This window comes from Maridesulfovibrio sp., assembly GCF_963677005.1.
GTDB lineage: Bacteria > Desulfobacterota > Desulfovibrionia > Desulfovibrionales > Desulfovibrionaceae > Maridesulfovibrio.
In genome coordinates this window covers 2181201-2238871 of record NZ_OY781616.1, presented here as the reverse complement: position 1 = coordinate 2238871, position 57671 = coordinate 2181201, and the positions used below count along the sequence as shown (strand labels likewise).

40 protein-coding genes and 2 tRNA genes (2 of these 42 cut by a window edge) are annotated in these 57671 nt (G+C 52.5%); 22 read left to right on the top strand and 20 right to left on the bottom strand.

Annotated elements, in window-relative coordinates; all coding sequences use genetic code 11:
• From murG to mraZ, 10 genes are all read right to left on the bottom strand, one after another.
• On the bottom strand, positions 1–712 hold the 5' portion of the coding sequence (gene murG / locus ACKU4E_RS09945; RefSeq protein ID WP_320172630.1) for an undecaprenyldiphospho-muramoylpentapeptide beta-N-acetylglucosaminyltransferase. Its footprint begins 371 nt before the window's first position; only the first 712 of its 1083 coding nucleotides appear in the window; its start codon is at positions 710–712; its stop codon lies off the left edge, out of view.
• Positions 712–1827: a putative lipid II flippase FtsW gene (ftsW, locus tag ACKU4E_RS09940; RefSeq protein WP_320170920.1), complete on the bottom strand. Its 1116-nt coding sequence runs from the start codon at positions 1825–1827 to the stop codon at positions 712–714. The genes murG and ftsW overlap by 1 nt, the downstream gene beginning before the upstream one ends.
• The gene (murD, locus tag ACKU4E_RS09935; protein ID WP_320170919.1) at positions 1824–3128 is read right to left on the bottom strand and encodes a UDP-N-acetylmuramoyl-L-alanine--D-glutamate ligase; all 1305 of its coding nucleotides are present in this window, start codon (positions 3126–3128) and stop codon (positions 1824–1826) included. The genes ftsW and murD overlap by 4 nt, the downstream gene beginning before the upstream one ends.
• Positions 3129–3135: 7 nt before the next feature.
• Complete coding sequence (gene mraY / locus ACKU4E_RS09930) at positions 3136–4215, bottom strand: phospho-N-acetylmuramoyl-pentapeptide-transferase (protein WP_320170918.1); 1080 nt, start codon at positions 4213–4215, stop codon at positions 3136–3138.
• A complete protein-coding gene (gene murF / locus ACKU4E_RS09925; protein ID WP_320170917.1) occupies positions 4212–5600 on the bottom strand; it encodes a UDP-N-acetylmuramoyl-tripeptide--D-alanyl-D-alanine ligase in 1389 nt (462 codons plus the stop codon). Before murF ends, mraY begins: the two co-directional genes overlap by 4 nt.
• On the bottom strand, positions 5597–7054 hold the full coding sequence (locus tag ACKU4E_RS09920; RefSeq protein WP_320170916.1) for a UDP-N-acetylmuramoyl-L-alanyl-D-glutamate--2,6-diaminopimelate ligase: 1458 nt from the start codon (positions 7052–7054) through the stop codon (positions 5597–5599). Before ACKU4E_RS09920 ends, murF begins: the two co-directional genes overlap by 4 nt.
• 17 nt (positions 7055–7071) lie before the next feature.
• A complete protein-coding gene (locus ACKU4E_RS09915; RefSeq protein WP_320170915.1) occupies positions 7072–9018 on the bottom strand; it encodes a penicillin-binding transpeptidase domain-containing protein in 1947 nt (648 codons plus the stop codon).
• 20 nt (positions 9019–9038) lie between these two features.
• Positions 9039–9341, bottom strand: a complete 303-nt coding sequence (locus ACKU4E_RS09910; protein WP_320170914.1) for a hypothetical protein — start codon at positions 9339–9341, stop codon at positions 9039–9041.
• Positions 9338–10312 (bottom strand): 16S rRNA (cytosine(1402)-N(4))-methyltransferase RsmH, encoded by a 975-nt coding sequence (gene rsmH / locus ACKU4E_RS09905; RefSeq protein WP_320170913.1) that lies wholly within the window; start codon positions 10310–10312, stop codon positions 9338–9340. Before rsmH ends, ACKU4E_RS09910 begins: the two co-directional genes overlap by 4 nt.
• A gap of 139 nt (positions 10313–10451) precedes the next feature.
• Positions 10452–10901, bottom strand: coding sequence for a division/cell wall cluster transcriptional repressor MraZ (gene mraZ / locus ACKU4E_RS09900; protein ID WP_320170912.1), 450 nt, complete (start codon positions 10899–10901; stop codon positions 10452–10454).
• 422 nt (positions 10902–11323) lie between these two features.
• On the opposite strand from mraZ, the gene ACKU4E_RS09895 reads away from it, so the two are divergent.
• Positions 11324–12334 carry an HD domain-containing phosphohydrolase gene (locus tag ACKU4E_RS09895; protein WP_320170911.1) on the top strand — a complete coding sequence of 337 codons (1011 nt, stop codon included), beginning with the start codon at positions 11324–11326 and terminating at the stop codon, positions 12332–12334.
• Between the two features lie 5 nt (positions 12335–12339).
• On the opposite strand, the gene ACKU4E_RS09890 is transcribed toward ACKU4E_RS09895, so the two are convergent.
• Positions 12340–13914, bottom strand: a complete 1575-nt coding sequence (locus ACKU4E_RS09890) for a SidJ-related pseudokinase (protein WP_320170910.1) — start codon at positions 13912–13914, stop codon at positions 12340–12342.
• Positions 13915–14205: 291 nt separating this feature from the next.
• Here ACKU4E_RS09890 and ACKU4E_RS09885 point away from each other — a divergent pair, with 291 nt between their 5' ends.
• The 5 genes from ACKU4E_RS09885 to ACKU4E_RS09865 all read left to right on the top strand — a co-directional run bounded on the left by ACKU4E_RS09885 (position 14206) and on the right by ACKU4E_RS09865 (position 19157).
• Positions 14206–15483 (top strand): double-cubane-cluster-containing anaerobic reductase, encoded by a 1278-nt coding sequence (locus ACKU4E_RS09885; protein ID WP_320170909.1) that lies wholly within the window; start codon positions 14206–14208, stop codon positions 15481–15483.
• 224 nt (positions 15484–15707) lie between these two features.
• On the top strand, positions 15708–16475 hold the full coding sequence (locus tag ACKU4E_RS09880; protein ID WP_320170908.1) for an acyl-CoA dehydratase activase: 768 nt from the start codon (positions 15708–15710) through the stop codon (positions 16473–16475).
• A 103-nt stretch (positions 16476–16578) separates the two neighbouring features.
• Positions 16579–18108 carry a 30S ribosomal protein S1 gene (locus ACKU4E_RS09875; RefSeq protein ID WP_320170907.1) on the top strand — a complete coding sequence of 510 codons (1530 nt, stop codon included), beginning with the start codon at positions 16579–16581 and terminating at the stop codon, positions 18106–18108.
• A gap of 100 nt (positions 18109–18208) precedes the next feature.
• Positions 18209–18382 carry a hypothetical protein gene (locus ACKU4E_RS09870; protein WP_320170906.1) on the top strand — a complete coding sequence of 58 codons (174 nt, stop codon included), beginning with the start codon at positions 18209–18211 and terminating at the stop codon, positions 18380–18382.
• A gap of 52 nt (positions 18383–18434) precedes the next feature.
• Positions 18435–19157, top strand: coding sequence for a sulfite exporter TauE/SafE family protein (locus tag ACKU4E_RS09865; RefSeq protein WP_320170905.1), 723 nt, complete (start codon positions 18435–18437; stop codon positions 19155–19157).
• Between the two features lie 5 nt (positions 19158–19162).
• On the opposite strand, the gene ACKU4E_RS09860 is transcribed toward ACKU4E_RS09865, so the two are convergent.
• Positions 19163–20356, bottom strand: coding sequence for a hypothetical protein (locus ACKU4E_RS09860; RefSeq protein WP_320170904.1), 1194 nt, complete (start codon positions 20354–20356; stop codon positions 19163–19165).
• A 626-nt stretch (positions 20357–20982) separates the two neighbouring features.
• Here ACKU4E_RS09860 and ACKU4E_RS09855 point away from each other — a divergent pair.
• Both ACKU4E_RS09855 and pbpC read left to right on the top strand, forming a co-directional pair.
• A complete protein-coding gene (locus ACKU4E_RS09855) occupies positions 20983–21477 on the top strand; it encodes an FxsA family protein (RefSeq protein ID WP_320170903.1) in 495 nt (164 codons plus the stop codon).
• A gap of 17 nt (positions 21478–21494) precedes the next feature.
• Entirely contained in the window at positions 21495–23828 is a 2334-nt protein-coding gene (pbpC, locus tag ACKU4E_RS09850) for a penicillin-binding protein 1C (RefSeq protein WP_320170902.1), read from the top strand.
• Positions 23829–23847: 19 nt separating this feature from the next.
• Here pbpC and ACKU4E_RS09845 read toward each other — a convergent pair whose 3' ends face one another.
• Positions 23848–24597 (bottom strand): septal ring lytic transglycosylase RlpA family protein, encoded by a 750-nt coding sequence (locus ACKU4E_RS09845; RefSeq protein ID WP_320170901.1) that lies wholly within the window; start codon positions 24595–24597, stop codon positions 23848–23850.
• A 79-nt stretch (positions 24598–24676) separates the two neighbouring features.
• Positions 24677–24952 (bottom strand): hypothetical protein, encoded by a 276-nt coding sequence (locus ACKU4E_RS09840; protein ID WP_320170900.1) that lies wholly within the window; start codon positions 24950–24952, stop codon positions 24677–24679.
• A 71-nt stretch (positions 24953–25023) separates the two neighbouring features.
• On the opposite strand from ACKU4E_RS09840, the gene rlmD reads away from it, so the two are divergent.
• From rlmD to ACKU4E_RS09820, 4 genes are all read left to right on the top strand, one after another.
• Positions 25024–26436, top strand: coding sequence for a 23S rRNA (uracil(1939)-C(5))-methyltransferase RlmD (gene rlmD / locus ACKU4E_RS09835; RefSeq protein ID WP_320170899.1), 1413 nt, complete (start codon positions 25024–25026; stop codon positions 26434–26436).
• An 89-nt stretch (positions 26437–26525) separates the two neighbouring features.
• Positions 26526–30443 (top strand): class I adenylate cyclase, encoded by a 3918-nt coding sequence (locus ACKU4E_RS09830; RefSeq protein ID WP_320170898.1) that lies wholly within the window; start codon positions 26526–26528, stop codon positions 30441–30443.
• Between the two features lie 54 nt (positions 30444–30497).
• On the top strand, positions 30498–31742 hold the full coding sequence (locus ACKU4E_RS09825; RefSeq protein ID WP_320170897.1) for an HD domain-containing protein: 1245 nt from the start codon (positions 30498–30500) through the stop codon (positions 31740–31742).
• A 103-nt stretch (positions 31743–31845) separates the two neighbouring features.
• Positions 31846–32331, top strand: coding sequence for a CBS domain-containing protein (locus tag ACKU4E_RS09820; protein WP_320170896.1), 486 nt, complete (start codon positions 31846–31848; stop codon positions 32329–32331).
• Positions 32332–32692: 361 nt separating this feature from the next.
• On the opposite strand, the gene ACKU4E_RS09815 is transcribed toward ACKU4E_RS09820, so the two are convergent.
• Positions 32693–38089 (bottom strand): MG2 domain-containing protein, encoded by a 5397-nt coding sequence (locus tag ACKU4E_RS09815; protein ID WP_320170895.1) that lies wholly within the window; start codon positions 38087–38089, stop codon positions 32693–32695.
• Positions 38090–38290: 201 nt separating this feature from the next.
• On the opposite strand from ACKU4E_RS09815, the gene ACKU4E_RS09810 reads away from it, so the two are divergent.
• The gene (locus tag ACKU4E_RS09810; RefSeq protein ID WP_320170894.1) at positions 38291–38722 is read left to right on the top strand and encodes a hypothetical protein; all 432 of its coding nucleotides are present in this window, start codon (positions 38291–38293) and stop codon (positions 38720–38722) included.
• On the opposite strand, the gene ACKU4E_RS09805 is transcribed toward ACKU4E_RS09810, so the two are convergent.
• From ACKU4E_RS09805 to ACKU4E_RS09785, 5 genes are all read right to left on the bottom strand, one after another.
• The gene (locus ACKU4E_RS09805; protein ID WP_320170893.1) at positions 38712–41129 is read right to left on the bottom strand and encodes a cache domain-containing protein; all 2418 of its coding nucleotides are present in this window, start codon (positions 41127–41129) and stop codon (positions 38712–38714) included. The two genes, ACKU4E_RS09810 and ACKU4E_RS09805, sit on opposite strands and share 11 nt — an antisense overlap.
• Positions 41130–41374: 245 nt before the next feature.
• Positions 41375–41451: transfer RNA gene (locus ACKU4E_RS09800), tRNA-Arg, on the bottom strand.
• Between the two features lie 146 nt (positions 41452–41597).
• Positions 41598–41674 (bottom strand) — tRNA-Arg (locus tag ACKU4E_RS09795).
• Positions 41675–41875: 201 nt separating this feature from the next.
• Positions 41876–44104, bottom strand: a complete 2229-nt coding sequence (locus ACKU4E_RS09790; protein WP_320170892.1) for an MFS transporter — start codon at positions 44102–44104, stop codon at positions 41876–41878.
• Positions 44068–44640: a TetR/AcrR family transcriptional regulator gene (locus ACKU4E_RS09785; protein ID WP_320170891.1), complete on the bottom strand. Its 573-nt coding sequence runs from the start codon at positions 44638–44640 to the stop codon at positions 44068–44070. Before ACKU4E_RS09785 ends, ACKU4E_RS09790 begins: the two co-directional genes overlap by 37 nt.
• Positions 44641–45754: 1114 nt before the next feature.
• Here ACKU4E_RS09785 and ACKU4E_RS09780 point away from each other — a divergent pair.
• The 9 genes from ACKU4E_RS09780 to nifJ form a co-directional block, all read left to right on the top strand.
• Positions 45755–46402 carry a succinate dehydrogenase/fumarate reductase cytochrome b subunit gene (locus ACKU4E_RS09780; RefSeq protein WP_320170890.1) on the top strand — a complete coding sequence of 216 codons (648 nt, stop codon included), beginning with the start codon at positions 45755–45757 and terminating at the stop codon, positions 46400–46402.
• Positions 46403–46415: 13 nt separating this feature from the next.
• Entirely contained in the window at positions 46416–48269 is a 1854-nt protein-coding gene (locus ACKU4E_RS09775; RefSeq protein ID WP_320170889.1) for a fumarate reductase flavoprotein subunit, read from the top strand.
• Positions 48270–48289: 20 nt separating this feature from the next.
• A complete protein-coding gene (locus ACKU4E_RS09770) occupies positions 48290–49027 on the top strand; it encodes a fumarate reductase iron-sulfur subunit (protein ID WP_320170888.1) in 738 nt (245 codons plus the stop codon).
• 3 nt (positions 49028–49030) lie between these two features.
• Entirely contained in the window at positions 49031–49870 is an 840-nt protein-coding gene (locus tag ACKU4E_RS09765) for a fumarate hydratase (protein WP_320170887.1), read from the top strand.
• Positions 49870–50427 carry a Fe-S-containing hydro-lyase gene (locus ACKU4E_RS09760; RefSeq protein ID WP_320170886.1) on the top strand — a complete coding sequence of 186 codons (558 nt, stop codon included), beginning with the start codon at positions 49870–49872 and terminating at the stop codon, positions 50425–50427. Before ACKU4E_RS09765 ends, ACKU4E_RS09760 begins: the two co-directional genes overlap by 1 nt.
• Before the next feature lie 41 nt (positions 50428–50468).
• Positions 50469–51788, top strand: a complete 1320-nt coding sequence (locus ACKU4E_RS09755) for a malic enzyme-like NAD(P)-binding protein (RefSeq protein WP_320170885.1) — start codon at positions 50469–50471, stop codon at positions 51786–51788.
• Between the two features lie 203 nt (positions 51789–51991).
• A complete protein-coding gene (locus tag ACKU4E_RS09750; RefSeq protein ID WP_320170884.1) occupies positions 51992–53524 on the top strand; it encodes a DASS family sodium-coupled anion symporter in 1533 nt (510 codons plus the stop codon).
• 554 nt (positions 53525–54078) lie between these two features.
• Entirely contained in the window at positions 54079–56214 is a 2136-nt protein-coding gene (pta, locus tag ACKU4E_RS09745) for a phosphate acetyltransferase (protein ID WP_320170883.1), read from the top strand.
• Between the two features lie 226 nt (positions 56215–56440).
• Positions 56441–57671 carry the start of a pyruvate:ferredoxin (flavodoxin) oxidoreductase gene (gene nifJ, locus ACKU4E_RS09740; protein WP_320170882.1) on the top strand. It continues 2291 nt past the right edge of the window, so the window shows 1231 of its 3522 coding nt (coding positions 1–1231); it begins with the start codon at positions 56441–56443; its stop codon lies off the right edge, out of view.

Below are 57671 nucleotides of genomic sequence, written 5' to 3'. Positions count from 1 at the left end.
ACGGGGAGACCCTTTGTGCGTCCATTCCAATGTTTTCGTATGCCGTGCGGACTGTTTCGAAATCCGCCTTTCCGGTCTGGTGGGTCAGGCTGATTCCAGCGTCTTTCAGGGGCGGCAGCGCGGCGCAGACAGCTTCGTTTATGGCTCTGGCGCCCTGACTGCCTCCGAAAACCAGCACAGCCTTATCGCAGCTTTTGTTTTTCGCGGACATGATTTCCCGGCGTACCGGGTTGCCCGTAACAACGACCTTGGAGGCCGGAAACATCTGTTTCGTGTCCGCGAACGAGGTGAAAATTCTTTTTACCATCCTGCCGAGGATGCGGTTGGTCACTCCCGGCACGCTGTTCTGTTCGTGTATGGCTGTTGGTACTCCAAGCAGCCGTCCGGCCAGTACCGGGCAGAATCCGGCGTATCCGCCGAACCCGATTATCGCTTCGGGTTTGAATCCTGAAATTTCTTTTGCTGCCAGCAGCAGGGCCCGCACAATCCAGAACGCACCGAGAAATTTTTTGATCCCGCCGCCGATGACTCCCTTTGCCGGGAGCCCCTTGAAGGGAATGCCCGCGCGTTCGACCATTTCGCGCTCAGCACCCTGTCCGCCGAGGAACAGGATTTCGCATTCCGGGAAACGGGTTCTTATCTCTTCGGCCACGGACAGGGCCGGAAATACGTGTCCGCCGGTTCCGCCGGTGGTCAGTATCACGCGCCCGATCATACTTTCCCCCTGGACAGGTTGAGCAGTATGCCGATGCAGGTGCACGAAATGAGCAGGCTTGATCCGCCATAGCTGACAAAAGGCATGGGAACGCCCTTGGGAGGCACGGTACCCATGACCACTGCCAGATTGAGCACGAACCCGAGGGCCAGCATGATGGTCAGTCCGTATGCGGTGAATCTGTCCTGCAGGTTTTCCTGCGCCAGGGCGATCTTGAAGCCGCGCCAGACCAGAAAGCCTACTACCAGAAACACTGCGAGCACTCCGAGGAATCCCAGTTCTTCACCTACCACGGCCATGATGAAGTCGTTGTGCGCTTCCGGGAGAAAGAACAGTTTCTGTTTCCCGGCACCGAGGCCCTGCCCGAAAATATTTCCGGATCCGAAGGCGTAGAGGGACTGCACCAGCTGATACCCTTCCTCATGCGCGGACTTGAACGGATCGATGAAGGCGGTCATGCGTTTGAGTCTGTACGGGGAGCTTGTGATAAGCATGTAACCGGCCCCGCCCGCGAAAATGAGCGAGGTGAGCAGGTAGCTTATCCTTGTGCCGCCGACAAGGCTCATGAAGAAAAGGATCATGCACAGGAATACCGAACCGCCGAAATCCGGCTGCATCATCAGCAGCAGGCAGAGTGCTCCGGTAATGGCGAACGGAGGCAGAAATCCCACACTGAAGGTCTTGATCAGGTCCTGCTTGCGTGAAAAAAAGTAGGCCAGGTAAAGCACCAGCGCCGGTTTGCAGAATTCAAGTGGTTGTATGCGGATAGGCCCGAGCGCAATCCAGCGGGTCGCGCCGCCGGCGGCAACAGAAAGGGGTGTGAAATCGCAGAGCAGCAGCAGACAGAACGCACCCATGAGCCAGACGTAGACCATGTTGTAGAATACCGCTCTGGGAATCCGGGAACTGACGTACATCATGAATATCCCGGCCACCAGAAAGAGTCCCTGTTTCTTGAAGAAAAGGTATTTATCCCCGAAGAAACGTTCGGCCATGATGCCGCTGGCGGAGAGCACCATCATCAGCCCGAAACAGCCCAGAAGGAGTGCCGCGCCGAGCAGCCAGTAGTCCGGACGTTCCGGTTTGCCGGAGAGGTCTTTCTTCTTGTTCAAGACAGTTCCTCCATGATCCTTTTGAAATCGTCGCCTCTTGCCGCGTAGCCTTTGTAGGCATCAAAGCTTGCCGTGCCGGGTGAAAGCAGAATTGTATCTCCCGGATTGGAACCTGCGAAAAGGGTGCGTACTGCCTTTTCGAGGTTCTCATGCCATGAAATTTTGAAATCATCCTTCAACGCGGGTTCAAAATGTTCCCGGCCTGCTCCGAAAAGGGCCACCTCGGCAACTCGGTCCCGCATCACCGGGATGAGTTCCCGCACATCGCCGCCTTTGAACACTCCGCCGAGAAGCAGCCGTACCGGACCTTTGAACGTTGTCAGCGCCGCGCGCACTGCATCCAGATTGGTGCCCTTGGAATCGTCGATGAAGCGCACTCCGTTCACACTGCCTATCTCTTCAATGCGGTGCGGTTTTCCTCGGAAGGTCTTCAGCCCGGCTTCGAATTCACTCCGGCTGAGCCCTATTTTTTCCAGAGCCAGCCAGGCCGCTTCCACATTGAGGCGGTTGTGCGCTCCCGGCAGGTTGGGCTGTTCCGGAAAAGCCGTTCCGTCAAACCATTTGACTTCGGCGCGGGTAAATTCGGACGGGTTCAGTTCGTCACGCATATCCGCAGGCAGTATGGCGAGTTCTTCCCTGCTCTGGCGTTCGAAAATCTTGAGCTTGGCAGCGAGGTATTCAGCCATGTCCTCGTGGTAGTCCAGGTGGTTGGCGGAAACGTTGAGCAGTATGGCTGCCTGAGGACGGAACAGACGACAGTTCTGGAGCTGGAAACTGGATACTTCAAGTACCAGCACATCGGCCCGTTCCTGGCCAACGATGTATTCGGAAAGAGGGGTGCCGTAGTTGGCCCCTGCGAAAACCGTGCGCCCGGATTCCTTGAGTATGTGCTCTATCAGGGCCGTGGTTGTGGTCTTTCCGTTCGTCCCGGTTATGGCGATCTTGGGTTCGTCCGCAAACCATACGGCCAGTTCCAGTTCGGAGATGATTTTGCGTTCGGGCAGATCTCCGGTGTAGGGCAGAATCTTGCGTACGGGCACTCCGGGGCTGAGCACGATAACGTCCGCTCCGGCGAACTGTGCTTCACAGAACGGTCCGGTCATAAGCTGCGCATTAGGCCCGAGTCCTTCAAGCACATCCGCAGTCAGGTTTTCATTGGCATCCACAATGCGCACGGTTGCTCCCAGTCTGTGCAGCAGCTTTGCGGCTGCAAGTCCGGAGCGTCCGGCCCCGGCGACTATTGCCAGACGGTCGGTGAACATGCGGGTCGAGGTGACCAGTTTTACGAATGCGCTATCCATGAAATCCTTACCTGATTTTAAGCGTGCTCAAGGCCATCAGGGCCATCAGAATCGAGATTATCCAGAACCGGATCACTATCTTGGATTCCGACACTCCCTTTTCCTGATAGTGGTGGTGCAGGGGAGCCATACGGAAAATCCGCTTTCCGCCGCTGACCTTGAAATATCCGACCTGCATGATTACGGACACGGTTTCAAACACGAAAACACCGCCCACGATTACCAGCAGGAGTTCCTGCTTGCAGAGTACCGCTATGAACCCGAGAACCCCGCCGATACTCAGCGAACCCACATCGCCCATGAAAATCTGGGCAGGGTAGGCGTTGTACCAGAGAAATCCAAGACCCGCTCCCACCAGGGCGCCACAGAACACGGTCACTTCTCCCACTCCGGGAACGTGCGGCACATTGAGGTAACCGGCTATGCCTGCGTGGCCTGCAATATAAATGAAAAATGCGTAACAGGTTGAACTGGTTATGGTCGGCCCGATTGCCAGCCCGTCCAGCCCGTCGGTCAGGTTTACTCCGTTGGAGGCCCCGATCATGACCAGCAGTGCGAACGGCAGGTAGAACCAGCCCAGATTCGGGGTGAAATTTTTGAAGAATGGAACAGCCAGTTCCGTGGAGTACGCTGGCTGCATGATCAGCAGTCCCACAGCGGTTCCGGCTACGAGGAGCTGCCCGAAAAGTTTTGCCGAGGGTGAAATTCCCTTGTTTTGCTTGCGCCTGATTTTGGTGAAGTCGTCCACGAATCCGACCACACCGAATCCGGCGAAGACCAGCATGGTCAGCCAGACGTAAACGTTTGCCAGATCGGCCCAGAGCAGGGTGGAGACAATGACCCCGAACCCGATGAGCAGTCCGCCCATGGTGGGGGTTCCGGCCTTGCATTTGTGCTGTTCGGCAATTTCGTCCTGAATGTACTGGCCGCATTTGATCTTCTGCAGCCATTTCATCATGGCCGGGCCGAGCACAATAGTGATTACCAGCGCCGTGAGCAGGGCGTAGATGGACCTGAAGGTGATGTACCTGAACACGTTCAGCACACTGATCTGTGCGCTTAGTGGAACCAGGAAATGATAGATCACGCTTTGTCTCCTTCTGAGCTGCCGACTTCATTGTTGAGGGCCTTGAAATATTCTTCCATGCGGCATGATCTTGAGCCCTTGAAAAGGACCACCGCGTCACTCAAGCCGAGCGCGTGTATGCCGTTCATGAATTCTTCCGGACTGTTTACCGGAACAAGCGTGGAGCCGTTGGTGTTCGAGGCCACTTCGCTGTAATGGCTGCCATGGTAGAAAGTCGCTTCCGGCTCGATTTCGGCAATTTTGCTGCCCAGATCACAGTGGGCACAACCGGCTTCTTCACCGAGTTCCAGCATGTCTCCGAGTACCAGCACCAGCGGACGGTCTCCGGCTATGTTGCGGGCAGTCTCAATGGCCCGGTGCATGGAGAGCGGGTTGGCGTTGTACGAATCGTCAATGAGAGTCCATTCTCCGCAGGGATGGCAGTGGAACCGCTGTTTCGGCAATTCCACGGAGGCCAGTCGTGCGGCGATTTCGTCAAGCTCCATGCCCAGTTGGTGGGCGGCGCAGGTTACTGCTGCCGCGTTTTCAGCAAAGTGAGCTCCGCAGGTGGGCAGTATCACTTTGGCCTGCTCTTCGCCTGCCTTGATCAGAAATTCGCCGGAGCCGTTCGGGAGTGTGCGCAGCAGCGTGCTGTAGTAGGGCGCGGTTTCGTCCTGTGATGAGAACGGAACAGGGTCGGCAATGTCACAGGCAGCCTTCCAGAGCAGCTCATGATCCGAGCAGCAGAGGGCCTTTCCTTCAGGGCGCAGGTATTCAAAAATGGAGGCCTTGAATCTGGCCACGTTTTCCAGCGAGCCCAGACCTTCCAGATGGGCCGGTCCGATATTGTGAACCACGGCCATGTCCGGCAGGGCAACGGGACCCAGTTCCGCCATGTCTCCGGGAAGGCTGATCCCCAGTTCCATGACCCAGTAGGTTTCCTCGCCGGTTGCCTGAAGCATGGAGAGCGGCAGGCCGATCTGGTTGTTGAGATTCATGAAATTCTTGTGCACCGTGTGGGAGCCTGAAAGCACGTGGGCCAGCATTTCCTTCACGGTGGTCTTTCCTGCCGAACCGGTCACGGCGATCATTCTGGATTTGGATTTGAGTCTCCAGTAAGCGGCTGTTCTGCCAAGGGCCTGTACAGTGTCTCTGACCATTATGACCCGTCTGCCTTCCAGTTCCGGGAGGAGCCGGGAAACAACAACAGCCGCCGCTCCGGCATCAAGTGCCGCTGCGGCGAAATTGTGGCCGTCGAAGTTCTCTCCCTCAATGCAGAAAAAAACATCGTTCTTTTTCACCAGCCGGCTGTCAATGCGCACGGCGGCTATTTCGATGCTCTCGGCAGAGGGTGTCTCACTGCTCCCCAGGAGCTGTTCTTCCAGTTCGCGCAAGGTCAGTTTCAACCGTATATCTCCTTGATAGCCTTGGTTACTTCTTCGGCATCGGAGAAGTCCCGTTTTTTTGTTCCGATTATCTGGTATGTCTCGTGACCTTTTCCGGCCACCAGCAGCACATCGTCCCCGGTCATTTCTGCCACGGCCTTCCTGATTGCCGCCGCCCGGTCAACATCCTCGATAACCCTGTCGCAGCCGCGGATACCGGCACGTACATCATCAAGAATGCTCAGCGGATCTTCTGTGCGCGGGTTATCCGAGGTTAGCACGGCCACATCGGAATATCTGCAGGCCGCTTCGGCCATGAGCGGACGTTTGGTGCGGTCCCGGTCCCCGCCGCAGCCGAACACGGTGATCAACCTTTTGAACTCAAGGTCTCTCAGGGTGCGCAGTACATTTTCAAGGGCGTCCGGGGTATGTGCGTAATCCACGAAAATATTGAGTCCCTTGTTGTTGCGGACCCTTTCCAGCCTGCCCGGAGCGCCGTGGAAACCCTTGAAGACATCCATCTGTCCGGGAGTCAGTCCTAGGTGCAGGCCCACTGCCTGAGCGGCGAGCAGGTTGGAACCGTTGTGCCTGCCGATGAGATCGGACTCGATCTCCCATTTTTCAGCGCCTCTGCTTATGCGCAGGTGCAGACCGCTGCCGGTGCAGGAGATCATTTCTCCGCACAGGCTTTCGTTTCCTGCCGCACAGGCCGTATCCAGACCGAATCCTATGCTCGGTGAATAGCACTCCAGAAGACGCCTGCCGTATGGGTCGTCAAAATTTATTATTCCGCGTTTCAGGGCCTTGGGATAGTGGCTGAAAAGCAGACACTTGGCCTGGAAATAGCTTTCCATGTCGCCGTGGTAGTCGAGGTGGTCCTGAGTCACGTTGGTGATGACCGCCGCATCGAAATCCAATCCGGCAACGCGTTTCTGGTGCAGGGCATGGGATGAAACTTCCATGAGCGCTACCTCTACCCCGGCCTCGCCCATCCGGGAGAGCAGTTCGTGCAACTGCCAGCATCCGGGGGTTGTGAGCGGGGCTTCCTGCTCGAAACCCGGCCAGCGGTAGCTGACTGTTCCGATCACTCCGGTTTTAATTCCGGCGGAAGCAAGCAGATGTTCCACAAGGTAGGAGACTGTGGTCTTGCCGTTTGTGCCGGTTATTCCCACCAGTCTGATTTTGCCCGCCGCGGTGTTGAAATATGCTGCAGCCAGTTCCCCCAAAGCCTCGCGGGGATCGGGGTGAACGATAAGTTCCGCATTTCCGGTATCCGTTTCCGTTGCGCAGATGACGTAGGCCGCACCGTTTTCAACGGCCTGGGGGACGAAATCCTCCCCGTTCCGCACCGGGCCGGATATGGCCACGAAGACTTCGCCCTCGCACACGGCGCGGGAGTCTGTGCGGACCATCAGGCCGTTTGCGACCAGGTCCAGCAGTGCGTTCCATTTAATTTTGTCAAATGCCTTATTCATGTATAATCCGCCTGTACTCAGGATACCCAGAGAACCATTTCTGCGTTTTTTTCCTCGGGCCATTTAACTCCGGCTCCGGGAAGTTGTTTTGTCACCGTCATTCCGCTGCCCTTGATCTTGGGAACGAATCCTTTCTGGACCAGAATTTCGATTGCCCTGCGAATGGGCATGCCGGTCAGGTCCGGGACCGTGGCGCCGTTTGATTCCGAATGCAGAGGAGTTGCCCTTACGGCTTTCTTGGGCATTTCAGTGTATTCGGTTTCTCCGACAGCCATCAGCGGAGTCGGCTCCCTGCGCTCGGGCAGTTTGCCGTAATAGGCCAGCGTTTCGGTCATGACCTTCTTCACCGCCGGGGCGACAACCGTTCCTCCGTAATGGTTCGGTTTGGGGTCGTCCACCATCATGAAAATTATGTATTCCGGATTGTATCCCGGAACCATCGCCACGAAGGAAGCCAGATATTCAGTCCCGTATCCGCCTTTTCTGTTCGCTTTCTGGGCGGTCCCGGTTTTCCCGGCAACGGTAGTCCCGCTTATGCGGGCCTTTGTTCCCGTTCCGTCTTCCTGCACAACTTCGCGCATCATGGAGAGAACTTTTTCAGCCACTTCAGCTGAGAAAACCCTTTTGGGTTTTTCTTCCTCCATGTCGGGATATTTGACCAGATGCAGCGGTCTGCTCATTCCCTTGCCGGCAATAGCCAGATAGGCCTTGGCCATCTGCAGGGCGGTAACCCCGACTCCCTGTCCGAAGGAACCTGCTGCCAGATCTATCTCGTTCCACTTCGCCGCAGGTCGGATCATGCCGACTCTGTCTCCGGGCAGAGGCAGACCCGTTTTGCTCCCGAATCCCAGATCGCTGATGAATTTGTGATAGTTCTGCACACCCAGTTCCAGACCGATCTTGGCACATCCGATGTTGCTGGAATAGCGCATGATCTTGTGTACCGGCAGCCAACCTTCCTTATGCGTGTCCTTTATGTACTTTCCGTGCAGCTCCCAGCGTCCGTTTTCGCAGTCGAACAGCTTTTCCGGAGTCACCACTCCGTGCTGCAGGGCTGCTGCGATAAGGAAAGGTTTGAAGGTCGATCCCGGTTCCACAACGTCCAGCGCCGCACGGTTTCTCCAGATATCCGGAGAACTGGTGCGGAAAATATTGGGGTTGAATCTCGGACAGTTGGCCAGGGCCAGAATGTCTCCGGTGGCAACTTCCACTACTACGGCGGATCCCCATCTGCCTTCGTATTTCTTTACTGCTTCAGCCAGGGCGTTTTCAGTTATCGACTGGAGATGGGAATCTATGGTCAGGTGGATATCCTTGCCCCTGATGTCCATTTCCCGCCCCATGGCGTCCAGATAAAGCCTGCGCCCGGAGGCATCTCGCTGTACTACGAACTGGGCCTTGCGTCCTGCCAGCCTGCCGTCGAATTCCTTTTCAAGTCCTTCCAGTCCCTTGCCGTCTATTCCCGTGAATCCCAGCAACTGCCCGGCGAGATAATTGTTGGGATAGAGCCTGACGTATTCAGTAGTCAGATAAACTCCGGGCAGGTCCGCCTTCCTGATTTTGGCCGCCATGCGGTCGTTGATCTGGCGTTTGATCCAGATGAAATTTGATTTTCTGGAAAGTTTTTTTCTCAGCTTCGTCTGCGGTATTCCGAGTATGCGGGACAACTTTGCAGCGGTTCCGCCGACATCTTTGACTTTCACGGGACGGATATAGACCGAGGCGGCTTCCACACTGGTGGCCAGCAGATTTCCGTTGCGGTCATATATGGAACCGCGTTCGCCGCGTTCAAGCTCTGCGGCAAGATGCTGGCGGGAGGCCAGGCGCGAGAGGTCGCTTCCCATGAAAAGCTGCAGCCATGCAGCTCTGCCGAGAAGTCCTGCCCAGATAAGGGCGAAAAGGACCATGACGAAGAGCAGTTTATTTCTGCTCTGCTTCAGGCTTTCCTTTTTCCTCTTTCCCACTTCCAGCTCCCGCTGATGTTTTAAGGTTTCGCCGCTTCCCTAGGCCTCCTTATCTGGCCTTGCGATGCCGGTCCGAATCCGAATTGTTTAGCCAGTTCCCGCAGCCGCAGGGGTGAAAGCAGATTGTTTTTCTCCACTTCCAGCTTGGCGGCCAGCGCCTCCTGTTCATCCAGTCTTTTTTCCATTCTCCGCAGGTCGTAGGCCCGATCCACTCTTTCTATGTTGAACCAGACCGAAACCAGTCCCAGCAGCAGCGCCAGTCCCATGGTCAATGCCAGTGCTATGGCCATTCCCTTGGAGTCGCCTTTCATTTTAGGGCTCACCCGTTTTCGGCGGTCCTTTCCGCCACTCTCAGTTTTGCGCTGCGGCTGCGCGGGTTTGTTTCCATTTCTTCTTCTGTGGGCAGAACCGGTTTTCTGGTCAGAATTTCAAGTCGCTTGACCTTGCCGCAGGTGCAGACCGGCTGCATGGGCGGACAGTCGCAGGACTGGGAAGCAGCTTTGAAAGCCTTTTTCACGATTCTGTCTTCCAGAGAATGGAAGGATATGATCGCAATTCTTCCGCCCGGGCTGAGTCTGTCCGGAATCCTTTGCAGAAATGTCCGCAGTTCTTCCAGTTCCGAGTTCACCGCTATGCGCAAGCCCTGAAAGGTCTTGGTCGCCGGATGCGTCCGGGACAGTGCACGGCGTTTGGCCGGATAGGCCTTTTCCACAATTGCCGCCAGTTGCAGGGTGGTGGTGATTTTTTCCTTTTCCCTGGCAGCAATGATGGCCTTGGTTATCTTCGAGGCCAGCGGCTCCTCCCCGTACATTTTGATTATCCTGTTCAGGTCGGAGTATGATCCCTTGTTCACTATTGATGATGCTGGCGGCATTCCCCCGGCAGGGTCCATGCGCATGTCCAGGGGGCCGTCCTTTATGAAACTGAAGCCCCTTTCCGCCCGGTCCAGATGCAGGGATGAAACACCGAGATCCAGCACTGCGCCGTCTATGGTGTCCCATCCGAGTTCGTCCAGAGCGGCCTCGAATCTGCTGAAAGCAAGATGAAACCGATGAGCCCTTTCTCCGAAAGGCTCAAGGCGTGTCCCGGCCAGTTCAAGGGCCTGTTCATCACGATCCAGTCCCGCAAGCTGCGCGTCTTTTCCCGCAGCTTCCAGAATGGCGCTCGAATGTCCGGCCATGCCGAGAGTGCCGTCGAGATAGAGACCGCCCGGTTTAGGGGCCAGCCACTCAATGACTTCCTTCAGCAGAACCGATGTGTGAACCCTTTCGGGTCTGGTTTCCTTGCTTTCCATAATGTCCTGACACAAGCCGTTTTCAGTGTTTGAGGGAACTCCTGGGGGGAGCGGTAGTTAACTGTGACGGCTTGAAACATCAAGCTTAAAAATAAATAAACGAATGAATCTTGTAATGCGGGAAGGTAAAGCGTCTGCGCTAGAAGGGGAGTTCTACTCCGCATTCAGCCAGTTCAGCGGAAACATCGTCAAAATCCTGTTCAAGCAGGGCTTCGTATTCCCGCTTGTCCCAGATCTCGAATCTGTCTCCGACGCCGGCAAGAACCACGTCCTTGTCCAGCTTGCCGCTTTTCCTCAAATGGGAAGGGATGGTGATGCGTCCTTGTTTATCAAGGACAACTGCTTCTGAGCCTGAAATGATGATACGGATGAAATTTCTGAGCTGCCGGGTCGGATTTTTGATACCGGTCAGTTTTTCTTCAAGGATTGCCCAGTCCGGGGGAGTGAAACCAACGATGTTTCCCTCGAAAATAGTCAGGGTCACGCAACCGTCCGGAGAGTCCGCGTATACCTGATCGCGAAACTCCGGTGTGAGCATCAGTCTGCCTTTGGCATCCATGCTTCTGTGAGAGTGACCTCTGAATTTCATCTTTCCCACCTAGTCACACAGTTCTACCACCACTTCCCCCCGTCTCACCACCTGTGTTGTATAATGGGGAAAAAGTCAAGACCCCATCGGTAAATGGATGTGTACTTTCTGTTCCCTTTTTGTGAGGATTCGTGCGCGTTCAGAGCCCTAACAGCTTATATATGCAGAGGTTAGAAAAGCTGAAGAGTGCATGAAAAAGTATTTAGAAAATTTTTAAAAAAATAATTAAATAAATAATCCCGTGTCGGAGAGTCTTCACGTATCTGCATATGAATGCTATAGGCTGGGGAACACGGTGTTCCCATACTGACCTGAATCTGTTACGGAAGTGTCGTGTTTCCGGGTTACATCAACAGCCTCGCTCCTGTTCTGGACGGGGCGGGCATATCTTAAAGCTGTTTTATATCGGGGTGTGAACAAGTATGAGTGCAAAAGCCAGAATGGATGTCCCGGAGGGCCTGAACGAGGAATTCTACCAGATAAGCTCCGATATTCTTCAGAGCTTCAACAAGTTCAGACCTCCCTTGGATATTTTTATATTCAAGGAGGATGTCGGGCGGGTGGCCCCATATTACAAGGTTGGCGAGAGGCTGAGCAAGGAACGCATCGATATGCTTGCCGAACTCGTCAAGGAGGGGCTTATTTTTGTCTCCCGTAAAGACCATCCTGTATATGTCAAACACATTGCCTATCAGCTGGATCTTGTGCTTGTGGACAGGAACCTCAAGGAACGGGAGATAGCCGATATTTTTCTGGAAGCCCTGACCATGCGTCTGGGCGAATTCTTCGATCAGCCGGTTCCGGTGGTAAAGGAGAAGGTCTGGTCCGATCTGATGGTCCTGACGGAATACCTCTGGAATGATCCCTACCGCATAAAGGCCCTTGCCAGAAGACTGCACAAGGAGCACTCCCTTGCCAGGCACAGCGTCAACTGCGGAATTCTGGGATTGAATATGTTCATTCATCAGAAGTCCGATTCCTTTGCAAAGGGCGAGGTTACCCGCAACCATTTCAACAGATTGACTGCCGGGCTCTTCTTCCATGATCTGGGTATGACCAAGATTCCGATTTTCATCCGGGAGAAGCCCAAGCCTCTTACCACCGATGAGCGGTCCAAAATAGATAAACATCCCATGCTGGGATTTGAAATGCTCGGCAAGCTGGATTTGAAATACAAGGAAATAGAAGCCTGCGTCATGGAGCATCATGAGCGGTTGACCGGAAAGGGATATCCGCAAAAGAAATCGGGCAGGGACATAAGCAGCATAGGAAGACTGATCGCAGCGGTGGATTCCTATTGCGCCATGATAACAAAGCGTCCCAATGCCGAAGCCATTGATCCTAAAAAAGCCGCGGCATTGATTGCACAGGATAAAGGTTACGATCCTGAAATCACCCGAGGCATTCAGTCCTGGGCGCTGACTTTAAAGTAGCGGTCCTAGGCTTTCCAGCGTTCCCCGAGTGCTCTGCCGGCAATGCAGCATCCGGCAGCCATGGCCGACCATGTTACAATTTCCGGCAATGAAATGGTGCTGTTGAAATCTCCAAGGTGCGGCCCGGTTACCAGAGGGATATCTTCCTGTCCTTTTTCCATGGCCCTGGCTTTTTCCGGGTCCATACCGCATTTAATAAGATAGCTGCGAAATTCATTTTCTTCCAGCAGGTCCTGGTCAACGACGCGCATGAATTCGAACATGTGGCGGTCCACGCCCATTTCATCAATCATTATAGCTACCAGTTTCCCGATGCGCAGATCTATCTCTCCTTTGTAGACGCTGCCGGTGAACCCCAGATAATAGCTGCCGAAGCATTCCGATACGGCCTGTTCGAACAGTGCTGCATCGAACAGATGGCGGGCGTCGATCGGATTTCCCCCTTCATCCAGACCGCAGAGTGTTGGATTTTTAGCCCGGAACCAACTGCCAAGTACCAGCAGAATGGAGATGAAGTGGGAGCCGACGGCCCGGTAAAATGAATCCCGTCCCGGCTGCATTACCTTCATATGTTCAAAGTCGCGAAGTCCCGACAGCCCGAAGTTGGGGTAGCGGCACGAGTCCAGCCAGCGGTCCAGCCTTCCGAACCGGTGCCATTCGTAGACTCCCTGATCCGTCCTGCGGGTGGCCTGCACCCGGTTGTGGAAAAGCGGGATGGGGGCCTCATGGACGATGCCCTTTCCGGCCAGATGTCCGAGGATAAAGGCATTGCGGCTCATTATTTCCAGCAGTTCCGGGGCCTCGCAGCGCCTGCCCTCACGGTCGTCATTCGGATAGATGAAATAATCGCTGTGGGCGTGGTAGGCCATGGCGTATGCCTGCTCGTGCAGGTTGCCCGGCCTATCGGCGGGCAGGTTTGTAAGCCTGAACACCACGTGCCCGGCTATGGTGTAAGGGTGTGGGCAGTCGAAGCGGACTCCGCATTTTTCCGCTTCACTCTGAAGACGCTCCATCCAGCGCCCTTCAAGATGAAGTCCTTCCGGAGTTTCCGATTTTCTGAGAATCTTCACCGCGAAAATACGGTTTTCTCCCTCGGCCTTTATAATCGCGCTGCGTCCTGAAAAAATTGGTTCACCTACCGCTCCGGCAGCTTTCAGGAGATTATTCCAGTCAACGGACGGGGCAAATCCGGAAAAGGGCTCCGGAGATTGCGGCAGAGCAGTTTCAAAGGGCAGGCCCCCCAGACCGCCGGAGGCTTCAATGGAAGGGTATTTGTTGCAGGATGAAGCCGCCTGAACCTGAAGCCGGAGTGTCTTGTGCGAAAGATTTCTGTCCGTTGATCCTTTGCCGACTGCGGCGAGCGCTCTGGCGCATTCCCGGTAGAGAAGCTGAGACATGCGCTGGTCGCTGAAGCGTTCCCCTATCAGTATGTCCCAAACAGCATGTACGGTTTTATCGTCCGCAGAGTCAGGTGATTTCTCAAGGAGAGAACGCAGGTTGCGCATGTTCATATAGACTGCGCTGAATTCCCGGCCCGGATTGAGTCCTTCAGTATAAAAAGCGGCTTCCGACTTGTTCAAATCAATCCTCGTCGTAGTCTGGTCCGGTTGGCGTGGGAATTAATCTATGCCCATCTTTCGGCAATGGTACTGTCCCATGAAAATTACCGGCAGTCTGTTTCAATGTTTTTCGGGCTTTCAATTATACCAATGCTGCCGATTAGGCCAGTGTTCGGGATCAGCTATCAGAAATAGAGAGTGTTTCAGTCTACTATAATAGGTTAATTCGATTTGCCGTACTCGCTTCGTGCGATTAATTTTACACAGTTTGACCCGAAAATCTTTAGCGTACACAGAAAGGGAGATCCTGAGATGTCTGAATCCGGTTACAAAGAAATGTGGGAGAACCTCAACCTTGATATCGCTGCTCACGACGGGCTGCTTGAAGTTCTGGGCAAGTTTTACGGCGATATTTACATGAGCCAGCAGGGTCGCCTGCAGGGTATGGAATATCTGGACTTTGTGCTTTCCGAAGTTCACGGGCTGCGCATCAAGGAACTCATGGATGCAAAGGCCGAAGGCCGCAAGATAGTCGGTACGTTCTGCGTATTTGTCCCCGAAGAGCTTTCCCTGGCCGTGGACGCGGTTCAGGTGGGTCTTTGTGCCGGAGCCGATGCCGGAACCGAAGCCGCGGAAACAGTTGTGCCCCGCAACACCTGTGCCCTGATAAAATCCTTTATCGGTTTCAAAATGGCCAAGATCTGTCCCTATACCGAATCCTGTGACCTGATCATCGGCGAGACCACCTGTGACGGCAAGAAGAAAGCCTACGAGGCTTTTGCCGAAATGGCTCCCATGTATGTAATGGAAGTTCCCCAGCGCAAGGACGCATCAGATCGCGAACTCTGGAAGGCCGAAGTGCTGCGTTTGAAAGACGAGCTCGAAAAACTTACCGGGAAAAAGATCACCGCCGAGTCCCTGAAGAAAGCCGTTAAGACGGTTAATGATAAGCGCCGTGCCCTGCAGCGTCTCAATACCCTGCGTGCCGCCGTGCCGACTCCCATTTCCGGCCGTGACGTCCTGCTCATCAACCAGGTCAGTTTTTATGACGATCCGGTCCGCTTCACCAATTCCGTCAACGCTCTTTGCGACCAGATTGAGGAACGCATAGCCGCGAATGAAGGAATTGTTCCCGAAAATACTCCGCGTCTCATGCTTTCCGGCTGTCCCATGGCCGTGCCCAACTGGAAGCTGCCCTACATAGTGGAAAGTTCCGGTGCGGTGGTTGTTGCCGAGGAGTCCTGTATCGGAACTCGCAACACCCGCGATCTGGTCGATGAATCCGGCGAAACCGTGGAAGAAATGATTGATGCCATCTGCGATCGCTACATGAAAATTGACTGCGCCTGTTTCACCCCCAATACCGAACGACTGGACAACATTAAAAAACTGGCCGAAGAAACGAAAGTTGACGGGGTTATCCACTATTCGCTCATGTTCTGTCAGCCCTACACGCACGAGGCTTTCAAAGTTGAAAAAGTCCTTGCTGATGCAGACCTGCCCATGCTGGCGATTGAGACCGATTACAGCATGGAGGATGTTGAACAGCTCAAGACAAGAGTGGAAGCCTTTGTCGAAATGATTTCGTAAAGAGCAGGATTGGTGCGCTTCGCGCTTTTGAAAATTTAATTTCGCCCCTGGCAGCCCCGCCGGGGGCCTTAAACCCTTTGAAAAGGGTTTAAGAATCCTAAACTTTGTTAATATGGCTTCGCCTCTTCGTGTGACAAAACGTAATTAAATAATAACGTTAAACTATTAGGGATTCCAAAGGCCCATCTTAATTTTCCCATGTGCCACAATCCAAGGATATACAAATGATCGCAGGAATTGATATTGGCTCACGTTCAATGGAGCTTGTTGTTCTGAGCGGTGGTGAGGTTGCTGTTAAACGCAGACTGCCCACGACCTTTGACCCGGCTTCGCAGATATCGAAAATTCTGGACGGGGTGGATGTAAAACTCATTTCCGCCACCGGTTACGGGCGCAAGCTGGTCACGGAAGAGCTTACCGGGGCAGAATGTGTATCCCTTACCGAGATCAAGGCTTATGCTCTGGGCGTTTCAAGACTTTTCCCGGAAGCCCGCACGGTTCTCGATATCGGCGGCCAGGATACCAAGGCCATTGCTCTGCTGGGCGGCGGGCGTGTTGCCAAGTTCGAAATGAATGACCGTTGCGCTGCCGGAACGGGCAAGTTTCTCGAACATCTGGCCACTGTATTTCAGATTCCCATTGAGGAGTTCGGGGCATACGCTCTTGAGGGGGATGAACCGCTTCAGATCAATAGTATGTGTACGGTTTTTGCGGAAACCGAGGCCACTTCTTTGATGGCTCAGGGGAAGAATCCGAGGGATATTGCTCTGGGGCTTCACGGTTCAATTGTGAGGCGCACAGTGAATATGCTGGGCCGGGTGGGACTTTCCGAACCGCTTGTTTTTGCAGGTGGTGTGGCCAATAATACCTGTGTTGTCAGTATGTTGAAAGAATCTTTGAAGGTGGAGCCGCTTATTCCTGACGAACCGGATTTCACCGGGGCTCTCGGGGCCGCTGTTTTCGGGTTTTCGCAGCAAAAAATAGTTGAATAAATCGTTTGAAAATTGCTTCTTTTCCCGTTAGGTTCCCAATGTCCCCCGGCACCATAAAATTCACCCTGCCGGGACCAATTTGCCCTCCAGGAGAAACAAGAGCATGTCCGAGAAAAACTTGGAAACCAATGGCGAAGAGAGCTTTGCCGAACTGTTTGAAGCCTTCCAGTCTGAATCAAACGACAATCTTCAGGTCGGAGACCAGATCAAGGGAACCGTAATTTCCATAACCAAGGATTCCGTGTTTATCGACACCGGGTCCAAGGTTGACGGGGTTGTGGACCGTGATGAACTGACCGGAGAGGAAGGTGAACTGACCGTTAAAGAAGGAGACAGCGTAGAACTTTACGTTATCTCCATGAACAACAACGAAATCGTCCTTTCCAAAGCCATGTCCGGCGCCGGTGGACTGAATATGCTGCGTGAAGCATATGAAAACAGAGTCCCGGTGGAAGGAAAAGTTGCCGAAACATGCAAGGGCGGTTTCCGGATCACCATGATGCACCGCAAGGTGTTCTGCCCCGTAAGCCAGATCGACACCTCTTTTGTTGAGGATGCAGAAAGCTTTGTGGGCACCGTGCACAATTTTCAGATCATCAAGTTCGAAGAAAACGGTCGCAATATCGTTGTTTCCCGCAGAGTTCTTCTGGAACAGGAGCAGGAAAAAGTTCGCGAACAGTTTGTACAGGATGTAAAGCCCGATGCGGTTCTTGAGGGCAGAGTGACCAAACTCATGCCTTTCGGCGCATTCGTGGAGCTTGCTCCCGGCGTTGAAGGCATGGTCCATGTCTCCGAACTCAGTTGGTCCCGTACCGTGAAACCCGAAGATATAGTCCAGCCCGGAGATCAGGTTACCGTTCGTGTGCTTTCCATTGAGCCCCGTCAGGATGGAAAGGGCCTCAAAATAGGCCTTTCCCTCAAGCAGCTTCAGGCTGACCCCTGGGATGAGGCGGAAGGAAAGTTCAATGCCGGAGACAAGATTACTGGCAAGGTTGTCCGCTGTGCTGATTTCGGTGCCTTTGTGGAGATCGCTCCCGGCATTGAAGGTCTGGTTCATATCTCCGAGATGAGCTACACCAAGCGAGTCCACAAGGTTGAGGATGAAGTCGAGCCCGGTCAGGAAGTTGCAGTGATGATCAAGGATATTGATCCTGTGAAACGCCGCATCAGTCTTTCCATGAAGGACGCGGCCGGAGACCCCTGGCTTGATGTTGCAGACAGCTTCAAAGTCGGCCAGGAAGTTGAGGGTACTGTTGAAAACCGGGCTGAGTTCGGTATTTTCATCAACCTTGCTCCCGGAGTGACCGGTCTGCTGCCTATGTCCCGCATCAGCCGTTCCGGCAAACAGGCCGAGCTTGAAGCACTCAAGCCCGGAGATAAAGTCGCTGTTTCCATTGAGGAAATCAACACCGTTGATCGCAAGGTGACCCTTACTGCCGGAGAGGCCGTCAAGAGTGATGATGACGGCGAATGGAAAAAGTTCGCCAAGGCCGAAGCTCCCAGAAAATCGGCGGCACCCAGGAAGCAGGCCCCCCGCAAAGCGGCCCCCAAAACCGTTTCCTCCGGCGATACCGGCGGATTCGGCGGTCTGCTCGGTGATAAGCTTCAGGAAGCCTTGAAAAACAAGAAATAAGATTGCATGGCCGGGCTTCCGATGGGAGTCCGGCCTTTTCGGTTCTGCCATGAACAGCAATGAAAAAATCCTCTGCTGGGAAGACTGCTGATCGGGCTTTTTGAAGACGAGTTCACGTCTTCAGTCCCTGCAGTCCGGTATGACCGTCCAGGTGGAGGCCACACCGGACCAGCTGTCCAAAATCAGGACCATTGCGCGGGTCAGGAATTCGGAAATCATTTCCGAAGAAGCTGTTCCCGGCGAGAGGGTCCTCCTCACCCTGCGCAAAAAATAGTCTTCGTTCCCGCCTTTCGGCGCGGAAGTTCAATCCTGAAAAAGGATTTGCCATGTCTCCCTTTGCCGCTGTTCCTGTCATTTTTTTTGCCGCCGGATTCCTGCAGGGAATAACCGGGTTCGGCGCCGCCCTTATCGCCATGCCCCTTCTGGCCTACGTGGTCGACATCAAGGTAGCTGTCCCTGCCTGCACCATGTGCGGAGTTTTTATCAATATGAATATGGCTTACAAGCTGCGCGACAGCCTTGAATTCCGGCGGATAATGCCGCTGGTGGCGGGATGTGTGCCCGGAGTCATTTTCGGGACCCTTATCCTGAAGGAAGTAGACGGCTATACCTTGCGTTTGATGCTAGGGTTACTGGTTACCGGCTTTGCCCTGTATTCACTGCGGGGAAAATCAGCAAGGCTGCGTCTGGGAGACAGATGGGGATATCCGGCCGGGTTCCTGACCGGGGCCATAAATTCGGCCATAAGCGCCGGTGGACCGCCGACCATAATTTTCCTCACCATGCGCGGATATGACCGGGATACCTTCAGGGCCACCCTGGTCGGGTTCTTTCTGTTTGCCGGAGCCATGGCCGCATTCGGACATCTGGTGAGCGGAATGACGACCATGTATGTGTTCAAGCTGTTTCTGGTTTCGGCGCTGCCCATTGTTGCAGGGACTTATCTGGGCAACAGGATTTCCGGTCGCATTCCGGAAGATTTTTACAAGAGAATGGTCATGACCCTGCTTGTCTTCATGGGGTTGATGCTTATATTCCAGAACGTTTGAGTCTTTTAATTCGATAAACTTTGAAGAACAATAAACAGTGTTAATGCACAAGAAATAAACCAGCAACAGACTGATATCTTGGCTAAAATAGCCCAAAATCTAGGCCCATTATACTTCGTAGCACTTCTCCAAGTTCCTACACCAATAAAATACGTATAAGTTGCCGATGCTAGCATAAAAAACAGATAGGCACCATAAGAGACATTCAGAATAATCGTTTTAGAAAGTGCATTAATAATTAAACTTGGGACAATTCCAAAAACCCAATAAGTAACAGGCAATGATAGCTCACCATTATACAAAGTTTCCCAGCTTGATGACTTGCCTACTTGACAATTACTAGCCGATGAATGCTTCGTTTGATGAGGAGTATCAGAATAATTGATGTGAGACACAGACGAATCGTCAGTACTAAAAATAAACATATTTGTCTTAGATTCTGCAGATTCTGTTGACAAGCTAGCAGAAGTAAATTTGTTTTTATCTTGTGAAATATTCTTGTCTAGAATTTTGCTTATTTTTTCTAGCATATTGCGATAGTCTTCTAAACTATCCGCTTCAGCACCTTCGACATCTTCTAACTCTAGTTCAAATAGTTTATTATTTACCCTCTTTTTTTCTTTAAAAATTAGCGAATATGCTTCTTGTTCGGATGCAACCAAAGCATTATTTTTTAATAAATCTAAAATTGAAGCACGGTTACACATACCGCCTTGGCCGAAAACGGTTCTAACAAGTGACTCCAAATTAACACGTCCATATTTGTCTTTGGAAATTGTGTTTATAACTTCTATTTTCTTTTCAGCAATTTTCCGGTTAATGAATATATTAAAAACATGCACAGGGATGTTTGTCTCAATCCTGCTCTCAATAACACTCCTGATTTTGTCATAATCACTTTCTGAATATTTATTCTTCAATAGTTTATCTACAAAATTATCAACTAAATGCATAGCATCAGCTTCAACAACAATTTCCGCTATGTTATTAGCATGTATGACTCGTAAAGATACGGGAGGCTTCACTGTCAGTCCCAAAGTACGCCGAATAAAACCTTCTTTTCGAGATGACAGAGAAATTAACTGAGACTCACTTAGATTGACTCTATTCTTGGCAAGACTGTTAATAATTGCAGCTCGTTGATTGCCATCTGCATTAGTAAATTGCATAATTTTAGGAACTAATTCTTCAAGAGTCATAAGAACACAACTATATAAAATTTTAATGTTATACTTCTATGAATTCATCGGTTATCAACCTTTTAAATGAGATACCCAAAATAACAATTTCAATCAACATACTAAAAAGGAATAATAAACAAGGTCCTATACACCAAAAACTGGAGGAAGAATTCTACTCGAACAACTGAATTATAATAACAACCACAATGTTACTTATCCAACCCCGGTTGGCACCAAAGGTTGGCAGCACCCCAAAAAAACCGCAAATAAACGCAGAAACGGGTTAACCTAAATAATGAGTTAACACGTTAATATTATACTGGTTTTGTACTAGATGTTGACCCCAGCAGGAATCGAACCTGCGGCACCAGAATTAGGAATCCGATACATGCCCCATACGCAACGCGACCAGTGTCTCGCTCACCTTTACTCCTATATCTCAAATAATCATCGCAAATTTTCCATTTTCCCCCTAGAGTACTCCGATAATAATCGTGGAACCGTTTCCCTCAAAAATATTTGAAAATATCGAAGTAATGTCCCAACGACCAAATTTATCAAATAAATTCATATTAATATAAAAAGATACTGGACTATCTTCCAGAACGTCCAGCAATGAAACAACGCACGGAGTTTATTTTTTAATGTTTGCAAAAATTTTTATCGCCCTTGTAGTGGTACCCCTTTTCGACCTTTACCTGCTGGTGCAGATAGGGTCCAGAATCGGCACTCTCAACGCCATAGCACTGTGTCTGCTGACCGCTTTTGTCGGAGCCTGGCTGGCCCGTTCGCAAGGTGCGGCGACCATGCAGAAAGTGCAGGAGAATCTCAACAGAGGCGTAATGCCCGCCGAAGATATTCTGGACGCCGTGATAATTTTTGTGGCCGGGCTTGTGCTGCTTACTCCCGGTTTCATTACCGATGTTTTCGGTCTACTGCTGCTTTTCCCGTTCACCCGTGGATATTTTAAGCGCTGGCTCAGGGTGCAGCTTGAGGAAATGATGAAAAAGCCGAACGTCCATGTCGCTTATCATAATACCGAGTTCACCGCCTGGACCAACCGGGATCAGTCACACAAGGAAATTGACGGCGTGATCGACATTGAACCGGAAGATAAAGACGATAAACCTTTGCAGTGATTTACTGTGACTGAATCATGAGCGGGAGGAATTGCGTGCTTAAGGGCGGCGCAAAGAAAATGGCAGTGGCGGCGGGGATTGTTTTCTTCCTTGTCGCCGTTTTTTTTGTGCTGGATTTCGCCTGCCCGTTTCCGGAGCAGAGTCTTCACAAGCCTGTAGCCACGGTGGTGAAGGACAGAAACGGCGAGGTTCTGCGTATTTTTCTGCCGCCGGACGGCGCCCGGCGTATGAGGACATCGCTTGCGGACGTCTCGCCGGTTTTTAAGAAGGCCCTCATAGCTTCCGAGGACAGCTGGTTCGAATATCATCCGGGGGTAAATCCTTTTTCCGTTTTGCGTGCAGCCGTCTCCAATATTGCTGCTGGTCGGGTGGTGTCCGGCGGTTCGACCATCCCGATGCAGATTGCCAGAATGGCAGCCCCCCGGCAGAGAACCTTTTTCGCAAAAATCATCGAGGCATTCCGGGCCGTACAGCTTAAACTGCACCACAGCAATGACGAACTGCTGGAAATATATCTGAACATGCTGCCGTTCGGGGGTAATATCGAAGGCGTTGCCGCGGCTTCTCATTTTTACTTCGGACACGACGCCAAGACTCTGTCATTGGGCGAATCGGCTCTGCTGACAACTCTTCCCCGCGGTCCTGTCTATTATGATCCTCTGCGTAATCCTGCACAGGCGCTGGCCGGTCGCAACAAGGTCATGCGCCAGTTGGCGCAAAAGGGAGAGTTTCCGGCAGAAGAGGTGGAAAGAAACATCAGACTCCCGCTGCCGGACAGGATTACCCCGGTTCCCCTGAAAGCGCCCCATTTCTGCCGTATGGCCGTAAGGCGGGAAGGACGGGTGCCTGAAATAGACACAACTCTCGATTCCGCTTTGCAGCAGGCCGCTGCGGAAAAGCTCCGGGCGCACGTTGCCCGTTTGCGTACGCAGGATATAGACAATGCCGCCTGCGTCATCATCCACATTCCCACCCGCGAGATTCGAGCTCTGGTCGGTTCGGCTGATTTTTTTGAAACCGGATACGGTGGAGCCATCAATCTGACCGAAACACTGCGTTCGCCGGGCTCCACGCTGAAGCCTTTTCTGTATGCGCTGGCCTTTGATCGGGGTAAAATGGTCCCGGATACTTTTCTGTATGATGTTCCGGTGGATTATTCCGGATATTCGCCGGAAAATTATGATCGCACCTGGAGCGGACAGGTCACAGTCCGGCAGGCTCTGGCGAAATCATTGAACGTTCCAGCCGTGAATACTCTGGCTCTGGCGGGCGTGGAAGATTTTCTGGTCCTGTTGCGTAAAGGGGGCTTGAGTTCTCTGGACAGAACTGCGGCGCAATACGGACTGCCGCTTGCTCTGGGCGGTTGCGAAGTGCGGCTTACCGATCTTACCGATCTTTATGCCTGCCTGGGGGACAGAGGGAGATATAGACCTCTGAAACTGGTTTCCGGTAATGGTCCGACTCCCGTGCAGTTGCTGTCACCGGAAGCGTCCTGGCTGGTGCTGGATATGCTTTCATCGGTCACGAGGCCGGATATGAACGATACCTGGATGCTGACCCGCGACAGGCCTGAGGCCGGATGGAAGACCGGAACATCTTTCGGGCATCGCGATGCCTGGGCGGTTGGAATTTCGGGAGATTATGCTGTCGGAGTCTGGGTGGGCAACCCTGACGGCAGGCCGCGCAAGGGGATATCCGGTGCCGTTCATGCGGGTCCGCTGCTTTTTGATCTGCTGCGGCTGGCCGCGCCGGGAGGAAAGCTTCCTGCTCCGCCGGAAGGGGCCGGAATATCGGAAGTGGAGGTCTGTGCCCACAGCCATCAACTGCCCGGACCTTTTTGCGGGGAACGGGTCCGTATGAGGATACTGTCCGGCAAAACCGTGCTTCATCCATGCGACCAGTGCCGACAGATTTTTGTGGACGGCCGGACCGGGTATCGCCTGTCCGGTGAATGTCTGGACAGGCCGGGCATCAAGCGGAAAATAATCCGAACAATACCACCCAACCTTGCCCACTGGCGCAGGGAAAACAATCTTGAAGTCCCGCAGATGCCGCCCATGGCCCCGGACTGCGACCTTATCCCGGCCGGCACGGCTCCGCATATCATTTCACCTGCGGCCAACACTCCGTATCTACTGCGTGGTGATACGCCTTTGAGCTTTCAGAAAATTGCCCTGAAGGCGGAGGCCGGTCCGGACTGCGGAATCCTGTATTGGTTTCTGGACGGAAGATTGATCTGCAAGGGAAAGGCGGAAGAACGTCTTTTTGCTGAAATAGGGCCGGGAAACCACCGCATTTCTGTTACCGATGATTCCGGGCGGTCCGATTCGCTTGTTTTCGAGGTTCGTTAAGGGGGGGAGGCTGTCCCGCTTAATCCTGTATAACATCGGCCAGTATGAACGTTCCGGGAAATCCGGGACCCATCTGTCCGTGGGCCTTGCGGGCATCGGCAAGAGTCTTGTACATGCCTACCTGAACTTTGAAAATCTGGGCACTGTCAGTGACTATCCGGACTATGCGCGTGTTGCTGAATCCTGCTTTGTTCAGTCTTTTGATGAGTCTTTCTGCGTTGTCTTTGACCTTGTAGGCTCCGGCCTGAATGTAGAACGCTCCGTAGAGCTTGTGTATAACGGGTGCCGCAGGTGCTGCAGTTTCGGCAGGCAGTGCTGCCGGTGCCGGACGATAGGGTTCGATGCGGACTCTGGCTTTGCCGGAATCAACGATATCAAGCTCCCTTGCGGCAGCACGGGAGAGGTCTATTATTCTGTCCGGAACAAATGGGCCGCGGTCATTTATGACCACATCAACACTTTTATTGTTGTCGAGGTTGGTAACGGTCACCTTTACGCCAAGCGGAAGGTAGTTGTGGGCGGCAGTGAGTTTATCCATGTCGTACGGTTCACCGGATGCGGTGACCTTTCCGTGAAATTTTTCTCCGTACCATGAGGCTATGCCCTCTTCCTTATAGTCGGCCTGAATGACCGGGGGAGCGGGCTGGGCAACAGCCGAAGCGTTCGAGGCATTGGCAGATGGAACGGTTTCCGTCTCCTGTGCCTGGGCGGAACCAACCGCGAGGATCAGAAAAACTGCCAACTGCATAAGGAAAACAAGTCTGGTCATTTATTTCTCCTGCCGTGTATAGTAAGTATCAGGCATGATACCATTATGCACTTTTTAATTTTCTTGCAAGACAAGACGGTCACAGCTTTTTCATCTCTCTGTCGAGCATGCTGTCCGTGAATTGTCCAAGTTCATATATGCGTATCTTATTGCTGCGCGGGAATTCCTTTTTGAATAATGTCTTTAAAATTTTCCGAATGGATTCAGGAGCAGCTTCATGGATTGCATTTTCATAACCGTTCTGGTGGATTCGGAAGCATCCGTTGCCTGTATTCAGTATCAGAAGAGAACGGTTGCGTTTATATGTACGCAGGTCTATGCAGTGCCCCACGGGAAGCTTGCCAAGTTTCCGCAATACCGATTCCAGCGCTGTTGCTTTGCCAATCATCGGCGGAAGATATAGCGTCAAAAGGAGAACTGTCAATTATGAGTAAATACAGCGGCCCGCTTCAGCCGGGAAGTGTAATAGAGTGTGAGATTGAATCGCTGGTTTTCGGCGGTAAAGGGATTGCCCGGCATGACGGACTGGCCGTCTTCGTGGACAGGGCTGTTCCCGGCCAGAAAGTCCGCTGCGAAATTACCGGGCTGAAAAAAAGGTTCGCCGAAGCCCGCAGACTGGATGTGCTGAGAAATTCCGAGTCGGAGTGTGAACCTTCCTGTCCTCTTTTCGGCGATTGCGGAGGTTGCAGCCATCAGGATATGACCTACGATGCTCAGTTGTACTGGAAAGGCCGTCAGGTCAGCGAAACTCTGCAGCGCATAGGCAGGGTTTCACCGGAGACTCCGGGAATGGGCAAGCCGGCCATAGCTTCACCGGAAACTTTCGGATATAGAAACAAGCTTGATTTTTCTTTTTCCGGGCAAGGTCCTTCACTGCAACTGGGATTCAAGAAAACAGGCTCGGAAACCGAAGTTCTGAACGTACCCCGTTGCCCTCTTCTGCCGGAATCATGCGCCGGGATTCCCGGACTGGTCCGTGCGTATTGCGCGAAGACCGGAGTCGGGGCGTACATGCACGGCAAGGGCGGATACTGGCGTAAGCTGGTTGTCCGCGTGGCCCGCGCGACCGGAGAAATCATGGTGCACCTGATTACTGCTCCGGCTGAATCCCATGAACATGTCGCCGGGCTTGAGAAAGAGCTTTTCGAGCATGTCCCGCAGTTGGCGAGTTTTGCCCATTCAACCCGCAGGGGGCGCGCTGATCTGGCTACCGGCGAACAGCAGGTGAGTCTTTCCGGAAAACCTTTTATTACCGAGCAGCTTTTCCGTGCCGATGGGGTAGGCATTAATTACCGGATCAGCCCGAATTCATTTTTCCAGACTAATTCGGCCGGTGCGGAAATTCTGTTCAGGCGCAGCCTGGAGCTTGCTTCTCCCGTGCCCGGAGATGTTGTTTACGACCTTTTTTGCGGTTCCGGCGGGATAGGGCTGTTTATGGCCCGGGATGTGCAAAAGGTTATCGGAATAGAGGCTTCACAGGAGACTGTCCTTTCCGCGCGAGATAACGCCGGGATAAACGGGGTTGAAAATGCGGAGTATATGGTCGGCAACCTTGCCAGAAAAGAGGATTTCCCGAGTAATATGCCGGTCCCTGATATCGTTGTCGTGGACCCTCCGCGCAATGGAGTTCCGGGAAATGCTTTGCAGAGGATTCTGCAGATCGGCCCGGCAAAGGTGCTCTATATCTCCTGCAATCCGGCCACACTGGCTCGTGACGTTCTTGCCATGTCGGATAACTATGATCTCGATTGTTTTTCCGCTGTGGATATGTTTCCGCATACCTCCCATGTTGAATGTATAGCTTTGTTGACGAGATCAGAGGAAAACTGCAACAATTGACAGGGTATTAACGGGGTATGGGATCAGGATAAATTTTAATCGCTATCAACCCGGCACGGGCCTTAGGTTTCGTGCCGGAAAAATGTTTTATGGCAGCACAGAAAACCCAGGACACATTGCTCAGAGAGTTGCGCAGACTGAACCTGTACCCTCCCGAGGTCAGGCAGCTCAAGGAGTTGCGCGCAAAAATCGAAGAAAGGACCGGTGCCTCGGAAAGTTCCGGGGATGTTTCATGGTCAGGCAGGTATGCTGTTCTGCTTTACGGCATGGCCCTGAAATCACTTGAAACTGATGAAGCTGAAGGACTTAATTCCCTCTATTCTTCGGAAGAAGAGGATTCTGTCCCGGATATCTGTCTTGATGTCCTTTCCCGCATGGGAGTCTGCGGCAGGACAATGGCAGCGTATTTGCTTTGCAACAGGCTTTTGACTTTTTCCAGTGTACAGAAATGGTTTGATAAGACTCCCGCCCCTGTATCCATAGCTGTTGCCGACAGGATGGTCGCTCTTGATCCGGAGCCTGCAGCCAAAAGGGTCGAATTTGCGCGTTCGGTATTGAAGAAGGCCTCGTCCATGGAATTGAGAGAGGCGGCTTCCTTTTTCCGGGAGAACGGAACCCGCAAGGGGCAGCTTACCTTTACATCGCTGGAAAGTTTCATGCGGGGCAATTTCGGCACAGGCTGCCGCAGGAGTCTCAATTCACCTGAATCATTGGACGAGATAAGTACCTGCGCAGAGAACATGCCTTCGTATCCGGAAAAGGAACTGATTCTGGATGTGGCCTTTCATCTGCGCACCATGGACCCGGTGATTATGAGAAAGGTCCTTGAGGCTGTGGAAAGACTGGCCGATGAGCTGGACGACAGGACTCTGAAGCAGATAGTTCCCCTGGCCATGTCTCCTTCCATTTTCCTGGCCAGGGCAGCCATGGATGTTATCGCCAAGTTCGGCGGCAAGCGCAGAGGGAGGATTTTTTCACGTATATTCAATGAATCAACCCAGACAAGAGCCGAACTTGTTAACAGGATTCCTCTGCTCAGCTCCAAGAATTTTGCCCAGTTCATGAATTCCATTCCCAAGGAATTTCATCTTCCTGTTGTTTCCACCGTTTTTTCAACTCTTTCCGATGAAGACCCTCATTGCTTCGGTGCCATCCTTTCTTCTGTCCTTAAAAAATCACGCAGCAAAAAAAAGAACACACTTTATCAGGAATTGAAGGAAATTCTTGACCGCGAAGCACTGCCGGAACCCCCGCAACCGGAAATGGGTGAAGGGCTGATAATGCCGGGAGAGGATTTTATCCGGGTAGGCGCGCCCATTGTTCTGAACATAATGAAAAAAAAGAGCAACAGCGGAATCAGCAGTTTTTTCGGCAAGGAGGAAGATGGAGACGACGGTATTCAGGATATCTACACCGGCGGGCAGATAACCAATCAGGAGATTCATAAGCTCAACCGCTGGAAGAATAGGGGCAGGGAAATTGTTTTTCGTAACTGTTCCTTTGCCGCCTGCGATTTCAGATCATCGTTCATGGAAAAGTGCAGTTTCCTCAACTGTTCCTTTGAAGCGTGTACATTTTCTGGTGCCTCTTATTCGGGATGCGTTTTCCAGAACTGTTCTTTCAGCGCCAGTTCCATGCACGGGGCCTTGTTTTATGAATGCAGGTTTGAGTCCGTTCGTTTCCGGTGCTCTCACTTTGATTCGGCCACGTTCTGCATGGCTGTTATGGAAAAATGTTCATTTCAGTTTGTTGCCGCCCCCGGAGCTTTTTTCTGCCGGACCAGAGTTCACTGCTGCAGTTTTGATGTGGCGGACTTGCGGGATGTCCGATTTTACAGGTCGGATCTCAAAGGAATATATTTCGGTAACAGCGATTTCACGGAGTCCTTTTTCCTTTCCGGAGAGGCCTGGAGCGTAAGGTTTGATGAGTGTTCAACATTCGGAATGAAGGCTTTAAATATTAAAACGGGTAATTCCGAACTGCTGAAGGCTGTTAACAGAACTCTGGCCGAGAGACTGGGAGTACGGGAAAGGCTCAAGAAAAAAGTAAAAGGGAGCGGTGAGGCTGATCAGTACCGGCAGGCCGTGCAGTACAAGGCCGTAAGACTCTGGTTTGCCTTGAAAGACATTCAGCGGGCTCACGGCTGCTTTTCCGAGAACAATAATCGACGACTGGCGTGGTCCGGCACAAGGATGAATCGGAAATGTGCCGAGTTTGTAAAAATTCTTCCTGCCCTGCTGCACACAACTGTCTTTGAAAAGGCCGGTGGTATGGAGGAGCTTTGCGCTTCCTCCAAGGTTAAAGGGTATTATCCGGATCTTGATGTTTTTAATTCTCTGAGCAGACTTTTCGGGGATGTGAAAGTGGAGAGCCCGACCGGGGGCTTTGTTCCGGTGGAGGCTCTTATGTCCATAGGAAGTACGGGGACAATTGCGCAATCCCCTGATTCGGACCTGGACTGCTGGGTCTGCTGTGATTTTTCCGGCAGCAGGGGGGACAGCCGGGAGCGGTTGCAGTTCAAACTGCGGGCTATCGAAGACTGGGCGGATAGGGATTTCGGTCTTGAGGTGCATTTTTTCGTTATGGATGTCCGTGAGGTGCGTGAAAACAGGTTCGGGCTGAGTGATGAGGAAAGTTCCGGATCGGCGCAGAGCGCCCTCCTTAAGGAGGAGTTTTACCGCACAGCCCTGCTTATAGCCGGAACACCGCCGCTCTGGTGGTTCACTCCCCCGGAGGCGGACGATACCGCTTATGCCGATGCTTCCAAAAAGGTCGCGGCCTTGTGCGGGCGGGATTATTTTGTGGATCTCGGCAATGTTCCCCATATTCCGGCCAGAGAATTTTTCGGAGCATCCCTGTGGCAGATAGTAAAAGGGGTGAAGAGTCCCTTCAAATCCATAATGAAGTTCGGGCTGCTGGAAATGTATATTTCAGGAGAAGGCCGTCCGCTTCTCTGCGAGAGTATAAAAAGGAATCTCCTTAACGGAATGCGTCGGTTGAGGCGGGTAGACCCCTACATGCTGCTTTATCGAGATCTGGCTGATTTTTATGCATCAAGGGGCGCCCCGGAGTACACCTGGCTGACGGCCATGGCTCTGCGTCTGAAGTGCGGGCTGCTCGGAAAAGAGGAACTCGATGCAATCCCCGCATGTCCGGAGGAAAGGGAAATAATCGAATTTGCCTCCGGACTGGCAGGCAAGGACAGCCCCGGGCACATAAAGGGATTCAAGGGATTATCTGATTTCAGGTCTGTCGTGGCGCTCGGAGATAGAATCAACCAGTTCATGATCAAGACCTATATGAAGGTCCGCGAAGGACAGGACGCTCAGGCCGGATCGGCTATAACCCCGGAGGACCTGACACGGCTCGGCAGGGTTATTTTTTCAAATTTTGCCAAACGCAGACATAAAGTTGAGCGCATCTCTCTCCCCGGATCACGCACAACTTTTTTTGATACCTTGATCGTGACCAGAAGCAAGGGAGCGGTCTGGGAACTGCAGGGAGAATATCCGGATGAATCCGGGACAAGGGTGAGCCATATTCCTATCGAGTCCGGCCGGGACCTTGTTTCCATGCTGGTGTGGGTAGTTCTTAACGGCCTGTATCACAATGATATGAAAATGCGCACGGATATGACGTCCGCACCGGTAAGGGACAGGGAACTGATCGGGTTGTTTGATAGTCTGGAGCAGTTTTTTCCTCTCAAGGAGGTGTTCAAAACCCCGGTGGAGGAAGCCCTTAATCCGGAGCAGGTGGTGCGGGCCTTTTTCATACTGAATTTCTGTTCGCCGAGAGAGGATAAGAAGGTCAGGGAGGTGCATCTGGTTTACGGCACCAACTGGGGAGAGGTCTTCTGCAGAAAACTGGATATAACCACGGCCTTGATAGAGACGCCGGAAGCGTTCCTGCGCAGCGAGATGCCGGAAATCTGTACCGGGCCGGTGAAGATGGGGCAGTTTGTCCCGCAGAGTTCAGTCTGTCCGTTCCTCAAGATTCCTGTAAACTGACGTGCTGAAATCGTGAAACATGAACGCGGAAAACACAAAAAGTAGGGGAAATCAATGCCGATTATTCGCAAGAGCCTGTTACAGCTGATCTTTTCCGGGTCGTTCATGAAAAGGTGGAACGACAAACTCCGCCCCATGGAACTCATGGAGGTGGATAAGCAGGCCCATAAGATGATTGCGGCCTGGATTCTTTTTGTGCTCAACAGCGATGGAATGGAACCCAGGGAAAAGTACGCTCTTGGTGACAGCATTGTTGAGGGCGGTATTTTTGAATATCTTTTCCGTATGGTCATCACTGACATCAAGCCGCCTGTCTTTTACCGCATCAAGGAAAATCCTGAACATTACCGCAAACTTTCCAAGTGGGTTCTCAAGCAGCTGAGGCCCCGGCTGATGCCTCTGGGCAAGGAGTTCTGGGACCGGCTGACCGAGTACCACCTTAATCCCGGCGAAGGATCCCCGGCGCGCAGGATACTGGAGGCTGCACACCTGTATGCCAGTTATTCCGAATTCAAGATTCTGAAGCTGCTTAACCAGCCGGATGAGGAAGTCTCCGGTATTGAACGAAGTTTCATCGACAGACTGGACAATTATTCGGATATTTCCGGGGTCAGTCAGCTTTTGAATTCCGAATCAACTCCTCTGGGGCGTTTTGCCGATCTCTGCGGAAGGCTGAGGTTCCAGACCCGGTGGTCCCAGACCCCCCGGGTTCCGGAAACATCGGTGCTCGGACATGTTTTCATTGTGGCCACGTTCGCTTGGTTCTTCAGTCTGGAAAAGGGTGCCTGTCCGTCGCGCAGGCAGAACAATTTTTTTTCGGGCCTGTTTCACGATCTGCCGGAGCTGCTGACCCGCGACATAATCTCTCCGGTTAAAAAATCCGACCCGACAATCGGCGAGCTGATACGGGAATATGAAGACGAGGAAATGCAGCGGCGCATCATGATCCCTCTCCTGAAAAACGGTTATGAGGATATTGCCGCAAGGCTGGGCTATTTTCTGGGGTTTGATACCGGGTCTGAATTCAATGCCCAGGCCGTTGTGGGCGGTTTTGTCAAGAAGATCAGCACCGAGGAACTGGATTCCCGCTACAATGACGATTGTTATGACCCCAAGGACGGGGAACTGCTGAAGTTGTGTGATCATCTGGCTGCTTTCATGGAAGCGTACAACGCCATGCGCAACGGTATTACCTCCGCTCACCTGCATCAGGCGTATTGGCGCATCAGCCAGAGCTACATGGAAAACCCTGTGGTGGCCGGAATACACGTAGGCCCGTTACTGGCCGATTTTGATTAAATCTTTTTGCGTAAAACACGGTAATATGATTTAACTGTCCAGAATGACTGCTTGCAACGGCCGATGACCGGTTAAAAATTATTTTTTGCAAAAGGAGATATTGATGCTGCTTAGAAAAAGAGCCTGGGACATGATGCATGAGGATTTTGTCTCCATTGACGAGTCCGCAAGTCTGGCCGAAGGGATTACCGTATTGCGGGAAGGCATGAAGGCTTCGCCCGACAACAATGTTGTGGTTGTCCTTAAAAAGAACGGGGAACTGCGGGGAGTCATTTCGGTCTGGAGCATGTTCAAAGCAGTGGAAGACCTTGTGCTCAAGGACGAAGATCTGAATCTGACCGGTGAAACTGACTGGGATCGCGCATTCAAAAGGGCAGGTACGGCAAGTTGTTCAGCCTCCCTTGATGAACACATTGAAGAGGATGTGGCTATTTTCAAGCCGACCGATCCCATGCTGGTGGTGCTGGAAATTTTCCGTAAGAAAAAACGTTCCTGGGCTCTGGTGCAGGAAGGCGGAAAAATCATCGGCGTGGTTCTGCTCAGTGATGTCTACCGTGAACTTTCGCGGGATCTTATAACGCAGTTTTGATGAAATTTTGGTGTAGAATGTCTCCGACGGCATCTCTGCTCTCAACAGATCGCTAAAACTCAAAGCAAAGCTTTTCGTTAAGCGACTCTAAGGCCTGCCGGGGGCCTTAAACCCTTTTGATAAAAGGGTTTAAGAATCCCCAAATTTTTTAGCGGGGCTTCGCCTCCATGCATAAAAAAATTGTTATTGATATGGAATGAGCTGCATGACTGTTTACAAGATTTTAGCTTAAAACCATTAGGGATTCGAAAGGGTCGCGGACCCTTTGGCCGCCGGCGGCGAAATCAGATTATTTAAAGCGCGGAGCGCATCAAATCAATAAAACAAATCCCCCGACCGAAAGGCCGGGGGATTTTGCGTTCTATTTTATGATCATTTCACCGAGCCCGGTGGCAGCGGATACTGCTGGATCGTACATGGCTTCGACCTGCGCCGGTGGAATATGGAATTCCCCGCGGGTCACCGCGCGCAGCAGGGTAACCTGTTCCGTTTTGCCTTTGCCGGGGATGTCCGCAAAGATTAGCACGCGGTCATCCCGGATATCCACATGATCCGGGCGTATGTTTTCCCTGCCTATCCACGGCAGGTCTTCACGGGTTGCCAGTTTTGTGTTCTCCGGTTCCAGACCGGATGGAAGCAGGCAGCGGATTACTGTGTTTGAAACCGGACTTCCTGTTGCGGTTACCACCGTGCGCATGGCCACAAGCTGACCCTGTTTTATCTGGCTTACGTCCAGCGGTTCACCGTCGCGGGTCAGGAATTCACGTTCGATCTTCAGGCCGTTGGAGCGCGGTTTCCAGTTTTTTTCTTCCGGCACGGCACGCATGCTTTCAGACCAGACCAGAGTTCCGGATTCGGGCGTGGAGTTAAGTTCCACCGAGACCGGGGTGTCGCCGTCAACGGTTACGCCGGCGGTGTTGTTCCCACCGAATGCGGCTAGCACTTTATCTCCGCTCATTATGCTCCCTTCCGGGAGCGGGGCGGATTTTGTGCGGTCAAAGAAAGTCCCCAGAGCCAGAAAGCCGAGTGCGCTGTCCTGAGTTACGTACTTTCCTCCATCAGCCATAAGGTTTGAGAGCTTTTCGGCCATGCCGGGGATGGCATTGTCGCTGCGATCCGCTTTCATGCGGACCAGCAGTTCCATGGCCAGATCACGTGCCGGACTGCTGAACTGGAGGTCTTTGTCCCTGCCTTTGAGTGCGGCCGGTTTTGCCGAGATGAGTTCCCGGTAGGCGGCCATGTCCCCGGAAGCAGCGAATGCTCCGGCCAGCAGGGTGAGTGAAAGCTGATCCATATCGGCTGTCTTCCGCTCACGCAGGTAGTTCATGGGGCCGTGCACAACTCTGCCGCTGCGGGCCAGGGTATAGAGGGCGTAGCAGGGCAGGCGGAATGTGTTCTCATCAAGTATGGTGGTGGCTTTTTCGTAGACGAATTTCCGGGCGGCCTTCAGGACCATGGAATCGACCTGATAGCCGGATATTGCCGCTTGTTCCAGAAAATCAAGTACATATACGGATATCCATGGCGAGGAGGAGCGACCGCCGGGCCACATGGAGAATCCGCCGTCCTGCGCCTGCATCATGGAAAGGCGGGTCAGGGCGGAGCGGACCATGTACTGCGGGGAGTTGTCCCGGAAACTTTCGGGAGAAAGCTCGCGGGCCAGTTCCGGAAAACGCAGCAGCGGGAACGCCTGAGAAACAGTCTGCTCGGCGCATCCGTAGGGGTAGCGCAGCAGGAAGTCCAGATTCCCGGCCAGACGGATCATGGGTTGTCCGCCGATGACGATTGTTCGTTTCACGCTGGGAATTACCAGCCCGGCGAGGTTGCAACCCAGTTGTGTGGATTTTTCCGAGATAAAGCCGCTTCGGCTGGAACGCTGAACCGGCAGGGCCGGGCGAATGTTCAGATCTACCGCAGCCTCGGCCTTTTCCTTGTTGCCCTGGGCAGTGAATCTGAATGAGGCGGCTCCCGTTCCGTTTCCAGTTCCGGCCTTGAAGAAAGCTGTGTTCTGCCTTCCGGTCGGGACAGCGAATTCCTTGAGTGCGAGATTCTCCGCCATGGCTCCTTCGGCTTTGACGGTCAGGCTGAACAGGCCGTCTTCCGGGGTGTCGTTTCGTACACTGACCGGGATATCGAAGGTTTCACCCGGAGCCAGAAAACGTGGCAGGGTCGGGGTGACCATCAGCGGAGAACGCACGGTAATTATTTTCGATGCCGATCCGAACCTGTTTTCGTCAGCAGCCACAGCCATTACGCGCAGCGCTCCGCTGAAATCCGGGATGGCCGCATCAAAGGAGGCTATGCCGTCCTTGTCCGCAGTCAGTATGCCGGACCAGAAAGTGACCGGTTTGACTCTTTTAATGGAGCCGGACCCGGTGAACTGTTTCATCATGGTCAGAGCCATGCCGCCGCCTGCCGGTGAATTGTTTACCGGACCGGCATCGGGCATGAGCAGGCCGAAGGTGTCGGACCAGAGTACGCCGAGCGCCCGTTTGGCATAGAAGTAGTTGAACGGGTCGGGAGTGTTCTGGCCGTTCAGGCGCAGGATGCCTTCATCCACGGCTGCCACGGTCAGTTTCGCACCCGGTCTGGTTTTTATTTTTATGCTTATTCTGCGGTCGGGCCTTGTTGTGTCCGGAGCAGTTATGCCGATATCAAGACGATTGGATTCCCTATCTATGAAGATTGGAACCGCGCCGACCGCACGGGCCGCCGAGCCTGCTTTCAGACCGTTGGGCGAGCGTATCAGAGTCGCGGTGACATAGGCGTTGGTGCTGATGCCTTTTTGCACCGGTACCTTTATTTCAGCTGTGTTGCCCTTTACCTCCACTGTTTTCATCCAGCGCAGGGAGTTGTCTTCCACAGTGACGAGCATGCGTCCGGAGAACGGAGTCCTGACCTGGAAGGTGGCGGTTTCGCCCGGTTTGTAGTCCCCCTTGCGGGTGGGGATTATTTCCAGACGGGCCGGGTTTTCAAGCGCCCAGGGGGAGTAGCCCCATCCGCCGCAGAAAAAGTCCGCCTGTGCGGAAACACCGGACTCAGGATCGCTCAGGATGACCCTGTAGGAGCCGGATTCCGGGGGCGATACGGTGAATTTGCCGGAAGCCCCTGTCGGATTTATTTCGCGGGATTCCATCAGTTGCGGGTCGCGTTCCGTTTCATAGCGGTATGATCCGGAAGGGGTGGCCCGAACAATGGTCTGCCAACGGTCGCGGTACAGCTTCATGATCAGCTTGCCGGACGTGGTCTTGCTCCCTTCGGGATCAAGGGTGATGTAGTCGAGGCTGACCTGTTCACCACGTTCGTAGCCCTGTTTTTTAAGAATCTTCAGTCCGGGATGAATTTTTGAAATGATTACCGGGGTTGTCTTTGTGGCGGTTACTCCTCGGCCCCCGGTTTCTGACACCCGCGCGGAAAGTCTGGCCCGGACGGCGGAGGTGGACTTGATGCCGGTAGGAATTTCCACGCTGAAGGGGTAGGTCCCGTTATCGTTCAGCCTGTCCTCGGCCGCCATTATCTCTCTGGGGCTGAAGCTGTTTTCATCCGTACCAAAGCGATAGGCCTCGTAGCCTTCGGGAGTGAATTCGGCAGGTTCAAGGGTCACTCTGGCTGTTACCGGCAGTCCGTCGGCCGGGGGGCCGAACAGGTAGCGGCCTTCAACTTCGAAATTAAGTTTTTCCCCGGCGCGGGCCGTGCGGGCGGAGATTATTTCAGCGCTTATCCTGTCGGGCATGAAATCTTCCACCGAATAGCGGTAGTTTCCGATGCGCTCATCGGCGGCAAGGAATTTGATGTTGAACTGCCCTGTCGGGGAATAATCCGGGATGGCCCGTTTGAATTCGATCATGCCCTGACTGTCGGTATGGGCTGTCCTGCGGAAGAGTTCCCGTCCGCGCTGGTCGCTGTAGACCAGAACAACCGGCAGTCTGGAGGTGGCAGCAAGTTTTTCGTTGCGGACCACAGCCACGCCCTTGAGTGTTTCTCCGGGGCGGTAGAGATTGCGTTCTCCGTAGGTGAAAGCGGTCAGTCCCTTGGGAGATAGACGCTGCCCGGCGATGTCCAGCCCGGCCCTGTCGGTGGCAAAGCGGTCCAGCAGCAGGAAGGTCAGGTCGTTTTTGCGGGACACAAGGGCCATGAAAGGTTTTCCGACATCCTTGCGGATATCCTTTTCCTTGAATACCAGCACCCCGCGCGAGTTGGTGGTGCCGGAGGCCATAATCTGATTGCTGTCGCTTATGAGCTGTACACGGGCGTCCATAACCGGCTTGGTGTCCGTAAGGGAGGATACCCAGAACATGGTTTCACGGTCTCCACGTTTGGACACAACGCCGAGGTCGGTGAGCATTATCCAGCGCTGGACCCCGTTGTTTTTACCGGGAACCATTGCGCCGATGCGGTATATCCCCTTGCCGCCTTCCGCGATGAAACTCTTCATGGAAAGCGGGGTGGATGTCTTCTGGTTTCTCTTGTTGCCTACATTTATTCTGCCGGAGAAAATCCTGTTTCCAAGTGCTGCGGAGATTCCCCCGCCGTATGTTTCCTGATCGAAGGCCATGTAGCCGTAATGGGTGAACAGGGAAAAAAGGTTGTTCGGAAAAATCCTGTCCACGGTAACGTTCACCGCGGGGGTGTTCACTGTTTCAAAGCCAAGGGTTCTGTATCCCGATTCGGACAGGAACATGCCTGAAGCGGAAAAATCAACCTGCGGTTCGATATCCGGGATGATAATGTTTTCGGTAAGTTCCTGATCAAGGATGGAGCCGTCTGCCGCACGCAGCCCTTTCAACATGGTTACGGCGTATTTTTTTCCGGGGATGAACGGCCCGGATAGAAAAAGTCTGCTTCCGGAAGCTGAGGCCGATATCTTGGTCTTAGGTGTTATTCGGATCATTTCCAGCGCCTGTTCCGGAACAACCGGGCTTGAAAAGCCAAGCTCGATCCGTCCGCCGTCAAGTGAACTTGAGGATTTGAAGCCGGAATATCCCAGCACCGGATTGAAAACTATATCGATCTTTTTTTCATAATCGCGGCCGAGGATCATGGCGCCTTTCCTGTCGGCCATGTCCTTGTTTACCGTGAGCACATAAGTCTTGAGGTCGGCGGTTTTCTCTATCGGATCACTGCTGAAGCTCTGGTAGTAGTCATCATAGCCGGTTTCAATCTTCAGCGGTACGGTTGTGCCGTCCGGGCCGGTCAGCGAAAGATTGCGGAGCAGCACTTCGGGGGACACTGTGCTGCTGAAAGTCATGCTTCCTTCTATTCTTACCTTGCGCGGCTGGCCCGATACCGGCTCGGTACGCAGTTCCGTTTCGCGTACAGTGAAGCTTCCGGTCTGCACGCTGAATTTCTTTTCTCCGGCCAGAGTCTGTCCGGGAAGCAGGAAGTTTTCCGGCTTCAGTTCGACAGTAAAATTGGTGTCGGCCTTGAAGGCCGGATCGGCGGTGAATTTCAGTCCGTACGGATTAATCCACCTCCAGACACCTTTTACTTCCGGGGTTATTGTTGCCGGAATTTCTTTCAGGGCATATGAGCCTGCTTCCGGTCCGATGGGCAGGTCGAAGGCGATGAGCAGTTGGGAATATCCCCGGCTGTCAAGGCTTACATCGGTGACCCTGACTCCTTCTCCTGCATCCATTCTTGTAGAGACGGATTCGAATTTGTTTTTCAGCAGTCCGGCAGCCTGGATGATGCAGATCATCAGCAGCAGTGCGATAATGATGTTTTTCTTGTCTCTGAAAGGTGAAGGTCCTCTATCCATGCGAGTTGTCCTTGTTGTCTGTGGAAAGTTTTGTTCGATTCGAATTATTCCGTGCATATTGCCATTTTTTCATCAGCAGTGAAAGGGAAATGGCGCATCCGGCATACGGGGTTGTCCTTCTTGCAGGGCCGGGCTGAAAAATGATATGTTTTATCGCAGTTGTCCATATGTTGACAGATTGAAAAAAACAGGAGCGTGCAGATGGCAGTGCACAATGTAGCCATTGTCGGCCTTGGCCGTGTAGGATCGGCCTTTCTCGGCAAGGTGCTGAGCCGCGGAGACCTGCTTGTAGTGAAAGCTGTTTCCGAACTTTATGATACGGAGGGCCGCAGGATGGCCCAGGAAAAAGGAGTCCCGGTAATGGATTTTTCGGGACTGGTGTCCCTCGGGGTGGGGCTCGATATCATTTTCGACCTTACCGGGGATGAAAACGTCACCCAGTCGCTGCGCAGGAAGCTGGAAAAGGCCGGTAACACATATACCAAAGTTGCCCAGAACAGGCTCGCACGGCTTGTCTGGGACCTTATGGGCGAGGAAGGGGTAATGCCTGATCTTGGAATGAAAAAATCGCAGGCATACGCTGACATGATGATTTCCGAATCAAAGGAAACTGATCCGGGGGTTAAAGCATAGGCAGCGTGATTGTGAATTTTGTTCCCTCTCCGGGATTAGAGTCCGCGGTGATTGTACCGCCGTGGTTCTGAGTAATGATGAAATAAGAAACCGAGAGTCCCAGGCCGGTACCGGAACCAGGACTCTTTGTCGTATAAAACGGCTCGAAAATCCTCTTTAATCTCTCGGCCGGAATTCCGGGACCGTTGTCTTCTATCTCCACCCTGACCGACTGCCTGTCGGTGGAAGTCCTTATCGTAATTGTCGGAATCTTTTGCAGGTTGTTTTCTTCGGAAAGGGCCTGAGCCGCGTTTTTGATCAGGTTGAGGATAACCTGGCTGATCTCCATTTCCGTGAAATTGAATATGGGTGGTGAGCTGTAGTCCCTTATTATTTTTATTTTTTTGAAATCGTACTGTTTTTTCAGATTGTAATCATTGGAGGCCAGGGATATGGCCGATTCGATTACGGCTTCGATATCGGAGTAGCTTTTGGATGAATTGCTCCTGCGGCTGAAATCAAGCATGGACCTTACGATGGATGCCGCACGCTGGCCGGATTCCTGAATGCTGCGCAGGTATCCGGTTATGCCGCGTTTGTCCATGTAGTTACGCAGATTATCCAGATCTATGTTGCACTGCTCGGCAATGGGAAGGTTGCTCTTAAGGGTGGGCGAGGTGCGCCGGATTATGTTCTGGGTGACCTGCATGATAACACCGAGCGGGTTATTTATTTCATGGGCCATTCCAGCGGCCAGACCCCCTATGGACATCATCTTTTCCGTCTGGATCATAGTCTTGTTCATTTTTTTGCGTTCGGTGACATCACGCATGACTATGAGCAGCTTTTTCTTTCCTCCGATTGTTGCCACACGTGCAAGGTTGTCCGTCCAGAACGGTTCCCCGGCAGAATTCTTGACCATCCATTCAAAGTGAACGGTTTCGCCTGTGCGGGCCTTGTTGAACAGCTCGGCGGCATACCTGCCGTCATAGGGCGGTGTGTTGAAATTTATTTCCTCGGGGCTCATGCCGATTGCCTTTGTTCTGCTCAAACCGAAAAAGTCCAGAAATGTCTGGTTTACATCCGCGAAAATTTTCTTTTCAAGGTCCAGAACAGCGATTGCATCTTTGGAAGCATTGAAAATTTCCCGATAGGTTATTTCGGATTTCAGCAGGGCGTTCTTTGCCTCTTCCCTGCTGTTGATCATGGCGTTGGCCTGTGCTGCCATTTGATCGAATTCCCTGAAAGTTATTTCCGAGCGGTCTATCTTGGCAGGATGTTCCATGCCGTCCCTGAAGAAACGTTCAAATGAATTGAAGCTGTCTCTGAGCATCTGTTTGAATTTTTCCGAGAAAAGTATGATGGCGATGGAGTAAATAAGCAGCAGCCCGCAGATTATGGATATTTTTTCTCTCAGTGCATCCTGAAGTTTCTGTTTTTTCTGGGTCAGTTTTTCGTCCAGTATATTGGCATCCGCGCCGGCCCCGATATACCATTTCCATTGGGGAACAGACGTGCAGTAGCTCAGTTTTCTGTGCGGTTCGTATTGCGGGTCTATGGATGGGATTTTGTACTGCATGAAACCGCCGCCTGATTTGGCCAGTTTTATGAGCTCGCGGACAACCTTAACTCCGTTGGCATCCCGGACATCGATAACATTTCTCCCCTGCGCCGGTCCTAGAAGGGAGACTCCCGAATAAGTTCCCGCGAAAATATAGCCGTCCCTTGGAGTATTCAGTTTGCTGAGTCTTTCCAGCACCTCATGCTGTGCCGCTTCCCGTATGGTCGCGTAGTATACCCCGGAGCCTATTATCCAGCCGTATGGTTTGAATATCTTGATGAAGCTTTTTTTTTCGTGTCTGTTGCCTGCGTATCCCGGTCTGCTCCACAGATAGTCGATGAATCCCTCTCCCTGATTTTGGGCAAGACGAACTATTTCTTTTATGACGGAACGCCCATCCACACTTTTTGAATTTGATATGTCAACAGGCTCAATGTTGGGGCTGCCTGTGTTGAGTTGTTCAAACCCGTTCTGGTCTACAACAAAAAGATAGAATGGGTTTTCCTGCGGTACCAGAGAGCGCAAAGCTGCTTTGATCATGCTCCGGAGTTCTTTCTCAGGCATGGAGCGGCTATGCTTGGAGTATAGTCTCTCTGTCAGCCTGTATGCATTCTGAACAAGGTCCTGAATGTCTTTTACCGCCTGCACACGGACATTGTTACGGCTGAAATCAATGAAGTTGTGGACGCGGGAGACTTCCCGCATAAGGTTCTCTTCAAGAGTGCCCATGATGTCTTTTTCTACTTCTTTGAGGTCGTTACGGTAGTCCGTGACCATAAAGTAGACAGTAAGCGCTCCGAAGATAAGTATGGAGGAAAAACATAACGCCATGGTCTGGCGCGACAGGGTTGAAACGATGCTTTTCATTATGACCAGTATTGAATCCGTTTAATCGCCCCTTAAAAATGGTGGAGCGTATGCTTATTGCACGAATATAGCACCAGGGACATGCGTGAGCAAGGTACTAGTTTCAATTCTCAAGGCAAAGACTGCTGGGCGGTTTTGGATTCCGGTCTGAAGAGGACTGGTTAATACTGGGGGTGTGAATTATAAAGGCTGTGGCACAGAAAAAAAGGGTTACGACCATTTGATCATAACCCTTGTTTTACTCGTGGTGCGCCTGAGAGGATTCGAACCTCTGACCTACGGATTCGTAGTCCGGCACTCTATCCAGCTGAGCTACAGGCGCGCGTCGGAGATGGACTTATATGTGGAACGAAGTGCTTGGTCAAGCTTTTTTGTTGAAAAAAATTAAAAAAACGTTGCGGCATTTTCGCCGTGCAGAGGGCAAAGAAAAAGGGCTATGACTTTTGGTCATAACCCTTATTTTATTCGTGGTGCGCCTGAGAGGATTCGAACCTCTGACCTACGGATTCGTAGTCCGGCACTCTATCCAGCTGAGCTACAGGCGCGCGTTGAAAAGGGTTCTATGGAGAAACCCTTTGCAGGTCAAGCATTATTTTAAATAAAATTATGTTTTTTGTCTTCTGTACAATTAAATGATTCGTTTCTTGTTGTGTATGTCTCTTGAATAATTATATTTTTAATTTGAAAAAGGATTTCTTAAAAAGGTATGGCTCATGATTTCCCGACAGTAATTTAAATCTAAAAACTCAATCTCTTTCTGGTGTTACAGCTTTGTCCCGTTTTTCCTTGTAGATGTGCGGGAAATTGTCCGTAGTCCTGATGCTTAAGTCCGGCAAAATCCACATGGCCGAACATTCAGGGAAAAATTCAGCCATGAATTTTTTGCCTTTTTCCGGTCCCATGATGAAAACCGTGGTCGCAAGTGCGTCCGCTGTTTCGGCATCGGGCGCCACTGTTGTCGTGGCCACGCATTCGGCAGATGATTGCAGCAGGGCCGGGTCGAAGATGTGATGTTTTCTGTGTCCGTCACCACCTGAAACCGGGTTGATGAACTGATAATAATCGCCTGATCCGCAAACGGAACTGTTTGATACCTCTATGCGGCCGATTATGCCTTCACCCCTTGGGTTGCGTATCCCGATGGACCATACGCGGTCCCCGAAGACCATGAAATCACCCCCGGCCTCAACCATGGCCGTCTTCACTCCGGACTGCCGGAGATAGTTCGCTGCCGCGTCAATGACCGTCCCCTTGGCCAGACCTCCGAGGTCAAGAGCCATGCCTTTTCGCGGCAGGCGGACCTTTTTTTTCTCCGTATCAAGTTCGAGCAGGCGATAGTTGATCAGTTTTCGATGTCCTTCAAAGCGGCTTTTATCAAGGGCGTAATAGAACGGAGTGGTCGTAATGGCCCCGATGGTGATATCGAAACTTCCCGATGATTTCCTGCTGATATCAAGACCATGTTGAATGGTCTCGAAAGCCTTGTCGGAAACCTGCACACTTTTGTGCCCGGCAGCGTGGTTGATCCTGCCCACAGAACCGAGTTTGTTGCGGTGATCAAGGTCTTTCTGGAGATTGTGCATCAGGGAGATTGTTTGGCGTGCGGTCTCTTCTAGCGCGGCTTTTTCTGTGGCGGATTCTTTTTTTCCGGGGATGGTCAGGTTTACTACCGTTCCCATGGCTACATCGCTGTAGCGGAACATTTCGGGAGAGTTGTCTGAGTCGTTGGTGAGATGCGCCGGGATAACGGTCAGCAGACAAACGGCTGCAATTGAGGGCATGGCGTATGCGGCGTATTTGAGTCCGATTTTACGCAGTCCGGCATACATAAGCGGAAGGGTGGCCGCGGCGCCGACAATAGCGCTGATTCTGAAAGGTGTTGCAAGGTTCCCGGACAGGGTCACCAGAGTCCCGCAAAGCAATGGACCGAGCATGAATCCGGTATTGGCCGCGAGGTTGGCAAGGCCCAGATTCCGTCCTTTCCTGTTGCCCAGATTGGCACAGAGAGTCATTGATGCCGGCATGGAGACTGCCGCACCTACTCCGGAAAGTGCGCCTGCGGCAACGAATCCCGTCAGTGAACTGCACCCGGCCGCCATGTACAGAGCGGCTGAGCTTATGAGCATGCCCAGGCAGGTGATCAGCATATGTTCAGCGTTTTTGAGAAGTCTGCCGAAGAGGGGGAGAAGCAGAACCGTGGCCAGACTTGGTATGCAGAAAAGCGCTGCGGTAAGTCCGGGACTCAGCTGCAACGCGGACTTGAGCAGTACCGGATAGAAAGCTATCAGCGTTCCTATGCCCACCCCCCGTCCGAACAGGGCCAGCAGAATCCTCAGGCTCGAGGCCAGTGTTGATTTTGCGGTCCGGGCTGTGGGTTCGTGCGGTCTGGGCACCGGGGTCCTGTCCACCGCAAACAGGAAAAGAATCAATGCCGCACCCATAAATGCTGCCGTTGCCGATAGGACCGGCATATAGTCCTTATTTATATAGAGCAGTCCGCCGAGCAGCGGTCCGACGAGAAAAGAGCTGTTCATTACCGCCGAGAGTCTGGCGAACTGCGGCGGGAGACTTCCTTCCCGTGTGCCTGCGCCTATTGCGGCCATACTTGCTGTGCGTATGGTTCCGGCGCAAAGACCCAGTACGAACTGTATGACGTACAGAGTCTCTATTTCCGGGAAGAGCAGGTACGGGATCGGCAGCAGCACGCCCAGCACACAGGAATACACCAGAGCAGGCAGAGGTCCTTTGCGGTCGGCATAGGAGCCAGACAGGGGGGCTATAAGCAGTTTAGCTAGGAAATATCCTGCAAACCCGCTCCCCAGCCACATTCCCCCGGCTTTTTCATCAAGGTTCATGAGCGGCAGGGTGAAGGTGAAAATTCCTGTACCCAGCGAGGCGCAGAAAACTGCCGCCATCAGTGACGCGGCACCGAATCCGGTCAGTTTGCGGCTAGACTTCGAACTATGAATACGCATGCTTCTTCAAACAGGCCTTCTACTGCGAATGGGGTCAGGAATTCAGTGCGGATGGCTCCGACAATGTGGCCGTAAACAAGGTAGGAGGTTTGCGGCAGAGGAACTTCTCTCACGGAACCGTCTTTAATTCCTTCCCGGATATATTCATCAATCCGATCAATGAGTCTTTTGAATTTTGCGGCAATGTGAGTGCGGTCCAGATGAGGGTATTCATCGCTGAAAGGTGAACTTCGCAGCAGTGTTGGAAATGTGGTTCTGTTGGTCATGGTGAAATCGAAATAGGACTGAACGAAAAGTCCCAGCGCTTCCAGACCGTTTTTTCCTTCTTTTGCCTTGTCCGTTAGGACCTGCAGCATTTCGTCAATAAGCTGTCCGCCTGCTTCGAGAAAGAGGTTGTCCTTGTTTCCGTAATAGTGTGAAACCAGTCCGGAGGCCACTCCGGCGCTGTCGGCAATCATTTTCAGGGTGGTCGCTGTGTAACCGTGTTCACCGAACTGTTCCTGCGCAGCCAGCAGGATTCTTTTTTTCTTTGTCATCATGGGACTCCGTGTTTGTACCATTTCAATCAGATCGAGGAAGGCGGTTCAGTGGTATCAATTATATGGCACGTTACATGAAAGCGGGGGGTAATGTAAGTCATATCTTGCTTCTCTCAGGTCATGGAGCTGTTTTCGTGTATCGGACAGAGTCTGACTTTCATATTTTGGCCTCCATCTCAACACAAAAATATGTCTTCCCGAATCTATGTTTTGTTTTGGCTTTAATGGAACGTTTTTTTGTGAAATATATCACTTGATAAGAAAACTCAGTGTCATGATATTTATAATATGTCGAATTTGAACAAATAATTATTCGTAATAACTTTTTATTGATTCGTGTTACAGATTTGCGTGTACAAAATTTCACTAAGTTGTCAATGTTTTTTTCAAAATTGATTGACCAGCCAATTAATGGATGGTAGGACTGTTTAACGAAATGGGGGAAGCTACGCATTTCGTTGTTGCGATCGTTTTTGGTTCAGATTTTGTGATTCTGGTTCGTAAATTATCTCCCCGAAGATTGGTCGGGAACTGTTTAAAGTTCTCTTGGGAATTTCTTCGGGTGCCGGGGGATTGTATGCCAGTTGCTGAACAGAACATTTCCGCTGGAGCCGGTGTGGGGCCGGTTTCTTTGGAAAAACGGAACAGGAATTTCCTTGCGCACTGCGTGTGCATGGCGGAAGTCTTATTTGCGATGGTTCTCTCTGTCGCAATGAGTTGCATAAAATTCAAAAGGTCAGCCTGGTCCTGTTCTGACAGGGCCGGGTTGAACCTCTCCTCTCTGTCTTTCATCTCATTCTACATAAAAGACGATTTGTCTTGTCCAACGGATTCATTCATGGCCGACTGTGCGGCTTGTATGTCGCGCTCTTATTATATGGTGCCTTATCCTTATATAAAAGTATTTCCCCTGAAGGGGATAATGCCTTTTAAGCCGGGTATTTAGCCGGTCTCCGAGATCTTTAGCGATCTTCGGGGCCGACGCTGCGGGGGGAGTACTGCGGGGTTTTTTCGGGACCGCGGCTGCTTTGAAGCCTCCCTACTCAAGCTGATGAGGTTGTACTGGTAATCCATAAAATGCGGGAGTGATCCCGTCGAAAGGAGGATGGTTATGGCTGTTAACGTAAGTATGCACGTTGCTCGTCCAGGCAGACGCGATGCCGTGCTCGACTGGTTGCAGATGCTTTCCGGGGCTGGGCTGGTCGCTTTCATGTGGTGTCACATGCTTCTGGTTTCCTCTGTTGTGGTCTCGCCGAAGGCCATGAACGCCATTGCAGGTTTTTTTGAATATACTTACATGGCGCAGGTTGGAGGGCCTTTGATTTTCTTGACTTTTTTGTTACATTTCGCTCTGGCGGCCAGAAAGATACCTTTCCGTGCGGAAGGACAGGCCGTCATCTGGCAGCATGCTCAGATGCTGAAGCATCGCGATACCTGGCTCTGGGTAGTGCAGGCCGTGACCGCAATGATCATTCTCGTTCTGGGTGCCATCCACATGTGGGTTGTGCTCAATGACCTCCCGATTACTGCCGCTAAGTCTGCGGCGCGTGTTTCCAATGGCGGATGGATGCTTTTTTATCTGGTCCTCCTGCCCTGCGTGGAACTGCATGTCAGCGTAGGGTTTTACCGCATTGGTGTGAAATGGGGCGTTATCAGGACCGAGAACAGGATCAAGGCCAAAAAGTTTGAGTCCACTCTTTTTGCCATTTTCATGGTCATCGGCATCATCACCCTGATCAGGTTCATCACTTTAAGTTAAACGGGGTTAATAAATGCAAACATATTACTCTGATCTCCTTGTTATCGGCGCAGGCCTTGCGGGCGAGCGCGTGGCTGTGGAGGCGGCCCAGGAAGGTTTTGACGTAATCTGTCTTTCAATTGTCCCTGCACGCCGGTCCCATTCTTCGGCGGCACAGGGCGGCATGCAGGCTGCTCTTGGCAATTGCGCGAAAGGCGAGGGCGATAGTTGCGACGTTCATTTCGGAGATACTGTTCGCGGTTCCGACTGGGGTTGCGACCAGGAAGTGGCCCGTCTCTTTGCGGACGCTGCTCCCATTGAAATGCGGCGTCTGGCTCACTGGGGCGTGCCCTGGAACAGGGTTGTCCCGGGAAAATCCTTTTATTTCAAAGGCGGCGAGAAATTTGATAAAGAGGAAAAAGAGGAAAAACGCGGACTTATAACCGCGCGCTCCTTCGGCGGTACCGCAAAATGGCGTACCTGCTATACCTCGGACGGAACTGGCCATGCGGTCATGTGCACCATGGACAACCGCTGTGCCGAACTGGGAATCAATGTTTTCGACCGCAAGGAAGCCGTTTCCCTTATTCATGACGGAGACACCTGCATCGGGGCAGTTGTCAGATGTCTGCGCACCGGTGAACTGGAAGTGTTCCTTGCCAAGGCCACATCCATCTGCACCGGCGGTTTCGGGCGAATCTACAAGGCTACCACCAACGCTGTCATCTGCGATGGCGGCGGACACATTCTTGCGCATGAAACCGGGGTCGTACCTATCGGTAACCCGGAAGCCATCCAGTTCCATCCCACGGGAATTGTTCCCACGGATATTTTGGTTACCGAAGGCTGCCGAGGTGACGGCGGTACGCTGCTCGACGTGAATGAAGAACGTTTCATGAACATCTACGAGCCGGAAAAAGCTGAACTGGCCTCCCGTGATGTTGTTTCCCGGTGGATGACTCACCACATGCGTCAGGGCAAGGGTGTCAAGTCAGCTTATGGCGAGCATCTCTGGCTGGATATCCGCCACCTTGGCGATAAGCATATCTCCACAAAGCTGCGCGAAGTTGACGAAATATGTCATCATTTCCTGGGAGTTGATCCCAGAACACAACTTATTCCGGTCCGTCCGACCCAGCACTACACAATGGCCGGTATACGTACCAACAAGGACGGTGCGGTCTACGGTCTCAAGGGACTGTTCTCCGCAGGCGAGGCCGCCTGTTGGGATATGCACGGATTCAACAGGCTCGGCGGTAACTCGCTGGCCGAAACAGTAGTTGCGGGCGGTATAATCGGCGCCAAGATAGTTGAATTTCTCAAGGGTTATGAGACCGATTTCAAGACCGCTCTGGTTGCCGACGCGGTCCGCAAGCAGCAGGACAGGATAGAAAAACTGCGTTCCGGAACCAACGGCAAGGAAAATGTATACAAGGTCCGCGAAGAGCTTCAGGAAGCCCTCATGGACGGATGTTTCGTTTTCAGAAACGAGGAAGGACTTGCCAAGTGCGTGGAAACGCTCAAGGGAACTCTTGAAAAAGCACGTAAGGTATCTCTTGTTTCCGACGGTCTGGGAGCAAACCATGAGTTGGCTGCGGCCCTCAAGATAGAAGGGCAGGTCCGCCTGGGTATGTGCATAGCCAAGGCTGCCCTGGAACGCAGGGAAAGCCGCGGTTCGCACAACCGTGAGGACTTCCCGGCACGAAATGACCGTGAATGGCTGAACAGGACCCTGGCCTACTGGCCGCAAGGTGCTGACATGCCGGAACTCAAGTACGAGGATGCTACTCCGGTTTATGAAATCCCGCCGGGAGACCGCGGTTACGGCGGCGGCAAGATCATTGACGCCGACAAGGCCGAGATTGATGCCAAGATGATCAAGAAATAACCCCTGAAAAGGATATAAAAATGAGCAGACAACTCGAATTTGATATATTCCGCTACAATCCGCAGGATAAGGGGTCGGCTCCTCACATGCAGACCTTTGTGCTGGATGAGACCGAGAACATGACTCTCTTCATTGCGCTCAACCGGCTGCGTGAAGAGCAGGACCCGGGTCTTATCTTCGACTTCTGTTGCCGGGCCGGCATATGCGGTGCCTGCGCCATGGTGGTCAACGGGCGTCCCCGTCTGGCCTGTCAGACCAAGACCAAGGACCTTCCGGAAAGGATAACCCTGCTGCCCCTGCCTGTATTCAAGCTTATCGGCGACCTGTCCGTGGACACCGGTGTGTGGTTCAGGGAAATGTACCAGGCCACCGAGTCCTGGATTCATACCAATAAGCAGTTCGATCCCAAGGCCATTGAAGAACGCATGGAAAACGATGTCGCCGAACAGATTTACGAACTGGAACGCTGCATTGAGTGCGGATGTTGTGTATCCGCCTGCGGTACCGCCCGGTTGAGGGATGATTTCCTCGGAGCTGCGTCACTGAACCGCGTGGCCCGTTTTGTCGTCGATCCCCGCGACCAGCGTACCGATCGCGATTATTTTGAAATCATCGGTAATGATGAAGGTATCTTCGGCTGTATGGGCCTTCTGGGCTGCGAAGATGTCTGCCCCAAGAATCTGCCTCTGCAGAACCAGCTCGGTTTTCTGCGCCGCAAGATGGGGATTACCGCAATCAAGGAAATATTCAGGAAGTAGTTTATGCGTACCATTAAAGCTGAACAGGTTGTCGATGCCGTGGCGAAAATGTGCGTAAGCGCAAACCGCTACCTGCCCGCGGACGTTCGCAAGCGTTTTGAGGAATGCGCTGCTGCCGAGGAATCTCCGGCGGCAAAGGAAGTCTTCCGGCAGATCAAGGAAAATTGGGAACTGGCCGAAGAATCCGGCCTGCCGTTGTGTCAGGATACCGGGCTGGCCGTATACATCGTCGAGATGGGCGAGGATGTCCGCGTTGAGGGTATGAACATCAGGGACGCCATCAACGAAGGCACCCGCAAGGGATATGAGGAAGGATACCTCAGGAAATCCGCCTGCGATCCCCTGACAAGGCAGAATACCAAGGACAATACTCCGGCCATCATCCATTTTGATATCGTGCCCGGCGACAAGATAAAAATATTCTTCATGGCCAAGGGCGGCGGTTCGGAAAACATGAGCAGGGTGACCATGCTTGCTCCGGCTCAGGGCTGGGAAGGCATCAAGAAGTTCGTCATCGAAAGGGTGGCCGAAGCCGGACCCAACCCCTGTCCCCCGACCATGGTGGGCATCGGGGTAGGCGGAACCTTCGAATACTCCGCTCTTCTGGCGAAAAAATCGCTGATGCGGAAAGTGGGCGAACCTTCTCCCGATCCTGAAATAGCAAAGCTGGAAGCCGAGCTTATGGAAGATCTCAACAAGCTCGGTATCGGTCCCATGGGCCTTGGCGGCAAAACCACGGTTTTTGATGTGAAGATCGAAATGCGCCCCTGTCACATTGCAAGCCTGCCTCTGGCGGTGAACATTCAGTGTCATTCCGCAAGGCATGAGGAGGTGGAACTCTAATGGCTGAATACAAACTGACCACCCCTTTGACTGACGAGGATATGGACCAGTTGCGGGCCGGTGATGTGGTCAAGCTGACCGGTACCATCTATACCGCCCGTGATGCGGCACATAAGAGACTGGTGGATCTGCTCGACAAGGGCGAAAACCTGCCTTTCGATCTCAAGGGTTCGGTAGTCTATTACGTAGGCCCCAGCCCGGCTCCTCCGGGCAGACCCATCGGTGCGGCAGGACCTACCACAAGCTATCGCATGGACACCTACGCTCCAAGGCTGCACAGCCTGGGGCAGAAGGCAAGCATAGGCAAAGGCAAGCGCAGTCCTGAAGTCAAACAGGCTCTCAAGGACTACAAGGCAGTATATTTCGGAGCCACCGGAGGTGCTGGTGCTCTACTCTCCATGTGCATCAAGGAAGCGAAAGTAATCGCCTTTGATGAACTGGGCCCCGAAGCAATCCGTGAGTTGACGGTGGAGGATTTTCCCCTGCTGGTTATCAATGATTCTCACGGCGGTGAATTATACGCTGTCCCTGATCGTAAGGCGGCGGGTGTTGAGTAACGTCGGAAAAGTTGCAACCGACAATTAAGGAGTAAGAATTTATGGCTCTTTTCACAAAACAGGAAGCCCTTGATTACCATTCCGAAGGCAGAAAGGGTAAGATCGAAGTTGTTCCCGTAAAACCCTGTGAAACACAGAAACACCTTTCCATGGCCTACAGCCCCGGTGTGGCCGAAGCATGCATGGAAATTGCCGGAGACAAGGAAAAATCCTATCTTTACACCGGACGCGGAAACCTTGTTGCAGTTGTTTCCAACGGTACTGCTGTTCTCGGACTGGGTAATATCGGTCCCGAAGCCGGTAAACCGGTAATGGAAGGCAAAGGTGTTCTGTTCAAGGTTTTCGCTGACGTGGATGTCTTCGACATCAACCTCGCTGTCACCGATCCTGATGAACTCTGCAATATCGTCAAAGCACTGGAACCCACCTTCGGCGGAATCAATCTTGAAGACATCAAGTCGCCCGAGTGTTTCTACATTGAAGAAAAGCTCAAAAAGGAAATGAATATTCCCGTTTTCCATGATGACCAGCACGGCACCGCCATCATTTCCGGCGCCGGACTGATCAACGCAGCGGAAATAGCAGGCAAGAAGATTGAGGACATGCGTCTGGTTGTATCCGGCGCCGGTGCCGCAGCCGTTGCCTGCACCAATTTCTACATGTCTCTTGGCATCAAGCGTGAAAACGTAGCCATGTTCGATTCCCGCGGCCATATCAACAAGAGCCGTGAAGGCCTGAACGAGCAGAAGCTGCAGTTTGCCACCGATAAGGAATACAAGGATCTCGCCGATGCCATGAAGGGTGCGGACCTGTTCCTCGGACTCTCCGTCAAGGGAATGGTTACCGGTGAAATGGTTAAATCCATGGCCGACTCGCCCATTATTTTCGCCTGCGCAAACCCTGATCCCGAAATTACCTACACCGAAGCCAAGGAAGCCCGTCCCGATGCCATCATGGGCACCGGACGTTCCGATTACCCCAACCAGGTCAACAACGTTCTGGGCTTCCCCTTCATTTTCCGCGGCGCTCTTGACGTCAACGCCACCGCAATCAACGAGGAAATGAAGATCGCCGCCGCAAAGGCCCTGGCCGCTCTGGCCAAGGAACCGGCCCCGGATTATGTCTGCGAAGCCTACGGAGTGGACAAACTCGAGTTCGGAATTGATTACATCATTCCCAAACCGCTCGACCTGCGTCTTATCGAGTATGAATCCGCAGCCGTTGCCCAGGCAGCCATGGATACCGGTGTTGCCCGCAAAAAGATCGACATTGAGGAATACAAGAAGGAACTGCGCGCACGCCTGGCTGCTTCCAGAGAACGCGTGGGAGATTTTGTAAAATCCTACAATCTCGACATGTAGTTTTATTCCATTCAACGCAAACCATCCCTGCCGGCCCTGAGGGGGGCCGGCAGCGGATAAAATATGTGATGAGGTCCAGTATGTAAGTATCGGCAGTCCGGTCGGATCTGGCAGGATGTTTCCAACTGCGCTGACAACCCGTTTTATGCGGGGCGGAAGGGAACTGTTTCCGGCAGGGCTGTCATAAGCTCAAGTGAGGGACTATGAGCGCTAAACAAGACAGCGGCAGCGGACGTAGAATCGGTTTTTTTCTGGGGCCGATCGTGTTTCTTATCATGCTTTTCATGCCTGCTCCTTCGGGAATGGAGCCGGCAGCATGGAAGGTCGCGGCGGTAACAGCCCTTATGGCTATCTGGTGGATTACCGAAGCCATTCCTATTCCGGCTACATCTCTTATGCCCATCGCGCTTTTTCCGCTTCTGGGAGTAATGAAATCGGCAGCAGCCTGTTCTCCCTACGCAAACCATCTTATCTACCTGTTCATGGGCGGCTTCTTTCTTGCCGTTACCATGGAACGGTGGAATCTTCACCGGCGCATCGCTCTCCACACCATCAAGGCGGTCGGCACCAGTCCCGGACGCATGATTCTGGGATTCATGATTGCAACCGGTTTTCTTTCCATGTGGGTTTCCAACACCGCGACAACCATGATGATGGTACCTATCGGCCTCGCCGTCATCCAGCAGGCAACCGGCTTTGATTCCGCAGACCTGCGGGCCTGTGCCACTGCTGGTCCTGAATCCAACTTCGGTAAATGTCTCATGCTCGGTATCGCTTACGCGGCTTCCATGGGCGGAGTCGGTACCATCATCGGGACTCCTCCCAACACCGTAATGGTCGGTATGGTTGACAAGATGTACGGCGTGCAGATCGGCTTCGGTCAGTGGATGCTCTACGGCACACCTCTCGCAGCAATTATGATCGCTGTTTCCTGGTGGTTGCTGACCAAAGTTCTGTTCCCGTCAAAGGGGCTTGAACTGGCCGGTGGCGAGGCTATCATTGATAAGGAGATCAAAGCCCTCGGACCCATGACCAAGGAAGAAAAGTATATAGTCGTCGTGGGTTGTTTTGTAGCCGCATTCTGGCTTTCCCGCGGTTTCATCAAGCCTTTGGTCAAGGGTTTCTGGCCCAACTTCGGTTTTGTTCATGATGCAACAATCGGTATTCTCGGTTCGCTTATCCTTTTCGCCATTCCCATCGATTTCAAGAAAGGCGAGTTTCTGCTGGACTGGAAGACCGCTGTAAAGATTCCCTGGGACGTAATACTCCTCTTCGGCGGTGGTCTTGCAATCGCCAACGGTTTTGCAAAGACCGGCCTGGCATCATTCATTGCCTCCAGGCTGTCCATGCTTGACGGCATGACCATGCTGATGTTCGTCGGAGCAGTTGTCCTTATCACGATCTTCCTGACTGAAATAACTTCCAACACCGCAACCGCGACTCTGCTTGTTCCTATCATGGGCAGCGCCGCAATCGCTATGGGCGTGCATCCTTTTGCAACTATTGTCGGAGCCTGTGTGGCCGCATCCTTTGCGTTCATGCTCCCTGTTGCAACCCCGCCAAACGCGGTTGTCTTCGGCAGCGGATGTGTGACGATCAAACAAATGGCCTCGGCCGGGTTCTGGTTGAATATGATAGGCGCCGTGCTGATCACGCTCTCGGTTGTGTACCTGCTTCCGGTACTCTGGGGTGTTGATCTCAATATACTTCCTGATTGGGCAGTAATGCCTAAGTAATACCTCCCTTGCCTCCGGGCGGATTTGTTCCGCCCGGAGAACTTAACTCGGTTTATTTGTTTGAAATTTTTATAATATTTCCTGTGGCTGCAATGTTATGGGGTCAATTGTTGCGGCCTGAACAGTGGCTTGATTTGACCGGCGTGGCGGTCTGGAAAGATGATCCAGCCCTTATTTTTCCAGCCGGCCTCACTGCACCGGATGTTCCGGTGGCCGGACCGGTCAAAAATCGTGGGTCCGCGCCTTTTTTCTACCCCTTACTCCTGTCCGCAACACAGGAGTCTCCGGAGGGTGCGGATTCCGGGGAGATTTTCCGTATGCGGCGCTTAAAGTTTGCCTGCCGTATCGCAACACGATCGTACTGTGCGGTCGGAAGGCCGGCGGACCTCATCAGCACCTCCTGCGTCTGCCTGCGGAGAATCTCCCGTCCGGGCTGTGTGACCTTGGACGTGTCGTTGCAAAATAATGACTGAACGGCTGATGTTGCCCCGTGATTAACGGGAAAACTTCTGCTATCAAGAATTGACAGTTCAGTTATTTAATCAGGAGATAGGATGTCCAAAAGCTTGTATATAGCGGCGACTGAGGCCCGTAGCGGAAAATCCGCGATTGTTCTGGGAGTAATGCAGCTTCTTCTTACTCATGTCCGCAAGGTGGCCATTTTCAGGCCGATCATCCACGACAACGATCAGGGCCGTGATCATGATATTGATCTGATTCTGCGGCATTTCAAGCTGCCACAAAAATATGAAACCACCTATGCCTACACGCAGAGTCAGGCGACCAGAATGCTCAACGGCGGGAAGCATTCCCTGCTGATGGAAAATATTCTGGATAAATTCAAGGCACTGGAAAATGAATACGATTTCGTATTGTGCGAAGGCACCGACTATCTAGGAGGCGAGGCCGCCGTTGAATTCGATATCAATCTCGATGTGGTAGGAAACCTGGGCTGCCCCGTGCTCGCTGTTCTCAATGCGATGAACAGCGATGAAGACGAAGTCTGCGATCTTGCTATCCGCACGGTGGATATTTTCGAGGAAAAAGGGCTGGATGTCATTTCGGTAATGGTAAACAGGGCGTCCAAAAAGTTCTCCCCGGATCTGGCCAAGAGGATAATGGAAGGTTTCAAGGGCGAAAAAAAGCCGCTCGCCTATGTTATTCCGGACGATAAGAGACTGGGCAACCCGACCATGAAGGATGTTGTCAACTGGCTGGATTGTCAGATTCTGTACGGAAGGGAGCGGCTGGAAACTCCGATTGACAACTATGTTGTCGCGGCCATGCAGATCGAGAATTTTCTTAAGTATGTTAATGAAGGGTCGCTGATCATTACCCCCGGAGACCGATCGGACATTATTCTTGCTTCTCTCTCTTCCCGGCTTTCGGATGCTTACCCCAATGTCGCAGGCGTGCTGTTAACCGGCGGAATACGTCCGGCAATGACCATCCATCATCTTATAGAAGGGTGGAAGGGCGTTCCCCTGCCCATTCTGGTTGCTCCGGGGCATACCCACAAGACTGCTCAGATTCTTCGTGGACTGCACGGGACAATAGACCCGGAAAATCAGGTCAAGGTGCTCTCGGCCATGGGTTTGTTCGAGACCTGTGTAAACTCTCACGAATTGCAGAAGAAACTTGTATCGACCACATCATCCCGAATAACTCCCTTCATGTTCGAGCATATTCTGCTGCACAAGGCCCGTGAGAGCCGCCAGCATATAGTGCTGCCCGAAGGAGCGGAGGAAAGGATACTCCGGGCTGCGGATATTCTGCGGCGCAGGGATGTTGTCCGGCTTACCCTGCTCGGAAACGAGCAGGAGGTTCGGCAGGCCGCTTCTGATATAGATATAAGTCTGGACGGCATAGAGATTGTCGATCCGGTTAAGTCGGAACATTTTGATGCGTTCGTGGATGAATACTACGAATTGCGCAAACACAAATGCATAGTGAAGGACGATGCCAGAGACAGGATGAGCGATCCGACCTATTTCGGAACCATGATGGTCTATACGGGAGTCGCTGACGGAATGGTTTCCGGATCAATCACGACCACAGCCCAGACTATCCGTCCGGCATTTGAGTTCATCAAGACCAAGCCCGGTTTTTCCATTGTCTCAAGTGTTTTTCTGATGTGCCAGGACGATCAGGTCATGGTTTACGGAGACTGTGCCGTAAATCCTAATCCGAATGCCCGCGAGCTTGCTGAAATTGCGGTCAGCTCCGCTCACACGGCCTCCATTTTCGGCATAGAGCCGAGGGTGGCCATGCTTTCGTATTCAACAGGAGAGTCCGGCCGCGGGACATCCGTGGATAAGGTCAAGGAGGCCACAACGCTGGTCCGCGAGATGGCACCAGCGCTGGCCGTTGAAGGGCCGTTGCAGTTTGACGCCGCAGTGGATCCGGAAGTTGCGGCGGAACTCATGCCGGACAGCGAAGTAGCCGGAAAGGCGACTGTTCTTATCTTCCCGGACCTCAATACCGGGAACAATACCTACAAGGCCGTGCAGCGGTCCCAGCCTGAATCCGTGGCCATCGGTCCCGTTCTGCAGGGGCTCAAGAAGCCGGTCAACGACCTTAGCCGGGGCTGCACAGTGAGGGATGTGGTCAACACTGTGGCGATAACTGCAATCCAGGCTATTGCAGAGAAAAACATGCAGTCAGGCGAGCTTGTTGATCTGAAAGAATAAGATACAGAAACAGGAGGTACTGAACGGATCTCCAAAATCATATTGAGTTAAAATTACAGTGAACAACCCTGATTAATGGCGTACGTGCCGACATTTTGAACGGCTGATCAATTTTTTTGCAGTTAACAGCCTTGAAGCTGTTAAATACGGGTAGGCAATGTGTAGGGTGCTGTGTTAGTGTGTGCGCTGCACGCCTTCCAAATAATCAAAGACACGGAGATTAATAATGGCAAAGAAAATGAAAACCATGGATGGCAACCAAGCCGCTTCATACGTAGCTTACGCTATGTGCGAAACTGCAGCCATCTATCCCATCACACCCTCATCCCCCATGGCGGAGCTGGCAGATGAATGGTCTGTTCAAGGATTGAAAAATATTTTCGGCACTACCATGGAAGTGCGCGAACTGCAGTCCGAAGCCGGAGCTTCAGGTGCACTGCACGGCGCGCTTGCCGCAGGCAACCTGTCCTGTACCTTCACAGCCTCTCAGGGGCTGCTGCTCATGATCCCCAACATGTACAAGATCGCCGGTGAGCTTCTGCCCACCGTCTTTCATGTTTCCGCCCGTGCAGTTGCAGGGCATGCCCTTTCAATTTTCGGGGACCATCAGGACGTAATGGCAACCAGACAGACCGGTTTCGCCATGCTGGCTTCCAACTCTGTTCAGGAAGCAATGGATCTCGGCCTGGTCGCCCATCTGGCCACAATCGAATCCAGCATTCCCTTTGTTCACTTCTTCGACGGATTCAGGACTTCCCACGAAATCCAGAAGGTCGAACTCATCGACTATGATGACATGGCCGAAGCCCTCAACTGGGAAAAAGTCCGCGATTTCCGTGACCGCGCACTGAACCCCGAGCATCCGCACACCCGCGGTACCGCCCAGAACCCGGATATCTATTTTCAGGCCATGGAAGCTATCAACCCCTACCGTGACGCAGTTCCCGGATATGTTGAAGACGCAATGAAGAAAGTCGCGGGCATTACCGGACGTGAATACAAACTTTTTGATTACGTAGGACATCCCGAAGCCGAAAATATCATCGTAGCCATGGGTTCCGGCTGTGAAGCCATTGAGGAAACCATTGAAAAGCTCATTGCCGACGGCGAAAAGGTCGGTCTGGTAAAAGTCAGACTGTACCGTCCCTTCTCCATCGAACATCTGGGCCGCGCAATTCCGGCAACCGCTCAGCAGATCACCGTTCTGGACCGCACCAAGGAAGGCGGAGCCATCGGGGATCCCCTGTATCTGGATGTCTGCACCGCGCTGAAGGAAATGAACATCGAGCTGCCCGTGTACGCAGGGCGTTACGGCCTCGGTTCCAAAGAGTTCACTCCCTCCATGGTCAAGGCCATCTACGACAACATGAAGTCCCTGTCTCCCAGACATCACTTCACTGTCGGTATCACTGACGATGTCACCAGACTTTCCCTTGAAATCGGTGAAAAACTCGATA

What these genes read in the sequence shown, in the direction of transcription:
- ACKU4E_RS09880 (WP_320170908.1), top strand. Translation starts at nt 15,708, where the DNA reads ATGATCGCAGGAATTGATATTGGCTCACGTTCAATGGAGCTTGTTGTT.
- ACKU4E_RS09885 (WP_320170909.1), top strand. Translation starts at nt 14,206, where the DNA reads ATGTCTGAATCCGGTTACAAAGAAATGTGGGAGAACCTCAACCTTGAT.
- ACKU4E_RS09755 (WP_320170885.1), top strand. Translation starts at nt 50,469, where the DNA reads ATGGCTCTTTTCACAAAACAGGAAGCCCTTGATTACCATTCCGAAGGC.
- ACKU4E_RS09865 (WP_320170905.1), top strand. Translation starts at nt 18,435, where the DNA reads ATGTCTCCCTTTGCCGCTGTTCCTGTCATTTTTTTTGCCGCCGGATTC.
- ACKU4E_RS09810 (WP_320170894.1), top strand. Translation starts at nt 38,291, where the DNA reads ATGGCAGTGCACAATGTAGCCATTGTCGGCCTTGGCCGTGTAGGATCG.
- ACKU4E_RS09815 (WP_320170895.1), bottom strand. Translation starts at nt 38,089, where the DNA reads ATGGATAGAGGACCTTCACCTTTCAGAGACAAGAAAAACATCATTATC.
- ACKU4E_RS09825 (WP_320170897.1), top strand. Translation starts at nt 30,498, where the DNA reads ATGCCGATTATTCGCAAGAGCCTGTTACAGCTGATCTTTTCCGGGTCG.
- ACKU4E_RS09860 (WP_320170904.1), bottom strand. Translation starts at nt 20,356, where the DNA reads ATGACTCTTGAAGAATTAGTTCCTAAAATTATGCAATTTACTAATGCA.
- ACKU4E_RS09855 (WP_320170903.1), top strand. Translation starts at nt 20,983, where the DNA reads ATGTTTGCAAAAATTTTTATCGCCCTTGTAGTGGTACCCCTTTTCGAC.
- ACKU4E_RS09895 (WP_320170911.1), top strand. Translation starts at nt 11,324, where the DNA reads ATGAGTGCAAAAGCCAGAATGGATGTCCCGGAGGGCCTGAACGAGGAA.
- pta (WP_320170883.1), top strand. Translation starts at nt 54,079, where the DNA reads ATGTCCAAAAGCTTGTATATAGCGGCGACTGAGGCCCGTAGCGGAAAA.
- pbpC (WP_320170902.1), top strand. Translation starts at nt 21,495, where the DNA reads ATGAGCGGGAGGAATTGCGTGCTTAAGGGCGGCGCAAAGAAAATGGCA.
- ACKU4E_RS09920 (WP_320170916.1), bottom strand. Translation starts at nt 7,054, where the DNA reads ATGAATAAGGCATTTGACAAAATTAAATGGAACGCACTGCTGGACCTG.
- murD (WP_320170919.1), bottom strand. Translation starts at nt 3,128, where the DNA reads ATGGATAGCGCATTCGTAAAACTGGTCACCTCGACCCGCATGTTCACC.
- rlmD (WP_320170899.1), top strand. Translation starts at nt 25,024, where the DNA reads ATGAGTAAATACAGCGGCCCGCTTCAGCCGGGAAGTGTAATAGAGTGT.
- ACKU4E_RS09830 (WP_320170898.1), top strand. Translation starts at nt 26,526, where the DNA reads ATGGCAGCACAGAAAACCCAGGACACATTGCTCAGAGAGTTGCGCAGA.
- ACKU4E_RS09875 (WP_320170907.1), top strand. Translation starts at nt 16,579, where the DNA reads ATGTCCGAGAAAAACTTGGAAACCAATGGCGAAGAGAGCTTTGCCGAA.
- ACKU4E_RS09775 (WP_320170889.1), top strand. Translation starts at nt 46,416, where the DNA reads ATGCAAACATATTACTCTGATCTCCTTGTTATCGGCGCAGGCCTTGCG.
- mraZ (WP_320170912.1), bottom strand. Translation starts at nt 10,901, where the DNA reads ATGAAATTCAGAGGTCACTCTCACAGAAGCATGGATGCCAAAGGCAGA.
- ACKU4E_RS09820 (WP_320170896.1), top strand. Translation starts at nt 31,846, where the DNA reads ATGCTGCTTAGAAAAAGAGCCTGGGACATGATGCATGAGGATTTTGTC.
- ACKU4E_RS09805 (WP_320170893.1), bottom strand. Translation starts at nt 41,129, where the DNA reads ATGAAAAGCATCGTTTCAACCCTGTCGCGCCAGACCATGGCGTTATGT.
- ACKU4E_RS09765 (WP_320170887.1), top strand. Translation starts at nt 49,031, where the DNA reads ATGCGTACCATTAAAGCTGAACAGGTTGTCGATGCCGTGGCGAAAATG.
- ACKU4E_RS09790 (WP_320170892.1), bottom strand. Translation starts at nt 44,104, where the DNA reads ATGCGTATTCATAGTTCGAAGTCTAGCCGCAAACTGACCGGATTCGGT.
- ACKU4E_RS09780 (WP_320170890.1), top strand. Translation starts at nt 45,755, where the DNA reads ATGGCTGTTAACGTAAGTATGCACGTTGCTCGTCCAGGCAGACGCGAT.
- ACKU4E_RS09760 (WP_320170886.1), top strand. Translation starts at nt 49,870, where the DNA reads ATGGCTGAATACAAACTGACCACCCCTTTGACTGACGAGGATATGGAC.
- ACKU4E_RS09785 (WP_320170891.1), bottom strand. Translation starts at nt 44,640, where the DNA reads ATGACAAAGAAAAAAAGAATCCTGCTGGCTGCGCAGGAACAGTTCGGT.
- ACKU4E_RS09770 (WP_320170888.1), top strand. Translation starts at nt 48,290, where the DNA reads ATGAGCAGACAACTCGAATTTGATATATTCCGCTACAATCCGCAGGAT.
- rsmH (WP_320170913.1), bottom strand. Translation starts at nt 10,312, where the DNA reads ATGGAAAGCAAGGAAACCAGACCCGAAAGGGTTCACACATCGGTTCTG.
- ACKU4E_RS09845 (WP_320170901.1), bottom strand. Translation starts at nt 24,597, where the DNA reads ATGACCAGACTTGTTTTCCTTATGCAGTTGGCAGTTTTTCTGATCCTC.
- ACKU4E_RS09750 (WP_320170884.1), top strand. Translation starts at nt 51,992, where the DNA reads ATGAGCGCTAAACAAGACAGCGGCAGCGGACGTAGAATCGGTTTTTTT.